Source organism: Nocardioides sp. NPDC057767, from assembly GCF_042798275.1.
Taxonomy (GTDB): domain Bacteria; phylum Actinomycetota; class Actinomycetes; order Propionibacteriales; family Nocardioidaceae; genus Nocardioides.
In genome coordinates this window covers 1-49,815 of the sequence record NZ_JBHVKJ010000041.1, presented here as the reverse complement: position 1 = coordinate 49,815, position 49,815 = coordinate 1, and the positions used below count along the sequence as shown (strand labels likewise).

At 68.9% G+C, this 49,815-nt stretch carries 48 protein-coding genes and 2 pseudogenes; 11 read left to right on the top strand and 39 right to left on the bottom strand.

Annotated features, from left to right (window positions below; translation table 11 throughout):
* Positions 1-72: 72 nt before the first annotated feature.
* From rarD to ACFVDI_RS20200, 23 genes are all read right to left on the bottom strand, one after another.
* Positions 73-990 carry an EamA family transporter RarD gene (gene rarD / locus ACFVDI_RS20310; RefSeq protein ID WP_378909084.1) on the bottom strand — a complete coding sequence of 306 codons (918 nt, stop codon included), beginning with the start codon at positions 988-990 and terminating at the stop codon, positions 73-75.
* Between the two features lie 55 nt (positions 991-1,045).
* Positions 1,046-2,059 carry a polyprenyl synthetase family protein gene (locus tag ACFVDI_RS20305; RefSeq protein ID WP_378909078.1) on the bottom strand — a complete coding sequence of 338 codons (1,014 nt, stop codon included), beginning with the start codon at positions 2,057-2,059 and terminating at the stop codon, positions 1,046-1,048.
* A complete protein-coding gene (gene nuoN, locus ACFVDI_RS20300; RefSeq protein ID WP_378909092.1) occupies positions 2,056-3,600 on the bottom strand; it encodes an NADH-quinone oxidoreductase subunit NuoN in 1,545 nt (514 codons plus the stop codon). Before nuoN ends, ACFVDI_RS20305 begins: the two co-directional genes overlap by 4 nt.
* 4 nt (positions 3,601-3,604) lie before the next feature.
* Positions 3,605-5,029: a NuoM family protein gene (locus ACFVDI_RS20295; RefSeq protein ID WP_378909074.1), complete on the bottom strand. Its 1,425-nt coding sequence runs from the start codon at positions 5,027-5,029 to the stop codon at positions 3,605-3,607.
* Positions 5,029-6,894: an NADH-quinone oxidoreductase subunit L gene (nuoL, locus tag ACFVDI_RS20290; RefSeq protein WP_328527679.1), complete on the bottom strand. Its 1,866-nt coding sequence runs from the start codon at positions 6,892-6,894 to the stop codon at positions 5,029-5,031. Before nuoL ends, ACFVDI_RS20295 begins: the two co-directional genes overlap by 1 nt.
* Positions 6,888-7,193: an NADH-quinone oxidoreductase subunit NuoK gene (gene nuoK / locus ACFVDI_RS20285; protein ID WP_008356449.1), complete on the bottom strand. Its 306-nt coding sequence runs from the start codon at positions 7,191-7,193 to the stop codon at positions 6,888-6,890. Before nuoK ends, nuoL begins: the two co-directional genes overlap by 7 nt.
* A 79-nt stretch (positions 7,194-7,272) precedes the next feature.
* Entirely contained in the window at positions 7,273-7,989 is a 717-nt protein-coding gene (locus ACFVDI_RS20280; RefSeq protein ID WP_378909067.1) for an NADH-quinone oxidoreductase subunit J, read from the bottom strand.
* Positions 7,986-8,525: an NADH-quinone oxidoreductase subunit NuoI gene (gene nuoI, locus ACFVDI_RS20275; RefSeq protein ID WP_328527681.1), complete on the bottom strand. Its 540-nt coding sequence runs from the start codon at positions 8,523-8,525 to the stop codon at positions 7,986-7,988. Before nuoI ends, ACFVDI_RS20280 begins: the two co-directional genes overlap by 4 nt.
* The gene (gene nuoH / locus ACFVDI_RS20270) at positions 8,522-9,808 is read right to left on the bottom strand and encodes an NADH-quinone oxidoreductase subunit NuoH (protein WP_378909063.1); all 1,287 of its coding nucleotides are present in this window, start codon (positions 9,806-9,808) and stop codon (positions 8,522-8,524) included. The genes nuoI and nuoH overlap by 4 nt, the downstream gene beginning before the upstream one ends.
* Positions 9,805-12,015 carry an NADH-quinone oxidoreductase subunit G gene (locus ACFVDI_RS20265; RefSeq protein ID WP_378909060.1) on the bottom strand — a complete coding sequence of 737 codons (2,211 nt, stop codon included), beginning with the start codon at positions 12,013-12,015 and terminating at the stop codon, positions 9,805-9,807. The genes nuoH and ACFVDI_RS20265 overlap by 4 nt, the downstream gene beginning before the upstream one ends.
* Positions 11,994-13,307 carry an NADH-quinone oxidoreductase subunit NuoF gene (nuoF, locus tag ACFVDI_RS20260; RefSeq protein ID WP_378909058.1) on the bottom strand — a complete coding sequence of 438 codons (1,314 nt, stop codon included), beginning with the start codon at positions 13,305-13,307 and terminating at the stop codon, positions 11,994-11,996. Before nuoF ends, ACFVDI_RS20265 begins: the two co-directional genes overlap by 22 nt.
* Positions 13,300-14,046 carry an NADH-quinone oxidoreductase subunit NuoE gene (gene nuoE, locus ACFVDI_RS20255; RefSeq protein ID WP_378909055.1) on the bottom strand — a complete coding sequence of 249 codons (747 nt, stop codon included), beginning with the start codon at positions 14,044-14,046 and terminating at the stop codon, positions 13,300-13,302. The genes nuoF and nuoE overlap by 8 nt, the downstream gene beginning before the upstream one ends.
* On the bottom strand, positions 14,043-15,356 hold the full coding sequence (locus ACFVDI_RS20250) for an NADH-quinone oxidoreductase subunit D (RefSeq protein ID WP_378909053.1): 1,314 nt from the start codon (positions 15,354-15,356) through the stop codon (positions 14,043-14,045). Before ACFVDI_RS20250 ends, nuoE begins: the two co-directional genes overlap by 4 nt.
* Positions 15,353-15,958, bottom strand: a complete 606-nt coding sequence (locus ACFVDI_RS20245) for an NADH-quinone oxidoreductase subunit C (RefSeq protein WP_378909088.1) — start codon at positions 15,956-15,958, stop codon at positions 15,353-15,355. The genes ACFVDI_RS20250 and ACFVDI_RS20245 overlap by 4 nt, the downstream gene beginning before the upstream one ends.
* Positions 15,959-15,981: 23 nt before the next feature.
* Positions 15,982-16,536, bottom strand: coding sequence for a NuoB/complex I 20 kDa subunit family protein (locus tag ACFVDI_RS20240; protein WP_378909049.1), 555 nt, complete (start codon positions 16,534-16,536; stop codon positions 15,982-15,984).
* 1 nt (position 16,537) lies between these two features.
* Positions 16,538-16,894 carry an NADH-quinone oxidoreductase subunit A gene (locus ACFVDI_RS20235; protein ID WP_008356428.1) on the bottom strand — a complete coding sequence of 119 codons (357 nt, stop codon included), beginning with the start codon at positions 16,892-16,894 and terminating at the stop codon, positions 16,538-16,540.
* Positions 16,895-17,103: 209 nt separating this feature from the next.
* Positions 17,104-17,931: a hypothetical protein gene (locus tag ACFVDI_RS20230; RefSeq protein WP_378909035.1), complete on the bottom strand. Its 828-nt coding sequence runs from the start codon at positions 17,929-17,931 to the stop codon at positions 17,104-17,106.
* Positions 17,901-18,170 carry a hypothetical protein gene (locus ACFVDI_RS20225; protein ID WP_378909033.1) on the bottom strand — a complete coding sequence of 90 codons (270 nt, stop codon included), beginning with the start codon at positions 18,168-18,170 and terminating at the stop codon, positions 17,901-17,903. Before ACFVDI_RS20225 ends, ACFVDI_RS20230 begins: the two co-directional genes overlap by 31 nt.
* Positions 18,171-18,359: 189 nt before the next feature.
* Positions 18,360-19,010, bottom strand: coding sequence for an HD family hydrolase (locus ACFVDI_RS20220; protein ID WP_378909032.1), 651 nt, complete (start codon positions 19,008-19,010; stop codon positions 18,360-18,362).
* 53 nt (positions 19,011-19,063) lie between these two features.
* A complete protein-coding gene (locus ACFVDI_RS20215; RefSeq protein ID WP_378909029.1) occupies positions 19,064-20,161 on the bottom strand; it encodes a hypothetical protein in 1,098 nt (365 codons plus the stop codon).
* Between the two features lie 91 nt (positions 20,162-20,252).
* The gene (locus tag ACFVDI_RS20210; RefSeq protein ID WP_328527690.1) at positions 20,253-20,930 is read right to left on the bottom strand and encodes an ankyrin repeat domain-containing protein; all 678 of its coding nucleotides are present in this window, start codon (positions 20,928-20,930) and stop codon (positions 20,253-20,255) included.
* A 19-nt stretch (positions 20,931-20,949) separates the two neighbouring features.
* Positions 20,950-21,639 carry a demethylmenaquinone methyltransferase gene (locus ACFVDI_RS20205; RefSeq protein ID WP_328527691.1) on the bottom strand — a complete coding sequence of 230 codons (690 nt, stop codon included), beginning with the start codon at positions 21,637-21,639 and terminating at the stop codon, positions 20,950-20,952.
* A gap of 37 nt (positions 21,640-21,676) precedes the next feature.
* Positions 21,677-22,258, bottom strand: coding sequence for a hypothetical protein (locus ACFVDI_RS20200; protein ID WP_328527692.1), 582 nt, complete (start codon positions 22,256-22,258; stop codon positions 21,677-21,679).
* A 107-nt stretch (positions 22,259-22,365) separates the two neighbouring features.
* On the opposite strand from ACFVDI_RS20200, the gene ACFVDI_RS20195 reads away from it, so the two are divergent.
* Genes ACFVDI_RS20195 through ACFVDI_RS20180 form a run of 4 tightly spaced genes read left to right on the top strand, consistent with a single transcriptional unit; the run spans position 22,366 to position 25,052 of the window.
* Positions 22,366-23,616 carry an isochorismate synthase gene (locus ACFVDI_RS20195; protein WP_328527693.1) on the top strand — a complete coding sequence of 417 codons (1,251 nt, stop codon included), beginning with the start codon at positions 22,366-22,368 and terminating at the stop codon, positions 23,614-23,616.
* A 9-nt stretch (positions 23,617-23,625) separates the two neighbouring features.
* Positions 23,626-24,117: a hypothetical protein gene (locus tag ACFVDI_RS20190; protein ID WP_328527694.1), complete on the top strand. Its 492-nt coding sequence runs from the start codon at positions 23,626-23,628 to the stop codon at positions 24,115-24,117.
* 24 nt (positions 24,118-24,141) lie between these two features.
* On the top strand, positions 24,142-24,774 hold the full coding sequence (locus tag ACFVDI_RS20185) for an MBL fold metallo-hydrolase (protein WP_378909018.1): 633 nt from the start codon (positions 24,142-24,144) through the stop codon (positions 24,772-24,774).
* Entirely contained in the window at positions 24,774-25,052 is a 279-nt protein-coding gene (locus ACFVDI_RS20180) for a YciI family protein (RefSeq protein ID WP_328527696.1), read from the top strand. Before ACFVDI_RS20185 ends, ACFVDI_RS20180 begins: the two co-directional genes overlap by 1 nt.
* Positions 25,053-25,074: 22 nt before the next feature.
* On the opposite strand, the gene ACFVDI_RS20175 is transcribed toward ACFVDI_RS20180, so the two are convergent.
* The gene (locus tag ACFVDI_RS20175) at positions 25,075-25,914 is read right to left on the bottom strand and encodes a GH25 family lysozyme (RefSeq protein WP_378909010.1); all 840 of its coding nucleotides are present in this window, start codon (positions 25,912-25,914) and stop codon (positions 25,075-25,077) included.
* A 219-nt stretch (positions 25,915-26,133) separates the two neighbouring features.
* Here ACFVDI_RS20175 and ACFVDI_RS20170 point away from each other — a divergent pair, with 219 nt between their 5' ends.
* The 3 genes from ACFVDI_RS20170 to ACFVDI_RS20160 are packed head-to-tail and all read left to right on the top strand — an operon-like array spanning position 26,134 to position 27,529.
* Positions 26,134-26,493 carry a metalloregulator ArsR/SmtB family transcription factor gene (locus ACFVDI_RS20170; RefSeq protein WP_328527698.1) on the top strand — a complete coding sequence of 120 codons (360 nt, stop codon included), beginning with the start codon at positions 26,134-26,136 and terminating at the stop codon, positions 26,491-26,493.
* Positions 26,490-26,978, top strand: a complete 489-nt coding sequence (locus ACFVDI_RS20165) for an SRPBCC family protein (protein ID WP_328527699.1) — start codon at positions 26,490-26,492, stop codon at positions 26,976-26,978. Before ACFVDI_RS20170 ends, ACFVDI_RS20165 begins: the two co-directional genes overlap by 4 nt.
* Positions 26,975-27,529: a TIGR03086 family metal-binding protein gene (locus tag ACFVDI_RS20160; protein ID WP_378908997.1), complete on the top strand. Its 555-nt coding sequence runs from the start codon at positions 26,975-26,977 to the stop codon at positions 27,527-27,529. The genes ACFVDI_RS20165 and ACFVDI_RS20160 overlap by 4 nt, the downstream gene beginning before the upstream one ends.
* Before the next feature lies 1 nt (position 27,530).
* Here the strand turns inward: ACFVDI_RS20160 and ACFVDI_RS20155 are convergent, their stop codons facing one another.
* The 10 genes from ACFVDI_RS20155 to ACFVDI_RS20110 all read right to left on the bottom strand — a co-directional run bounded on the left by ACFVDI_RS20155 (position 27,531) and on the right by ACFVDI_RS20110 (position 40,645).
* Entirely contained in the window at positions 27,531-27,875 is a 345-nt protein-coding gene (locus ACFVDI_RS20155; RefSeq protein WP_328527701.1) for a hypothetical protein, read from the bottom strand.
* A gap of 35 nt (positions 27,876-27,910) precedes the next feature.
* Positions 27,911-29,515: a 2-succinyl-5-enolpyruvyl-6-hydroxy-3-cyclohexene-1-carboxylic-acid synthase gene (gene menD / locus ACFVDI_RS20150; protein ID WP_378908987.1), complete on the bottom strand. Its 1,605-nt coding sequence runs from the start codon at positions 29,513-29,515 to the stop codon at positions 27,911-27,913.
* Between the two features lie 120 nt (positions 29,516-29,635).
* Entirely contained in the window at positions 29,636-30,601 is a 966-nt protein-coding gene (locus tag ACFVDI_RS20145) for an o-succinylbenzoate synthase (protein ID WP_378908983.1), read from the bottom strand.
* Complete coding sequence (locus ACFVDI_RS20140; RefSeq protein ID WP_378908979.1) at positions 30,598-31,635, bottom strand: AMP-binding protein; 1,038 nt, start codon at positions 31,633-31,635, stop codon at positions 30,598-30,600. The genes ACFVDI_RS20145 and ACFVDI_RS20140 overlap by 4 nt, the downstream gene beginning before the upstream one ends.
* Positions 31,636-31,779: 144 nt before the next feature.
* On the bottom strand, positions 31,780-33,723 hold the full coding sequence (locus ACFVDI_RS20135; protein ID WP_378908975.1) for a peptidoglycan DD-metalloendopeptidase family protein: 1,944 nt from the start codon (positions 33,721-33,723) through the stop codon (positions 31,780-31,782).
* Between the two features lies 1 nt (position 33,724).
* Positions 33,725-34,255, bottom strand: coding sequence for a hypothetical protein (locus ACFVDI_RS20130; protein WP_378908972.1), 531 nt, complete (start codon positions 34,253-34,255; stop codon positions 33,725-33,727).
* Positions 34,255-36,381, bottom strand: a complete 2,127-nt coding sequence (locus ACFVDI_RS20125) for a hypothetical protein (RefSeq protein WP_378908970.1) — start codon at positions 36,379-36,381, stop codon at positions 34,255-34,257. The genes ACFVDI_RS20130 and ACFVDI_RS20125 overlap by 1 nt, the downstream gene beginning before the upstream one ends.
* Complete coding sequence (locus ACFVDI_RS20120) at positions 36,381-39,104, bottom strand: ATP-binding protein (RefSeq protein ID WP_378908962.1); 2,724 nt, start codon at positions 39,102-39,104, stop codon at positions 36,381-36,383. Before ACFVDI_RS20120 ends, ACFVDI_RS20125 begins: the two co-directional genes overlap by 1 nt.
* A complete protein-coding gene (locus ACFVDI_RS20115) occupies positions 39,101-40,339 on the bottom strand; it encodes a hypothetical protein (RefSeq protein ID WP_378908958.1) in 1,239 nt (412 codons plus the stop codon). The genes ACFVDI_RS20120 and ACFVDI_RS20115 overlap by 4 nt, the downstream gene beginning before the upstream one ends.
* 39 nt (positions 40,340-40,378) lie before the next feature.
* Positions 40,379-40,645, bottom strand: a complete 267-nt coding sequence (locus ACFVDI_RS20110) for a hypothetical protein (protein WP_008356375.1) — start codon at positions 40,643-40,645, stop codon at positions 40,379-40,381.
* A 471-nt stretch (positions 40,646-41,116) separates the two neighbouring features.
* Between ACFVDI_RS20110 and ACFVDI_RS20105 the strand changes: the two genes are divergently transcribed.
* From ACFVDI_RS20105 to ACFVDI_RS20090, 4 genes and pseudogenes are all read left to right on the top strand, one after another.
* Positions 41,117-41,290 carry a hypothetical protein gene (locus ACFVDI_RS20105; RefSeq protein ID WP_160025706.1) on the top strand — a complete coding sequence of 58 codons (174 nt, stop codon included), beginning with the start codon at positions 41,117-41,119 and terminating at the stop codon, positions 41,288-41,290.
* Between the two features lie 161 nt (positions 41,291-41,451).
* Positions 41,452-42,717, top strand: coding sequence for an MFS transporter (locus ACFVDI_RS20100; RefSeq protein WP_378908955.1), 1,266 nt, complete (start codon positions 41,452-41,454; stop codon positions 42,715-42,717).
* 229 nt (positions 42,718-42,946) lie between these two features.
* Positions 42,947-43,081: pseudogene (locus ACFVDI_RS20095) on the top strand (type IV toxin-antitoxin system AbiEi family antitoxin domain-containing protein); the annotation flags it as partial.
* A gap of 102 nt (positions 43,082-43,183) precedes the next feature.
* Positions 43,184-43,957, top strand: a complete 774-nt coding sequence (locus ACFVDI_RS20090) for a hypothetical protein (protein ID WP_378909094.1) — start codon at positions 43,184-43,186, stop codon at positions 43,955-43,957.
* Between the two features lie 104 nt (positions 43,958-44,061).
* On the opposite strand, the gene ACFVDI_RS20085 is transcribed toward ACFVDI_RS20090, so the two are convergent.
* From ACFVDI_RS20085 to ACFVDI_RS20065, 5 genes and pseudogenes are all read right to left on the bottom strand, one after another.
* Positions 44,062-44,937 carry a 1,4-dihydroxy-2-naphthoate polyprenyltransferase gene (locus tag ACFVDI_RS20085; RefSeq protein ID WP_378908951.1) on the bottom strand — a complete coding sequence of 292 codons (876 nt, stop codon included), beginning with the start codon at positions 44,935-44,937 and terminating at the stop codon, positions 44,062-44,064.
* 193 nt (positions 44,938-45,130) lie between these two features.
* Positions 45,131-46,417, bottom strand: a complete 1,287-nt coding sequence (gene mmsB, locus ACFVDI_RS20080) for a multiple monosaccharide ABC transporter permease (protein ID WP_328527714.1) — start codon at positions 46,415-46,417, stop codon at positions 45,131-45,133.
* Positions 46,418-46,423: 6 nt separating this feature from the next.
* Complete coding sequence (gene mmsA / locus ACFVDI_RS20075) at positions 46,424-47,956, bottom strand: multiple monosaccharide ABC transporter ATP-binding protein (protein ID WP_378908946.1); 1,533 nt, start codon at positions 47,954-47,956, stop codon at positions 46,424-46,426.
* A gap of 76 nt (positions 47,957-48,032) precedes the next feature.
* A complete protein-coding gene (gene chvE / locus ACFVDI_RS20070; protein WP_378908940.1) occupies positions 48,033-49,100 on the bottom strand; it encodes a multiple monosaccharide ABC transporter substrate-binding protein in 1,068 nt (355 codons plus the stop codon).
* A 335-nt stretch (positions 49,101-49,435) separates the two neighbouring features.
* A pseudogene (locus ACFVDI_RS20065) lies at positions 49,436-49,815 on the bottom strand (hypothetical protein); the annotation flags it as partial.

Here is a 49,815-nt window from a genome sequence, read left to right as displayed (position 1 = left end):
AGACGGCACCTGGGTGCCGTCTCGACCGACCTGAGTGACGTCTCGGCCTACGGGGGCGACTTCTCGGCGGGTCTAGACGCCCGTCGAGCTCAGCGGCGCGACCTGCGCACGCAGGACCCTGCGGCGGTGATGAACCGCCTCGGCGCTGAAGATCACGAGCGCGACCCAGACGATTGCGAAGCCGGCCCAGCGGCCGGGCGGCATCGCCTCGTGGGCGATGAAGACGCCGACGGCGAACTGCAGGATGGGCGCGAGGTACTGCAGCAGGCCGATCGTGACCATCGGCACCCGGATGGCGGCGGCGCCAAAGCAGGCCAGCGGCACCACGGTGATGATGCCGAGGCTGATCAGCAGGAGTACGTGGAGGACACCATGACCGACGAGCGTGCCGTTGCCGGTGGCCTGGAGAGCGATGATGAGCGCGATCGCGACGGGCGCCGTCACGGCCGTCTCGACGGCCAGCGACTCGAACGGGCCGACCCCCGCGCTCTTCTTGAGCAGCCCGTAGGTGCCGAACGAGAACGCCAGGATCAGCGCTACCCACGGCAGCCGCCCGTAGTCGAGAGTGAGCACGATGACGGCCACGAACGCGATCCCCAGCGCCACCCACTGCAGTTTCCGCATCCGCTCGCGGAGGATGATCACGCCCATCAGCATCGTGACCAGCGGGTTGGTGAAGTAGCCCAGGCTCGTCTCCACGATCCGCCCGTTGTTGACCCCCCAGATGTACGTCACCCAGTTGATCGAGATGACCGCCGCGGCCGCCGTCAGCAACCCGAGCTTGCGCCGGTCGCGCAGGATCGCCGCCACCTGCTTGCGGCGCCCCACGATCAGCACCAGGCCCGCGGCCACGACGAGCGACCACACGATCCGGTGACCCAGGATCTCCCAGGCACCGGCCGGCTCCAGGAGCGGGAAGTAGAGCGGGAACGCACCCCACATGACGTACGCCGCAGCGCCGAACATCACTCCACGCCGCTGCTCACTCACGCCGCAACGGTACTGCCAGGGCCCGGATACCCTTTACCGAATATCGCGCCTCGGCTCAGACGGAACGGACGGCGACGATGTCGGCGAAGGCCTCCAGCGCCGTGCGGACCGGACCCTCGGGCAGCGGGGCGAGGGCGGCCTTGGCCTCCTCTGCGCGGGCCTGGACGTAGGCGCGGGCCTCGGCCAGCGCCGGGTGGGCGCGCAGCAGGGCGACGCACTCGGCCAGGGCCGCGTCGTCGGTGAGATCGCCGTCGAGAAGCTCGAGGAGACGGGCGTCGCCGGGCTCGTTCCCGCGGCGGACGAACAGCACCGGGAGCGTCGGGACGCCTTCGCGGAGGTCGGTGCCCGGGGTCTTACCGGACTCGTCCGAGGCGATGTCGAGGATGTCGTCGGAGAGCTGGAAGGCGACGCCGACGATGTCGCCGTAGGCGACCAGGGCTTCCTGGATCTCCTTGTCGGCACCGGAGAAGAGCGCGCCGTAGAGAGCCGAGGTGGCGATCAGGACGCCGGTCTTCCCCGCCAGCACCTCGAGGTGGTGATCGACCGGGTCGACGCCATCGGCCGGCGCGACACCCTCGAGGATCTGGCCCTCGACGAGCTTGGCGAAGGTGGCCGCCTGGATGCGTACGGCCTCGGGGCCCAGCTGGGCGGTCAGCTCCGAGGAACGGGCGAAGAGGAAGTCACCGGTCAGGATCGCGACGTGGTTGTCGAAGCGGGCGTTGGCGGTGTCCTCGCCGCGGCGCACGAGGGCCTCGTCCATGACGTCGTCGTGGTAGAGCGAGGCCTGGTGGGTGAGCTCGACGATGCAGGCCGCGGTGATGACCTCGTCGGCGAGCGTGTCCGGACCGCACTCGGCGGCCAGCAGCACCAGCAGCGGCCGGAACCGCTTGCCGCCGGCTTCGAGCAGGTGCGAGGCCGCTTCCGTGACGAAAGGAGAGCTGCTGCGGGCATAGCCCGCCAGCTTCTCGTCCACGATCGCCAACCGAGCGCGCAACCGCTGCTCGAGCTCGGGATCGGTGATCGGGAGGGCGAGTTCAGGGGCTCGGTCGGTAGGTGCGCTTGTGCTCACCCGATGAATCCTCCCGCATCCACCAACAGGCTGAGCACAGGGCCCGGAATTACACCCAACAAGACGGTTGCGACAGCGCTCAGTGCGATCACGACGGAGGTGGCGTAGGACGGCGTCGAAACGGTGGCCACATCCTCGCGGGCGTCGGTGAAGAACATCAGCATGATCACACGAACGTAGAAGAAGATCGCGATGATGCTGGAGCCGATCGCGACAACGACGACGGGCCACTGGCCCGCACCCAGCGCGGCGGCGAAGACGCCCCACTTGCCGATGAACCCTGCGGTCAGCGGCAGCCCGGCCATCGAGAGCAGGAAGACGGCGAAGGTCGCCCCTACCCACGGGTTGGTCCGGCCCAGGCCGGCCCAGCGGTCGAGCGAGCCGACCTCGCCGTTGGGTCCGCGGACAAGGGAGACGATCGCGAAGGCACCGAGCGTCGCGAACCCGTAGGCGGTCAGGTAGAAGAGCACCGCCTGGGTCGAGCCGAAGGCGTCGGTCTGCACGCCGAGCAGGCCGGTGAGCAGGAAGCCGGTGTGGGCGACGGCGGAGTAGCCGAGCATCCGCTTCACATCGGTCTGCACGATCGCGAAGGAGGCGCCCAGCAGCATCGTCAGCACGGCGACGACGCCGATGGCCGGGCGCCAGATCTCGCCCTCGGCTCCGAAGGCGACGTAGAAGAGCCGGAGCATCGCGGCGAACGCAGCGATCTTGGTGGCCGCGCTCATCCATGCGGTCACCGGCGTCGGAGCGCCCTGGTAGACGTCGGGGGTCCAGGAGTGGAACGGCACCGCACCGGTCTTGAAGAGCAGACCGACCGCCATCAGGCCGACGCCGAGGAGCAGCAGCGGGCTGGAGCCGTCCTCGGCCACCACCTCACCGATCTCGGCCAGCGACATCGAGCCGGCGAAGCCGTAGACCAGCGCGAGACCGTAGAGGAAGATGCCGGAGGAGAAGGCGCCGAGCAGGAAGTACTTCAGCGCCGCTTCCTGAGAGAGCAGCCGGCGACGCCGCGCCAGCCCGGTCAGCAGGTAGAGCGGGAGCGAGAGCACCTCGAGGGCGACGAAGAGCATCAGCAGATCGCCGGAGATGCAGAACAGCATCATCCCGCCGACCGCGAACATCATCAGCGGGTAGACCTCGGTGTGCTCCAGACCCCGCTGGGAGGCGGTGCGCTCGGCAGGCGTGCCCGGCAGAGCGGCGGCCTGACCGGCGAACGCGCTCACCCCGTTGTCGAGACGGCGCTCTGCGAAGAGCGCCACACCGCCGAGCGAGACCAGCAGCACCAGTCCCTGGGAGAAGACCCCGGGACCGTCGATGACGAGGGCGCCCTCGCCCGTCGAAGCACCCAGCGCAGATCCGGCGCCGACGGCGACCGTCCCGGCGAGGGCCGCGACCAGGCCGGCCAGCGCCAGCGACACCTGGGTGTTGAACCGTGCGGCGCGCGGCGCGAAGGCCTCCACGACGACACCGGCGCAGGCGACGCCGAGCACCAGCAGGACGGGCCAGAGGGTGGCGTACGAAATTCCGGGGGACTCGAACATCGCGTCACTCACCTGCCTGGATGACATCAACAAGAGGAGCCACGACCGGCTGGGCCGCCGAGATCAGCGGTCCAGGGACGAAGCCGAAGAAGAAGAGCGCGACCAGCAGCGGCACGAGTACGCCGACCTCCCGCCGGTCGAGGTCGCGGACCGGTCTCCGGGAGAGCTGGGCGGGCCCGGTGAAGATCCGCTGGTAGGCCCACAGCACGTAGATCGCGGCCAGCACGATCGCGGTGACCGCGATGACGCCGACCAGCCAGTGGTAGTCGAAGGCGCTGATCAGGACCATGATCTCGGAGACGAACTGGGACAGCCCGGGAAGGCCGGCGGTGGCCAGTCCGGCGATCAGGAACGTGCCGGCCAGCACCGGGGTGGCCTTCTCCAGCCCTCGCATCGAGGAGATCGAGGCGGTGCCCTTGCGAGCGATCAGGAACCCGGCGATCAGGAACAGCGCCGCGGTCGCGACACCGTGGTTGACCATGTAGAGGATCGCGCCGACCAGACCCTCGCGAGTCGCCGCGAAGATGCCCAGCGTGATCAGCCCGAAGTGGCTCAGCGAGGTCAGACCGATCAGGCGGAGCAGGTCGTCCTGGCCGATCGCGAGCACCGCACCGTAGACGATCGAGATCAGCGCCAGCACGATGACAACCGGCGTCGCCCAGGCGGAGGCCTCCGGCACCAGACCCAGACAGAGCCGGATCATGCCGAAGGTGCCGATCTTGTCGAGGACGCACACCAGGAGCACCGACGTCGGCGTGGTCGCCTGCTCGGTCGTGTCGGCCAGCCAGGTGTGCACCGGGAACAGCGGCGCCTTGACCGCGAACGCGATGAACATCGCCACGAAGATCCAGCGCTCGGCGGTGGTGCCGATGTCGAGCTGGGCCAGGTCGCTGATCAGGTAGGACGGCGCACCGGCCTCCGAGGAGACCACGAAGAACCCGATCAGCGCACCGAGCAGCACCAGTCCGCCGCCGAGCTGGAACATCAGGAACTTCAGCGCGGCCTTGGCCCGCCTGGGGCCGCCGTGCTGGCCGATCATGAAGTACGCCGGGATCAGCGTCGCCTCGAAGGCGATGTAGAAGACGAACAGGTCGGCGGCCAGGAAGGTGAGCAGCGCGAAGGCCTCCAGGGCCAGCGCCCAGGCGTACCACCGCTTGTCGTGGTCCTTGACCGCCGCCACCATCACCAGCGGGACCAGGACGACGGTCAGCAGCACCATCAGCTTGCCGAAGCCGTCCATCTCGAGCGCCCAGTGGACGCCGAGCGGCTCCATCCAGACGACGTCGGTGTCGGGGGCGGTGAACATCGTCACCAGGCCGGCGATCAGGGTCGCGATCGCGAAGCCGAAGGCCCACAGCTTGGGCCGGGCCGGCATCACCGCGGTGACCAGCGCACCCACGAACGGGATGAGGACGAGAGTTGTCAGCATCAGTTGACCACCAGGATCGCGAGGGTCACCAGCACAGTGCCGCCGAGGACGGAGAGGGCATAGGAGCGTACGTAACCGGTCTGTGCCTTGCGGAGCTCACCGGCGATCGCCGCCAGGGCGATCGGGCCACCGCTCATCAGGCCGTCGACGGCGTACTTGTCGGTCGCCAGGGCGCCGCGGGTGATCGCCATCCCGGGCGGGACCACGACGTCCTCGATGTGCGGGACGTGCAGGTAGGGGGTCGGCTCGGTCGTGGCCGGGCGACGTCCGAAGACGAACCCGGCGGCCGCCACCCCGATCGCGACCACGAGCACCGCGAGCACGGAGGTGGCCCAGACCGGGAGCGGACCGTGGTGCTCGGCGTGGCCGATGGCGACGACCGGCTCGAGCCAGTGCTCGATCCAGCCACCGAGCGCGAACACACCGCCGAGGACCGAGAGCGCGGCGAGCACGACGAGCGGTCCGGTCATGATCCGCGGCGACTCATGCGGATGTACGCCCTCGGGCCACCGCTTGCGGCCGAAGAAGGCGAGCATCATCAGGCGGGTCATGTAGAACGCGGTCACGCCGGCGGCCAGCAGGGCGATGATGCCGACCAGCCAGCTCTCGGCGAAGGCGACCTCGAGGATCTTGTCCTTCGACCAGAAGCCGGCGAAGCCGGGGAAGCCGATGATCGCCAGATAGCCCATCGCGAACGTCAGGAACGTGACCGGGAGCGCCCGGCTGAGGGCGCCGTAGTGCTTGAGGTTCACGTCGTCGTTCATGCCGTGCATCAGGGAACCGGCGCCGAGGAACATGTTGGCCTTGAAGAAGCCGTGGGTGAGCAGGTGGAAGATCGCGAACGCGTAGCCCGGCCCACCCAGGCCGGCCGCCAGCATCATGTAGCCGATCTGGCTCATCGTCGAACCGGCCAGGACCTTCTTGATGTCGTCCTTCACGCAGGAGATCGCGGCACCCCAGATGATCGTCACCAGGGCGACGACCACGACGGCGGTCGAGGCGGCCTCGGCAGCGTCGAAGATCGCGCTGCTGCGGACGATCAGGTAGACGCCCGCGGTCACCATCGTCGCCGCGTGGATCAGTGCCGAGACGGGCGTCGGGCCCTCCATCGCGTCCAGCAGCCAGCCCTGCAGCGGCACCTGGGCGGACTTTCCGCAGGCACCCACCAGCAGCAGGATGCCGAGCCAGTTGAGGGTCGTGGTGGTCGTGTCGCTGATGTCGATCGCGGAGAAGGACGTGGACCCGAAGGTGACGAAGGACAGCGCGATCGCCAGCGAGAGGCCCATGTCGCCGACGCGGTTCATCACGAACGCCTTCTTGGCGGCGGCGGCCGCGGACGGCTTGTGCTGCCAGAAGCCGATCAGCAGGTAGGACGCCAGACCGACGCCCTCCCAGCCGAGGAAGAGGCCGACGTAGTTCTCCGCCAGGACCAGCATCAGCATCGCGGCGAGGAACAGGTTGAGGTAACCGAAGAACCGGGTGCGCCGCTCGTCGTGGGCCATGTAGCCGACCGAGTAGACGTGGATCAGCGTGCCGACCCCGGTGATGAGCAGCAGGAACAGGCTGGAGAGCTGGTCGTAGAGCAGGTCGAAGCCCACCGACAGGTCACCGGTGTCGAACCAGGTGTAGAGGTGCTGGACGACCTGCCTGCTCTCCTCGTCGCGGCCGAACGCGGCGATGAAGAGGACCAGCGACAGCACGAACGACGCACCGGCGAGCACGACTGCGAGCCAGTGCCCGATCCGGTCGAAGAGCGCCGGAGCCAGCGGCCGGCCGATCAGGATCAGAGCAGCGCCGGCCAGGGGCAGCGCGATGACCAGCCAGATCAGCGAGAAGACGCCGCTGGCCTCAACAGGATTCACCACTTGAGCATCCTTGGCTCGTCGACCGAAGCCGTGTTTCTGGTGCGGAAGATGGTCATGATGATCGCCAGCCCGACGACCACCTCAGCGGCCGCGACGACCATCACGAAGAACGCCGTCACCTGCCCGTCGAGGTTGCCGTGCATCCGGCTGAACGCCACCAGGGCCAGGTTGGCCGCGTTGAGCATCAGCTCGACGCACATGAAGACGACGATCGCGTTTCGCCTGGTCAGCACCCCGATCGTGCCGATCGTGAAGAGGATGGCGGACAGGATGACGTACGCCGTGGTGTTGTCTGTCATGCCGCCGCCTCCGTAGCGCAAGCGCCAGAATACGAACGCGGCGGCATGTTGATCCTATGACTCGCTCGCTGACGCTCGCTCATTCGCCCTGCCCCTCGTCACCCGTTCCGTTCGAGCGGCCACCGGCGAGGATCGCCGGGACCGACTTCGTGCTCTGCGAGCCGTCCGGCAGCAGCGCCGGGGTGTCGTTGCTGTTGTGGCGCGCGAAGGTGCCCGGTGGGGGCAGCGGACCGAGGTGCTTGCCGCTCTTCGCGTAGTCGGCGACCCGCTTGCGGGCCAGGTCGGTCTGGCTCTGCTTCGGGTCGATCCGCTCGCGGTGGGCCAGCACCATCGCCCCGATCGCGGCGGTGATCAGCAGTGCGCTGGTCGCCTCGAAGGCGATCACGTAGCGGGAGAAGAGGAGGTCGGCGAGGCGTTGTACGTTGCCACCCTCGTTGGCGCTGGAGAGCCCACGCATGGTGGCGATGCTCGCCTGGCCGACGCCCGCGATGAGCGTGGCTCCGAGCCCGATGCCGAGCAGCACCGCGAGCACCTTCTGCCCGGCGATCGTCTCCTTGAGGGTGTCGGAGGTGTCGACGCCGACCAGCATGATCACGAACAGGAACAGCATCAGGATCGCGCCGGTGTAGACCACGATCTGCACCGCGAACAGGAACGGCGCCTCCAGCGTCGCGTAGATCATCGCGAGCCCGACCATGACGACCGCCAGCGAGAGCGCGGCGTGCACGGGCTTGCGCGCGAAGAGCAGGCCCAGCGCCGCGATCACCGTGATCGAGGCGAGGATGACGAAGCTCACTGGACTCGCTCCTTGGGCTCCGGTGCGTAGTAGGAGGTGTCGTCGTTGCCGAGGAACATCGGGTGGGGAGGCGCCTCCATCCCGTCCTCGAGCGGGGCGAGCAGGTCCTGCTTCTCGTAGATCAGGCTCTCGCGCGAGGTGTCGGCGAGCTCGTACTCGTTGGTCATCGTCAGCGCCCGCGTCGGGCAGGCCTCGATGCACAGCCCGCACAGGATGCAGCGCAGGTAGTTGATCTGGTAGACGCGGCCGTAGCGCTCACCCGGCGAGTAGCGCTCCTCCTCGGTGTTCTCCGCGCCCTCGACGTAGATGGCGTCGGCCGGACAGGCCCACGCGCACAGCTCGCAGCCGACGCACTTCTCCAGGCCGTCGGGGTGCCGGTTGAGCTGGTGGCGGCCGTGGAAACGCTCCTCGGTCGGCTCCTTCTGCTGCGGGTACTGCTCGGTGACCGGCTTCTTGAACTGCGTCCCGAACGTCACCGCGAACCCGCTCACCGGGTCCCAGAAGCGCTCCTTGAACGTGCGGTCGTCGTTGCTCACTTTGCCTCCTCAGGAGAGGGAAGAATGCGTACGCCGGTGGCACCCGACGGCGGTCCGAACACCAGCGGCTGGGCGGCACCTCGCACGGCGCCACCCTGGGGCAGGGCGGGCGTGGGGAAGCCCCCGGTCGGCTTGGTGACCTGGGCCTCCTTCTCCGGAAGCCGGTTGAGGAAGCCGAGCACGACGACCACCGTGACGGCCACACCGAAGCCGAAGAGGATCCAGTTGGGACTGAAACCGCCCTCGATCGCGGCCATCTTGATCACCGCGACGACGACGATCCACGCGAGGCTCGCCGGCAGCAGGACCTTCCAGCCGAGCGACATGAACTGGTCGTAGCGCAGCCGCGGCAGGGTGCCGCGCAGCCAGATGAAGATCCAGATGAAGAAGAACATCTTCAGGAAGAACCACAGCACCGGCCAGTAGCCCTCGTTGGCGCCGGCCCAGATGGTGCCGAGGCCGAGCGGGGCCCGCCAGCCGCCGAGGAACAATGTCGTGGCGAGTGCGCTGACGGTGGCCATGTTGATGTATTCGGCCAGGAAGAAGAGCGCGAACTTCAGGCTGGAGTATTCGGTGTGGAAACCACCGACCAGCTCACCCTCGGCCTCGGGGAGGTCGAACGGCGCTCGGTTGGTCTCACCGACCATCGAGATGCAGTAGATCAGGAAGGACGGCAGCAGCAGCGCGCCGAACCACCAGTCCTGCTGCGCGGCGACGATCTGGCTCGTGGACAGGCTGCCGGCCATCAGGAAGACGGTGACGAGCGCCAGACCCATGCTCACCTCGTAGGAGATCATCTGAGCGCTGCTGCGCAGGCCTCCCAACAGCGAGTAGGTCGAGCCCGAGGCCCAGCCACCGAGGACGATCCCGTAGATGCCGATGCTGGCGATCGCCATCACGAACAGCACCGCGACCGGCATGTCGGTCAGCTGCAGCGGCGTCTGGACACCGAAGAGATTGACCTCCGGCCCGAACGGGATCACCGAGAACGTCACGAACGCCGGCACCGTGGCCAGGATCGGCGCGGTGATGAAGACGATCTTGTCGGCCTTCTCCGGGGTCAGGTCCTCCTTGAGCGCCAGCTTCACACCGTCGGCGAGAGACTGCAGCAGACCGAACGGTCCGTGCCGGTTGGGCCCGATGCGATGCTGCATCCGGGCCACGACCTTGCGCTCCCACCAGATGTTGAACAGCGTCAGCACGACGCAGACCACGAAGACCAGCAAGACCTTGATCGCGATGATCCACCAGGGGTCCTGGCCGAACTGCTCCAGCCCGTTCACTGCGCACCCTCCACCGTCACCGTCGAGCCCGGCGAGGCCAGGTCAGCCCATACGCCACGCCCGAAGCTGTTCGTCGGCACCCACACGGTGCCGTCCGCCATCTCGGCCGGCAGTGCCGGGAGCGTCCAGCTCCCCCGATCTCCGGTGACCGTCACGACGTCGCCGAGCTCCGCGTGGAGCGCTGCCGGGAGGCGTACGAAGGCCGGTCGGGCGGTCGCCGCCAGCGCTTTGTCACCGCTCTGCAGCGTCCCGTTGTCGAGCATCAGGTGCCAGGTGGCCAGCCGGAGCCCCGCCGAGTCGGTAGTTGTGGCGGCCGAGTCGGTAGTTGTGGGCGACGAGACGACAGTTTCGTCCGCCACTTCTGCGGACTCGGCGCCCAATTGTGCGAACTCGGCGGTGATGTGGCCGAGGACCTCGGCGTCGGAGTAGGCCGCGGGCTTGTCGAAGACCTTCTCGAACGGGCGGCGGCGGCCTTCCCAGGTGACGAACGTGCCGGCCTTCTCCGAGGCGGTGGCAACAGGGAGTACGACGTCGGCACGCTCGGTCACGGCGGTGACCCGCTGCTCGAGGCTGACCACGAAGCCGGCCTGGTCCAGGGCCGCCAGGAAGGCGGCCGGGTCGGCGGTGTCGTCGGGGTCCACGCCGGCGACCACGAGGGCATCGAGGCCGGCTCGGACCATGGCGTCGGCGTCGAGACCGCCCTCGCCCGGGAGCAGGTCGGCCTCGACCGCGCCCCGATCGCCGGCGCGACGCGGCACCCAGGCGAGCCTGGCACCGGTGCGATCGGCGAGGTCGGCCGCGGCGGAGTAGCCGCCGGGGCTGGTCGCCAGTCGCTCGCCGACCAGGATCACCGAGGTCTCGGTGACCCCGCTGACCTGCGACAACACGTCCTTCTCTGCACCGGGAGCGGTCAGGACGACCTCGGCTCCGAGCTTGCGGGAGCCCTCGGATGCGTACGCGCTCAGGGCGGTGATCCGCAGGCCCTTCCGGTTGGCCTTGCGCAGCCGCAGGAAGAGCGTGCCGGCCTCGTCCTCGGGCTCGAGCCCGACCAGGACGACATGGTCGGCGGCGTCGAGATCCGCGTAGGTGACGCTCGTGCCCGCCACCCGGGAGCGGAGGAATCCTGTCTCCTCCGCCGACAGCGGACGGGCACGGAAGTCGACGTGCGGCGTACGGAGCGTGTCGCGGGCGAAGGTCGCGTAGGCCTTCGCGTCCTCCAGCGTCAGCCGGCCACCGGGCAGCACGCCCACCGAGCCGGCAGCCGCCAGACCCTGGGCGGCGACGGCGACGGCCTCGAGCCATGACGCCGGCCGGAGCTCGCCGTCCTCGCGGACCATCGGCGAGGTGAGCCGGTCACGGACGGCGTAGCGGAAGCCGAAGCGGTCCTTGTCGGAGATCCACTCCTCGTTGACCTCGGGGTCGTTGCCGGCGAGTCGGCGCATGACCTTGCCCCGACGGTGGTCGATGCGGATCGCGGCGCCACAGGCGTCGTGCTCGGCGACGCCCGGCGTCGAGACGAGGTCGAAGGGGCGGGCGCGGAACCGGTAGTCGTCGCTGGTCAGCGCGCCGACCGGGCAGATCTGGATGACGTTGCCGGAGAAGTAGGACGAGAACGGCTTGTCGTCAGCGATGCCGATCTGCTGCTGGGCGCCACGCTGGATCAGCGCGATCCCCGGGTCGCCCGGGATCTCGGCGGCGAACCGGGTGCAGCGCTGGCAGACGATGCACCGCTCACGGTCGAGCAGCACGTTGGGCGAGAGGTTGATGGGCTTCGGGAACGTACGCTTCGTCCCCTCGAACCGGGTCTCCCCCTGCCCGTGGGACATCGCCTGGTTCTGCAGCGGGCACTCGCCGCCCTTGTCGCACACCGGACAGTCCAGCGGGTGATTGACCAGGAGGAACTCCATGATCCCGTGCTGCGCCTTCACGGCCGTGGAGTTCTGCGTCTCCACCACCATGCCCTCGGCGACCGGGATCGTGCAGGAGGCCTGCGGCTTCGGGAAACCCCGGCCGTTGCCGGCGTCGGGGATGTCCACCAGGCACTGCCGGCAGGCGCCGACGGGGGCCAGCAGCGGGTGGTCGCAGAACCGCGGGATCTCGATCCCGGCCTCCTCGGCGGCCCGGATCACCAGAGTCCCCTCGGGCACGGTCACATCGGCGCCGTCGATCTTGAGCGTCACATCAGTCACTGCTTGGCCTCCGCCCATGCGGTCGACTTCTTGGCGTCGAAGGGACAGCCACCCTGCTCCAGGTGGGCGAGATATTCGTCCCGGAAGTACTGGATCGAGCTCGTGATCGGGCTCGTCGCACCATCACCCAGCGCGCAGAACGAGCGGCCGAGGATGTTGTCGCACTGGTCGAGCAGCAGGTCGAGGTCTTCCGGCTTGCCGTCGCCCTTCTCCAGCCGCTCCAGCACCTGCACCAGCCACCAGGTGCCCTCGCGGCACGGGGTGCACTTGCCGCACGACTCGTGCTTGTAGAACTCCGTCCACCGCAGCACCGCGCGCACCACGCAGACGGAGTCGTCGAAGATCTGCAGCGCGCGGGTGCCGAGCATCGAGCCCGCCGCGGCCACCCCCTCGAAGTCCAGCGTCACGTCCAGGTGCTCCTGGGTGAACAGCGGGGTCGAGGAGCCACCTGGGGTCCAGAACTTCAGCTCGTGGCCATCCCGGATCCCACCAGCCAGCTCGATCAGCTTGCGCAGCGTGATCCCGAGCGGGGCCTCGTACTGTCCCGGCTTCTTCACGTGGCCGGAGAGCGAGAAGATGCCCACGCCGGCCGACTTCTCGGTGCCCATGCCCGCGAACCAGTCGGCGCCGTTCTTCACGATCGCGGGCACCGAGGCGATCGACTCCGCGTTGTTGATCACGGTCGGGCTCGCGTAGAGACCGGCGACGGCCGGGAACGGCGGCCGCAGGCGAGGCTGTCCGCGGCGTCCCTCGAGCGAGTCGAGCAGCGCGGTCTCCTCACCACAGATGTAGGCCCCGGCACCGGCGTGCACGACCAGCTCGAGGTCGTAGCCGGAGCCGTGGATGTTCTTGCCGAGGTGGCCGGCCGCGTAGGCCTCACGGACCGCGGCCTGCAGCCGCCGGATCACGTGCAGCACCTCGCCGCGTACGTAGATGAAGGCACGCTCCGCGCGGATCGCGTAGGAGGAGATGATCACACCCTCGACCAGGGTGTGGGGCGAAGCCATCATGAGCGGGATGTCCTTGCAGGTGCCCGGCTCGGACTCGTCGGCGTTGACCACCAGGTAGCGCGGCTTGGGGTTCTCCGGGTCGGGCGGCGGCAGGAAGCCCCACTTCACCCCCGTCGGGAAGCCGGCGCCGCCGCGGCCGCGGAGACCGGAGTCCTTGACCGCGGTCTGTACGTCCTCGGGAGCCATCCCGAGCGCGACATCGAGCGCCTCGTAGCCACCGGCGGCGGTGTAGGCGGGCAGGGTCCAGGCCCGGTCGTCGGCCCAGTTGGCGGTCAGCACCGGGGTCAGGGTGTCAGTCATCGGACGCCTCCTCGGCGATCGTCTCCGACTCGGCGCGACGGGTGTCGGCGATCTCGACGGCTTCGGGCAGCTCCTCCGGCAGAGCGGTCGAACCACGGGCGTCGCCCGGTGCCGCCCAGCCGCGCTCGCGCGCGAGCTCCAGCCCGACCCGCGACGCAGACCCGGCGGCCGGGCCCTCGTCGACGAGCCCGTCCTCGAAGCCGGCCAGGACCCGCTCGGCCTCGCGCCAGCTCGTGATCCGGGCGCCGCGGGAGGCCACGACCTCACGGCCCTCACGCAGGTCGTCGACCAGCTGCGAGGCCGACTCCGGCGTCTGGTTGTCGAAGAACTCCCAGTTGACCATCACCACCGGCGCGTAGTCGCAGGCCGCGTTGCACTCGATGTGCTCGAGCGTGATCGCGCCGTCGGCGGTGGTCTCGTCGTTGCCCACCTCGAGCTTCTCGCGCAGGCAGGCGAAGATCTCGTCGCCACCCATGACCGCGCACAGCGTGTTGGTGCAGACGCCGACGTGGTGGGTGCCGACAGGGTGGCGCTTGTACATCGTGTAGAACGTCGCCACCCCGCTCACCTCGGCGGGCGTGAGGCCCAGGACCTCGGCGCACGCCTGGATCCCCTCGGGGGTGACCCGGCCCTCCACCGACTGCACCAGGTGGAGCATCGGCAGCAGCCCGGAGCGGGCCTGGGGGTAGCGAGCCGCGATCTCGCGCAGCTCGTCGTAGGTCTCAGCAGTCAGCGTCATCGGTCGACGCCTCCCATCACCGGGTCGATGGACGCGATCGCCACGATCACGTCGGCCACCATGCCGCCCTCGGACATCACGCTGGTGGCTTGAAGGTTGGTGAACGACGGGTCCCGGAAGTGGACCCGGAAAGGCTTGGTGCCCCCGTCGCTGACCACGTGGGCGCCGAGCTCTCCGCGCGGCGACTCGATCGCGGCGTACGCCTGGCCCGCCGGCACCCGGAAGCCCTCGGTCACCAGCTTGAAGTGGTGGATCAGCGCCTCCATCGACTCACCCATGATGTGGCGGATGTGGTCGAGGGAGTTGCCCTGGCCGTCGGGGCCGACGGAGAGCTGCGAGGGCCAGGCGATCTTCTTGTCGGCCACCATCACGGGGGCGCCGTCGAGATCCTTGAGCCTCTTGAGCGCCTGCTCCATGATCCGCAGCGACTCCCACATCTCGGCCAGCCGCACCCGGAACCGCCCGTAGGAGTCGCAGGTGTCCCAGGTGATGACCTCGAAGTCGTAGTCCTGGTAGCCGGAGTAGGGCTGGGTCTTGCGCAGGTCCCACGGGTAGCCGGTGCTCCGCAGGATCGGGCCGGTCAGACCGAGTGCGAGGCAGCCCTCGAGGTCGAGGTAGCCGACCTGCTCCAGGCGGCCCTTGAAGATCGGGTTGGCGTTGCAGAGCGCGGCGTACTCGGTCAGCCGGGTCTTCATCAGCTCGATGAACTCGGTGACTCGCGCCACGGTGCCTTCCGGCACGTCCTGCGCGACGCCGCCCGGGCGGATGTAGGCATGGTTCATCCGCAGGCCGGTGATGAACTCGAACAGGTCCAGGCACAGCTCGCGCTCGCGGAAGCCGATCGTCATCACGGTCAGGGCGCCGAGCTCCATGCCACCGGTCGCGATCGCCACCAGGTGGGACGAGATCCGGTTGAGCTCCATCAGCATGACCCGGATGACGTCGGCCTTCTCCGGCACCTCGGCGCCGATGCCGAGCAGCTTCTCTACCCCGAGGACGTACGCCGTCTCGTTGAAGATCGGCGAGAGGTAGTCCATCCGGGTGACGAAGGTCGTGCCCTGGGTCCAGGAGCGGAACTCCATGTTCTTCTCGATGCCCGTGTGGAGGTAGCCGATCCCGGCGCGTGCCTCGGTGACGGTCTCGCCCTCGAGCTCGAGGATCAGCCGGAGCACCCCGTGGGTCGAGGGGTGCTGCGGGCCCATGTTGACGACGATCCGCTCGTCCTTGACGTCCTTGAGGGCGTCGGTCAGCTCGTCCCAGTCCTGGCCGGTGACGGTGAACGTACGGGCCTCGTCTTCCGTGGTCGTCATGAGTAGCTCCTGCGAGTGTCCGGCGGCGGGATCGTCGCGCCCTTGTATTCCACGGGGATCCCACCGAGCGGGTAGTCCTTGCGCTGCGGGTGGCCCGGCCAGTCGTCGGGCATCAGGATCCGGGTCAGCCCCGGGTGGCCGTCGAAGACGATCCCGAACATGTCGTAGGTCTCGCGCTCGTGCCAGTCGAGCGTCGGGTAGATGCCCACCCCGCTCGGCACGTGCGGGTCCTCGTCGGGGGCGCTCGTCTCGACCCGCACCCGGCGGTTGTAGGTCATCGAGAGCAGGTGGTAGACCGCGTGCAGCTCTTTTCCCTGGTCAGCGGGGTAGTGCACCCCAGAGACCCCCGAGCAGAGCTCGAAGCGCAGCTCGTCGCGGAGCAGCTGCAGGGCCTCGAGCAGCCGCTCGCGGCGTACGTGGAAGGTCAGCTCACCGCGGTGGATGACCGCCTCCGCGCCGGTGATGGCGAGGGCATCGGCGATCTCCTTGAACCAGCCGCCGTAGGGCTGCACCCCGACGTCGCTGGTGCGGCTCGGCATCGCGTGCCGGCGAGTGAGGCCGGCGTAACCGCTGGTGTCGCCCGTGCCGCTCACGCCGAACATGCCGCTGGGGTCGTGCTGGTCGTTCACCGCAGGAGTCCCGTCTGGTCGATCAGCGGCAGCTGGCGCAGGGCCACGGCCTCGGCCGCGACCTCCTCGCGCTCGGCATTGACGCCCAGCGAGCCGTGCTGGATCTTGTCGTGGAGCTTGAGGATCGCGTCGATCAGCATCTCCGGGCGCGGCGGGCAGCCGGGGAGATACATGTCGACGGGCACGATGTGGTCGACGCCCTGGACGATCGCGTAGTTGTTGAACATGCCGCCGCTGCTGGCGCACACGCCCATCGCGAGCACCCACTTCGGCTCGGGCATCTGGTCGTAGATCTGCCGCAGCACCGGCGCCATCTTCTGGCTCACCCGGCCGGCCACGATCATCAGGTCGGCCTGCCGCGGACTCGCCCGGAAGACCTCCATGCCGTAGCGGGCGAGGTCGTACTTCGGGCCGCCGCTGGTCATCATCTCGATGGCGCAGCAGGCCAGCCCGAACGTCGCCGGCCACAGGCTCGCCTTGCGGAAGTAGCCCGCCAGGCCCTCGACGGTCGTGAGCAGAACTCCGCTCGGAAGCTTTTCTTCGAGACCCATGTCAGTCCCAGTCCAATCCACCGCGGCGCCACACATAGGCGTACGCGACAAAGACGGTCAGCAGGAACAGGCCCATCTCCGCGAGGCCGAACCACCCCATCGCGTCGAACCTGACGGCCCACGGGTAGAGGAAGATGATCTCGATGTCGAAGATGATGAAGAGCATCGCGGTGATGTAGTACTTCACCGGGAAGCGACCGCCCAGCGCCTGTGGCGTGGCCTCGATCCCGCACTCGTAGGGATCCGCCTTGGCCTGGTTGGCGCGGCTCGGTCCCACGACCGAGCTCATGATCACCGAACCGACCGCGAAGAGCGTCGCCAGTCCCGCCAACGCGAGCACCGGCACGTAGAGCTCCATCTCGCCTCCTACCCTGAGCGGCCCACCCCTTCTTGAGACTTTGTGAATAGAATCACAATGTGGGCCAACTCACATCCTGCCACTCCTGCGGCGGATTGCAAGTGGGTTGCTGAAATGGCGCGCGGGCACTTTCCCGCCATGGTGGGAAAGTGCCCGCGCATCCGGCGGCAAACGCTTGCAGAATCACGCCATGGCGGGGTTGTGGCGGGTCAGACTTCGGCGCTGACAGCCGGCGTCGGCGTGTCGAGGAAGGCCCGAGGGATCACCACGAAACGCTTCTCGACGTTGTCCGGGGACATCGGTGTCCCATCTGGGCCCGGCCGCAGCACTTCGTACGTCACGGTGTGCTCGGTCGTCCGGCGCATGTTCAACCACTCGTGATGCCAGGCGACGCTTCCCCAAGGTCCTTGGACCTCGATCCACTCACCCACCGATCCGACCACCCTGGCACCGGCCGGATACATCCCAGACATCCGCCCATGAGCAGCGAGGAGCCAGGCGGCCGGGTTGATCAGCGTCATCACCGCAAAGAGGGTCGCCATCACATATGAGCCGAAGGCAAACTGGGCTGCAGTGTTGATGCTGAAGAGCACCGGGAGCGCCCAGGCCACGATGCCGACCTCGGCGCGCAACCACGACCTGATGAGCCTGAGCCGGAGGGCCTGGGCGATCACCACCGGCTCTCCTGCCATCAGGGGTTCCGCTGACGGCCCACCCGCCCTCGCCAGCAGTTCGCGTCGGATCTCCGGGCCGATGAGCTGGACTGGGAAGTCGACCGAGCACGACAGCTCATCGGGCCCGGCCGGTAGGTACAACGGGGCGGCCACGGTCCTCGGGCCATCCTGTCGGCACCGCACGAGCACCGGGCCCACCGTGACCTGCGACAGTCGTGACCAGGGGTAGAAGGCGAGCCGACTGAGCGTACGCACGCCCATGCCGCCGTCCGTCGCCCACGCAGCGAGCGTGGCGCCGACAGGATACTCGCGCTCGACCCGGCCGCGGACGGTCAGCAGCAACACCAGCGCCAGAAGAGCCACCCCGAGAATCCGAGGGTCACCGCAGTCGCGATCACGAAAACGTCGCCGATGGCTTCGGGAGCCAACTCGTGCGCACTGGCCCAGACGAGGCCTGCCAGCAGCAGGGCCATGCCCAGAGTATTCAGCCAGAACGCCGGGCCCCGAAGCCGCAACCCCACCATGGCCCGCTTGAGCCGGCGCTGATCGTCGATCGTGACAGTCCAGTCCGTCACCGAGCCCGGTACCACATCCGCATCCACGGGCGGCCCTCCTCAGCTTCCCGGCCTACCAGCCTGTCGCAGCGTACTGGATACCCCGGGAGGGAATGACCCGATCTCCCAACGCTGAGTCGGCCCGTCTTGACCGAAAATCGTGCCGAGTCGGCTCGTCATGACGAGCCGAGTCGGCCCGATTCTGCGTCAAGATGGGCCGACTCGGCGGGATCGGGGTCAGTCGGGATCGGGGCGGATCCAGCCCTTGGCGAGCCCCGCGCGAACGATGGCGTCGGTGGCCGCACCGAGGGTGGTCGAGGCGGCGACGACGCCGGCCTCACGCGCTCGGACACGGGACTCGGTGGCACCGGGCATGCTCCAGGTGCCACCGCGGTTGAGCCAGTTGAGGAGCATCGGCTCGAGGCGGTCCATCGCCTTGCAGAAGCGCGCCTCGGGAGTCTGAGCGGCCTCGAACTCGTCCCACAGCGCCCGGATCTCGCCTGCCTGGTCCGGGGGCAGCGTCGCGAAGAGCCGGTCGGCGGCGGCCAGCTCACGCTCGACCTGGTCGACGACCGCCGCAGCGTCGAAGACCGGGCTGTCGCCGGCGTAGATCTCGACCATGTCGTGGATGATCACGAGCTTGATCGCGTGCCCGACGTCGATCGGCTCGTCGGCGTACTCCGCCAGCAGCAGCACCATCAGCGCCAGGTGCCAGGAATGTTCGGCGTCGTTCTCGCGTCGATCGGCCGCGGCCAGCGGGGAGGCGCGCAGGATCGTCTTGAGCCTGTCGGCCTCCGCGATGAACTCCAGCTGGGCTCGCAGCCTTCCGCCGATCTCGTCCGGGAGGGGGTTCAGGTCGATGATCAGATCTTCGTGCTCGTCAGCCATGCCCCGACCTTCTCATTGCCGGGGATTGAGCGCGCACCTCACCCCCAATGCTGTCATTGACCTGCGGAAATACCTCTGGACTCGCCGAGTTGAGTGCCGGGCGGGCGGCATCCGAGCCGACTCAAGACGTCATCGGGTACCAATGCCACCGGGATGGTCTCGCGACCCATCGACTGGACCGGGTTCGGGTAGGTGAAGGCGGTTCCCCGCACCCGAGACCCCTGAAGCACCCGCCAGGGGATCACCTGCTCATCCCATGCCGTCAGCACCCTCATGCCCACGTCCTCGAGCTGCAGCGTCGCTCCAAACCCAACGGGAAAGAGCGTTCGAACCTGGCGACGCGTCATCCACCAGGGCGTCCAGACACTCAGGGCAACGACGGCCGGGAACAGAAGGCTCGTCGCCCTCATGCCAGACCCGTCCAGGATCATCACGACACCGAGGACAGCGTGTCCCATCGCAGCGACAGCGAGGAGAACCTGCACGGCCAGCATCTTCGGTTCGAGGATCAGCGTCAACCAGGCGTCACGCGCCAGCTTGCGTTGAGAGTCAGCCGTCGCGACCCAGGTGCGTGCCTGCCTGACCCCGGTTCCGCGCGGGAACCCCTCCTGGGACGGCACCGGCCCCTGTCCGACGACCGAAAGCCCGATGCGTCGGAGCACGTCATCTGCCACGACTGCGCGAGGCACCCACACACTCAGCTCTGGCATCAGCCCAGGTAGGGATTGCTCGGGGCGTACGGCCAGTCGATCAGGAATGCCGAGTACACCGGCGTTGGTCCGTGCGCCCCTGAGCTGGTCCCAGCGCCACGATGTCTCCCCGAGAGCATGGGCGATCCGAAAGCCGCGCTCGTCCACCGCGGAGAAGACGACCTGGCCGAGTGGGTAGGCAGCGACGATCTGTTTGACGATGACCGATCTGTGGGCGATCAACCACATCAAAGAAGCAAGGAGGGCAATCGCCCCGAGCACGAGCAGCCCGATCCGGTCCAGCCTTCCGATGCTTCCTGGATCGTCGTCCACCACCCACAGGATGGCGAAGACGAGCCAGGCAACGACAGCGATCAGGACGTGACGTACGAACGTTGCTCGTGTCCAGAGCGAGAGTCTTCTCGCCGCCCGGATGAGCTGCCGCTGACCCTTCCAGGTCACGGTCCATGAGTGCACCACGGACGGAGTGTGACCGACTCGGGGCCTGCGTGCAGCCGAATCCGAAACCCTGAGGGGTTGTAGAGGAACTCGGTCAGCGGGTCGGCAGGGGGAGGGCGCGCTTGGAGCGGCTCACGTAGGCCGAGCCCTCCGGGCCGACGACGGCGTAGGAGTCACCCAGGCGGGAGTTGTACTCCAGGTGCGCGCGACCCCAGAACATGCCGATCCGGATGCCGCCGTACATCCCCGGAGCGGTGAACCAGGCCTCGTCGGGGCCGCCCTCCTCGGAGATGAGCCGGACGTCGAACGTACGCAGCTGGTGGTCGCCGCGGAACTCGGCGGTCAGCTCGGCCAGCGTCGTGTTCACGTGGTGGTTGACGGCCTCGAGGTTGTCACCGAGCGGGGTGCCGGGGCGGAAGTAGGGGTCGAGCATGTCGAGCAGGTGGTCGTGACCGCGCCGCTTGGCGAGCTGGTAGGGCGTCTCGCCGTGCGCAGTCGGCAGCGAGCGGACACCGCCCAGCGAGAGCAGCTCCTGGACCGTCTCCCGTGGTGCTCCGAGGTAGGCGGCGTGGTGGAGCGGCGTGAACATCGACTCGCCGCCGATCTTCCAGGTGTTGACGCCGACGGTGTAGTCGTTGCGCACCTGCGAGAGCGCGCGGCGCCAGTCTCCCTGCGCGGCCGCGTCGGTGAGCGAGTCCCTGGCCTTGACCGCTGCGGGCCCGTAGGCCTCGCGAGGCATCAAGATGCCGTCCCATGGCAACGTCGTGGTCATAGTTGAACTTTCGCAGAGATCAAGCGGTTGCGTGATGAAGTGCGACGATTCCACCCGAGAGATTCGTCCAGGTCGGCGACTGCCAACCCGCTGAGGAGAGCATCTCGGCGAGACCTGCCTGGTCTGGCCATGCCCGGATGGACTCAGCGAGATAGACGTACGCGTCGGGGGAGGACGATACCGCGCGCGCTACCGGAGGAAGGGCCTTCATCAGGTATTCGACGTAGAGCGTGCGGAACGGCTTCCAGGTCGGGTGCGAGAACTCGCAGACCACGATCCGGCCACCGGGACGGGTGACCCGGCGCAGCTCGCGCAGGCCGGCCGCCGGGTCGACGATGTTGCGCAGCCCGAACGAGATCGTGACCGCGTCGAAGGTCGCATCGCGGTAGGGCAGCCGGGTGCCGTCGCCGGCCGTGAACGGCAGGTGGGGCTTGGCCTGCTTGCCGACCTGGAGCATCCCGATCGAGAAGTCCGTCGGCACCACGGAGGCGCCGGCGTCCAGGAACGGCTGGGACGAGGTGCCGGTGCCGGCGGCCAGGTCGAGCACGAGCTCGCCCGGCTTGGGGTCGACGGCCTTGATCACCTCACGCCGCCAGCGCCGGTCCTGGCCGAGCGAGAGCACGTCGTTGGTGATGTCATAGCGCTTGGCCACGGCGTCGAACATCCGACGGACGTCGCCGGGCTGCTTGTCCAGATCTGCTCGGGTCACGGGCTGATTCTGTCTCGGGTCGCTGTCCGGCCCGAACTCAGGCGAGCTTCTCGAAGATCTCGTCGGCGTACTTCGCCGCGTCTTCCTTCGAGGCAGCGGTCGCCTGGACGGTCAGGTCGTTGGACGCGTGCGAGCAGGTCGCCTGGGTCTGACCGGTCGACTGGTCTGCGCTGGAGTAGCAGACGTTGTCGCGCACCTTGGAGACCTCGCCGCCGCCGTAGTAGGCGCTGCCGTCGCCGGCGAAGGCGCGGATCATCACGGACTTCTTCATGTCCTTGGTGATGTAGGTGCGCGAGGCCATCGAGAACCCGAGCGCGTCGGACACGTTGCGGTCCTCGGTCTTCGAGCTGGCCGCATTCTGCTTGATGAACAGGTCCAGCTGGTCCTCGGACGCGCCCTGCTGCTTGATCACGTCGAGGTCGTAGGAGGACTTCTTGTCGGCCGGCTTGTAACCGCCCGACAGCGTCTCGGGGAGCGTGATCTTCACGCCCGAATGGGACTCGGAGTCGCCAACCCACCGTGGCAGGCCAACGCCCAGCACGACGAAGAGGGCCAAGGCGATGATGCCGAGGGTGATGCCGTTCTCTGCGATGAACGACTGCTCTTTGTTGGTACTCACGCCAGCGCACGCTACAACCCCGATGGTGGTGGATGGCAAACGGGGCGCAATGCCGCATACATCACTTCGACTCGTCTCGGCCGACACCACGCCGATACGCTGGGCGTGTGAGTGAGTCTGAGCAGCGGTCATTGGTCGCCACCACCGTGGCGCTCGACGCCGGTTCGGAGACGCTCGACGACCTGCTCGCGCTGCTGCCCGCCCGCCGGCGCGTGCTGTCCTGGGTCCGCCACGGCGAGGGCCTGGTCGGCTGGGGCACCGCCGCCGAGATCCGTACGTCCGGACCGGAGCGCTTCGCGCACGCGGCGAAGTGGTTCGAGGAGCTGGCCGCCGTCTCGACGGTCTCCGATCCCGTGGGAGAGCCCGGCACCGGACTGGTCGGCTTCGGCTCCTTCGCCTTCGCAGACCTTCCGGGATTCTCCGTGCTCAAGGTGCCCGCGGTCGTCGTCGGCAAGCGCGGCGACACCGCCTGGGTGACGACCGTGGGACCGGCCGCCACGCCGCCTCCCGCGCTGGCTCCGGCGCCGGACCCTGAGGCGCCGCGCGACGTCGTCTTCGCCGATGCCTACGTCGACGGTGAGCACTGGATGCGGATCGTCGCCGACGCCGTCTCCCGGCTCCAGCACGGCGACCTCGACAAGGTCGTCCTCGCCCGCGACCTGCTGGCCGCGGCCAACGCACCGATCGACATCCGCGCCGTGCTGCGGCGGCTGGCCGATGCGTACCCGACGTGCTGGACGTTCCACGTCGACGACCTCTTCGGCGCGACCCCCGAGCTGCTCGTGCGCCGAGAGCGCGGCCTGGTCACCTCCCGCGTCCTGGCCGGCACGATCTGGCCCACCGGCGAGGAGGACTTCGACCATGCTCTCGCCGCCTCGCTGGCGGAGTCGTCGAAGAACCTCGAGGAGCACGAGTACGCCGCCAGGTCGGTCGCCGACGCCCTGGAACCGCACTGCTCCTCGATGAACGTGCCCGACGCGCCGTTCGTGCTCAAGCTCCCCAACGTGATGCACCTGGCCACCGACATCACCGGCGTGGCCAGCGACGGGGTGAGCTCGCTCGACCTGGCCGCCGCGCTGCACCCCTCGGCCGCGGTCGGCGGCACGCCGCGTGAGGACGCCGTCGCGCTCATCGCCGAGATCGAGTCGATGGAGCGCGCCCGCTACGCCGGGCCGGTCGGCTGGATGGACGCCTCCGGCGACGGCGAGTGGGGCATCGCGCTGCGCTCGGCAGAGATGATCGACGACCGCACCGCCCGCCTCTTCGCCGGGTGCGGCATCGTGGCCGGCTCCGACCCGGAGACCGAGCTGGCCGAGACCCAGGCCAAGTTCGTCCCGATCCGCGACGCACTGTCCTAACCTCCGTTCATGGAGAACTCGGACGGCCTCATCCGCACAGCCCTGCGCGAAGGAGAGGAGACCGCCGACCGGCTGGCACGCACGCAGCTGCTCGTGGTTCCGGTCCTGATCGTCGCGATGATCTCGGTGCCGGCCTACCGGATCGTCCACGACGACGGCGAGGACGGTGACAGCTTCGGGTTCTGGTCGGCGATCGCGTGGCTGGGCGACCGTCCCGACGACGCCCCGGGCGCCTACAAGCTGCTGGTCGTCGCCGCGGTGCTGACGATCCTCTACGCCGTGGCGGCCGGGGCGATGGGCCTCTATCTCGCCTACTCCCGGAGCAACCACCCCGCCGCCGAGACGAGCATCGCCATCGTGTCGGGCGCGCTGCCGAGCGCCCTCGCCATGATCGGCGTGGTCGCGCTGCCGGAGGACTCGGCCGTGCAGATGGGCTGGGGCGTACTCCTCCCCGCCTTCCTCGGCCTGTGGCTCGCCAACATGGTCCGCTCCGACGTCTGACCCACCCGCGATAGATTCGGCGGCATGAGGATCACGAAGTTCGGCCATTCCTGTGTCCGGATCGAGCACGACGGGGCGGTGGTGGTCGTCGACCCGGGCGTGTTCGCGCAGCCCGAGGCGTTGGACGGCGCGACGGCGGTGCTGATCACCCACGAGCACCCCGACCACTACAGCCCGGCGCTCCTCGAGGGCAGCGACGCACCCGTCTACACCATCGGCGCGGTCGCGGCACAGATCCAGAAGGGTGCTCCCGCGGTCCACGAGCGGACCATGGTGGTGAAGCCGGGCGAGTCCTTCGTCGCCGGGCTCCCGGTCACCGCGGTCAACGAGAAGCACGCGGTCATCCACGCCGACATGCCCCACTTCGACAACTCCGGCTACCTGATCCAGGCCGGGGACACCAAGATCTTCCACCCGGGCGACGCACTCGACGGTCCCGGCCAGGCCGTGGACGTACTCTTCCTGCCGGTCTCGGCGCCGTGGGCCCGATCGGCCGAGCTGATCGACTTCGCCCGCGAGGTCGGCGCCTCCCGGACCGTCGCGATCCACGACCGGGTCTACTCCGAGTTCGGCTCCGGGGTCTTCGACACCCAGGCGGCCAACCTGATCCCGGCCGAGCGCGGCTACGTACGTCTCGCGGACGGGGCCGACCTCTGATGGCCCTCGTCGCAGTCCTGTACGCCTACAACGACCTCCCCGACGTACGCGCCGAGCACCTCGACGCCCATCGTGGGTTCCTGGCGAGCCAGGACGACCTGGTCCTCTCCGGCCCCACCTCCGACGGCTCCGGCCTGCTCGTCTTCGAGGGCGACATCGCCACGGTCGAGGCGGTCGTCGACGACGACCCGTTCCTCGCGGTCGGGCTGATCAAGGAGCGCCGGATCTTCGAGTGGACCCCGGTCCTCGGCTCCTGGAAGTCCCAGCTGGGCCTGTGAGGACCGGGGTCACCCAGAGGGATCACCCCAGCGCGAGCGCCTGCAGGCGTTCGTACGCGCCGTTGAACGTGTTCTGGTCCAGCGGTGACGAGGTGTACTGCCAGAAGGTGTAGTAGCCCCATCCGGCCGGCAGGGTGCCGGGCGTGCTGGCGTAGCGCGCGATCCAGAGCGGGTGGGCGCTGGCGAACTGCGAGGTGTTGCCGGTGCAGGTCGTCCACCAGTCGGTGGTCGTGTAGATGACCGCGTCGCGGCCGGTGCGATAGCGGTAGCGGTCCAGGAAGGCCGCGATCCAGGAGCGCATCGACGCCTGCGAGAGGCCGTAGCAGGTGCCGCCGCTGTAGGGGTTGTACTCGATGTCGAGCACGCCCGGCAGCGTCTTCCCGTCGGCCGACCAGCCGCCGCCGTTGTTGACGAAGTAGTCGGCCTGCGCCGCACCGCCGGAGTCGGAGGGGTTGGCGAAGTGGTAGGCGCCGCGGATGAAGCCCTGGTTGTAGGAGCCGTTGTACTGCTGCGGGAAGTAGGTGCTGTTGCGGTAGTAGGTGCCCTCGGTCGCCTTGATGTAGGCGAACCGCTTGCCCTGGCCCCACCAGTAGGCCCAGTCGACGTTGCCCTGGTGACCGGAGACGTCGATGCCCGCCACGGACGCCTGGGCCGTGATCGGCTGCTCCTGCGGGGTGCCACCCTCGGCGTGCGAGCCGGGCGTCGACCAGCCGACGTACGCCCCGTGCTCCAACGTGACCCCGTGGGACCTCGCCTTCTGGGTGAGATGTCGGTCGTCCTTCTCGGCGGCGCCGGCGGCGGACTGGGTCGGGGAGAGGGAGATGGCGAGGAGGAGACCGGCGGTCAACGCGGTCACTCTCATGGATCTACGGCGCGAAGGACTCATGGGGCTACGCCTTTCCTGTCGAATCGGAGCCCGAGACAAACAGGCCCGAGGAGGACTGCACTGGGAAAACATGGTGCCGCAACCCATGTCCCCCGGGGAATGTTTTCCGGTAAGCAAGTTACTCAACCAAATGGTTGACAAAGCCGTACGCAGCGACCTAACGTCGTTATCAACCAAATGGTTGAGGAGTGACGGATGAGCGAGGACAGACTCTCCCGAGTCTTTGCGGCACTGGCGGACCCGACCCGGCGCGACCTGATCGCCCGGCTCTCGTCGGCCGACGCGACCGTCGGCGAGCTGGCGGCGCCCTACGACGTCAGCCTCCAGGCGGTCTCCAAGCACCTCAAGGTGCTCGAGGACGCCGGCCTGGTGAGCCGGGAGTCACGCCGCGCGCCCGTCCGCCTCGAAGCGGAGGTGTTCGACCTCATGACCAAATGGATCGAGCGATACCAACAGCAGGCCGAAGAGCGCTACCGACGCTTGGACGCGCTGCTCGCCGAGATGCAGGAAGACCAACCAGCCCGAGAACCAGCCCGAGAAGAGGACGCATCATGACCACCACGAAGCACGAGACCACGATCGAGGCCTCCAAGGAGGCCCCGACGATCACCATCGTCCGCGAGTTCGACGCTCCCCCGGAGCTCGTCTTCCGCGCTCACGCCGACAAGGAGCTGTACGCCAAGTGGCTCGGCCCGCGCGACGTCGGTATGAACATCACCACGTGGGACTTCCGCACCGGCGGCTCGTGGGCCTACTCGGCCGAGCGCGACGGTGACGAGTTCACCCAGTTCTTCGGCAGCTTCCACGAGGTGCGCGAGAACGAGCGCATCGTGCAGACCTTCACCTGGCGCGGCGCGCCCGACGGAGCGTCGCTGGAATACCTCACCTTCGAGCCGCTCCCCGGCGGCCGCACCCGGCTGACCGGCCTCAGCGTCGTGGAGTCCTTCGAGACCCAGGCCGCCATCATGGCCAGCGGCATGGACAAGGGCGTGGTCCAGGGCTACGAGCAGCTCGACGAGCTCCTGGCGGAGCTGGCATGACACCGGCTCAGCAGCACGCGTACGACGCGGGGCGGTTCGCCGAGCTCGTCGGCAGCGCCTCGCCGTCGGACTGGTCGCGACCCTCGCCCGTCGCGGACTGGACGGCGCTCGACGTGGTCGCCCACCTGGTCGAATGGTCGCGAGGGTTCCTGAACGGATCCGCCGGGACCGACCTGACGCCGCTCGACGTCGCCGCGGACCCGGTCGGCGCCTGGAAGGCCCACACCGCCGACGTACAGGCCCTCTTCGACGATCCCGCCGACCGGATGGTCTCCAACCCGCACATGGGCGACAAGCCGCTCGACGTCGCGCTCTCGGAGATCTACACCCCCGACATCTGGATGCACTCCTGGGACCTGTCCCGGGCCCTCGGGCGCGACTTCGACCTCGGCGCCGAGCGCTCCGCAGCGATGCTGGTCGGCGCGGCCGCCATGGAGGACGCCATGCGCGCCTCGGGCCAGTTCGGTCCCCGGGTCGAGGTGCCTGCCGACGCCTCGCCCCAGGAGCAGCTCCTCGGCTTCATCGGCCGGGATCCGTACTGGCGGGCCTGACTCAGGACAGCGTCAAGGAGCCGACGCCGGAGGTGTAGTGGGTCGCGTACGTCAGCTGCACCTGCTCGGCTCCGGGCGAGAGCAGGATCGTGGCGGCCTGCTGGACGTAGTTGCCCTCGACGTGGACGCTGACGTGGCAGGCCCGCTCGGCGGGGATCTCGAAGGAGACCGTCCCCCAGTAGACGACGTACTGCCTTCCGTCGATGCTCGCTATCGGCGGCAGCTTGCCCGGGTTGTTCGCGAGCATCTTGTTTCCGCTGGTCAGGTGGAGCACCAGGATGCGCTTGGCGCCGGTGTAGTAGTCGACGTAGGGCACCACGCCCGGCCACTGTGGCTGTTCGGTCACGCGCACACTGTGCCATGACCGACCGCGCCGCCGGCTCAGGAACGAGCCAGGGCCCGGATGGCGAGGTCGAGCTCCCTGCGGCCGCCGCGGGAGACCGCGGCCTCGACGACCTCGATACCGCCGTTCGGGGAGGCGAGGGCGGCCTCGAGCTCGGGGACGGAGGTGACCGCGAGGTGCGGGATGCGGTGGGCGGCGCAGAGGGCCTCCAGCGAGGTGCCGTGCGGCGTGCCGAAGAGGCGCTCGAACCTGTCGGAGTACTCGTCGGCGCCCTGCTCCAGCGAGGCGAAGATCGAGCCGCCGTCGTCGTTGGCGACGACGATGGTCAGGTCGGGGCGGGCCTCCTCCGGGCCGAGCAGGAGACCGCCGGAGTCGTGGAGGAAGGTGACGTCGCCCATCAGTGCGAGCGCGCGCGTCGACGACGACCGGCCGACGGCGGCGCCGACCGCGGTCGAGACGATGCCGTCGATGCCGGCCAGGCCACGGTTGGCGATCACCTTCCGTCGCCCGCCGACACGGTTGGGCCGCATCATCAGGTCGAGGTCGCGTACGGGGTTCGAGGGGCCCAGCACCAGCAGCCCGCCGTCGGGCAGAGCGCGGGCGACACAGGCGGAGACGTCGTACGCCGTCATCTCCTGCTGCTCGTGGAGCAGCCGGTCCACCTGGCGGCTGACCTCGCGATCCGCTGAGCGCCACTCCTCCAGCCACGCGGTGTCCGGAGTGCCGTCGACGTGAAGCCGGGTGCGGATCGTGCGGTCGACCCGGAACGGGCGCGCGGACCAGACACCCTCGACCGGGGCCGCGATGATCTCGACGTCGGCGCGGGCGAGCAGGTTGGTGACCGGCCGGGAGAGGGTCGGGTGACCGTAGACGACGACCCGCTCGATCCGCTCGGCGAGCGGTGACTCGAGCAGCAGTCGGTAGGAGCGCAGGGCGTTGTCACCCGTGCGGGCACCGGAGGAGGGCTCGGCGAGCAGCGGCCAGCCGCCGTCCTGGGCGAGGATCCGGGACGGCGGGCCGGCGTCGTCGCCGGCGACGACGACCGTCAGCGGCGTCCCGGCTCCCGTCGGGATCGACTCGTGGATCATCAGCTCGGGGCGTCGCGGCTCCGGGCGGGCCGCGATCTTTCCTGGCTCCCAACGATCCGGCGGGGTCAACGGGACGTCGAGCTGGATGTTCCAGTGGACCGGACCGCGCGCGGAGTCGAGCGCCTCGACGGTGTTCTCGTCCGGGGCCTCGTCCAGGTCGACGGTCTCCACCAAACTCCCGAAGATGCCGACCTGGTCGGTGACCTGGTTGGCGCCGGTCTCCCGCAGCCGCGCGGGACGGTCGGCGGTGACGACGGCCAGCGGTACACCGGCATGGGCCGCCTCGAGCACCGCCGGGTGCAGGTTGGCGACCGCGGTGCCGGAGGTGCACATCACCGCCGCTCGCGAGCCGACCTTGGTCAGGCCGAGCGCGAAGAAGCCGGCCGAGCGCTCGTCGATCCGGGTATGCAGGCGCAGCAGGCCCGCCCGTGCGGCGTCGTGGACCGCGAACGAGAGCGGCGCATTGCGCGATCCCGGTGCGACGACGACGTCGGTGGTCCGAGCCTCGATGAGCGCGGTGACGACCGCGCGGGCGAGCTCAGTAGCCGTAGGCACTCGGGCTCCTCTCATGAGACGGGATGGCGGCAGGGGCAGTTTCCCGCCTTGGCGGGATTGTGCCGCCTGTAGCGCCACGGAGACCGCGCATCTCCCCGCCATGGCGGGAAAGTGCCGCGTTCATCGGAGCGTCTCCCGGTAAGCGAGGACGTCGGCCAGGCGCCGGCGCCAGAATTCCGTACGCTCCGCGTCCGCGTGCAGCGCGGGCTCGGCGAGGAGGCGCGCGGGCGGCGGCGAGGCCGGGAGCACCGGCAGCACCCCGCCGGCGGGCAGCAGCGGCTCGGCGGCGATGTCCTCGGTGAACATCGAGACCGTGCCCAGTCCGCACGCGTAGGGCAGCTCCGGCAGCGCCGCCGCGAGTGCGATCCCGGCAGCCATACCGACCGAGGTCTCCAGGGCCGAGGAGACCACGCACGGCAGCCCGATGTCCTCGGCGATCCGCAGGCAGGCGCGTACGCCGCCCAGCGGCTGCACCTTCAGCACGGCCACGTCGGCAGCCTCGAGGTCGCGTACGCGGTAGGGGTCCGTGGCCCGCCGGATGGACTCGTCCGCGGCGATCGGGACGTCCACCTTGCGGCGTACGTCGGCGAGCTCCTCGACCGTGGAGCAGGGCTGCTCGACGTACTCGAGCCCGCCCGCGGCCCGGTCCAGGACCTTGATCGAGGCCAACGCCTCATCAACCGTCCAGAGGCCGTTGACGTCGATGCGCACCTTGCCCGCGGGGCCGAGGGCGTCCCGGACGGCCTCGACGCGGGCGATGTCGTCGGCCAGGCTCTGGCCCGGGTCGGCGACCTTCACCTTGGCGGTCGCGCATCCCGAGCGGGCCACGATCTCGTGGGCGCGCTCCGGCCCGACGGCGGGCACCGTCGCATTGACGGGCACCGACTCTCGGAGCGGCGACGGCCAGTCCCCCGCGGCCGCCTCCTCGGCGCAGCGCAGCCAGGGCTCGATCTCCGGGGTGTCGTAGTCGAGGAACGGCGACCACTCGCCCCATCCCCCGGCACCCTCGAAAACGATCCCCTCACGTTCGGTGATCCCACGGAAGCGGGTGGTCATCGGGAGGGAGTAGACGTGCAGGTCGGTCATCGCTCCACCTCGTCGCTCGTGGCCAGCGCGAGCAGGGCCTGCCGGTCGGGCTTCCCGTTGGCCAGGAGCGGGATCTCCTCGAGCGTGACGACCTGTCGCGGCGCCCAGGAGCGCGGGTGCTCCGCGGCTACCCACTCGCGAGCGATGCCGGCGTCGATGTCGCCGACGACGAAGGCGATCAGGCGCTGGCCCCACTCCTCGTCGGGGATGCCGAGCGCCTCTGCGGACACGACCGCCGGGTGCTCACGGAGCCTCCTGGCGACGAGCGCGGCCGGCACCTTCACGCCGCCGGTGATCACCATGTCGTCGAGACGGCCGAGGATCCGGAGCCGGCCGTCCTCGTCGAGGGTGCCGGCGTCGGAGGTGAGGAACCAGCCGTCCACCAGCGCCGCCGCCGTCTGCGCCGGGTCGTCCTGATAGCCGTCGAAGAGCGTCGGTCCGCTGATCCGGACCCGGCCGTCGGTGCCGATCGCGATTCCGACGCCGTCCAGCGGCATCGCGTCGTAGACGCACCCGCCGCAGGTCTCGGCCGAGCCGTAGGTGGCGACGACGTTGATCCCGGCCTCCTCCGCCCGGGAGCGCAGCGCCGGGTCGATCGGGCCACCGCCGAGCAGCAGCGTGTGGAACCCGGCCAGCGCGGCCAGATCGTCGCCACCGGACTCGACGATCCGGTGCAGCTGGGTCGGCACCATCGAGACGAACCGCGGCCCCGGCTTCATCGCCGCCGCGGCCTCGGCGAAGGTCTCATGGGCTGCGGCGATCACCGGCTCGAACCCCGCGAGCAGCGAGCGGGCGATCACGTTGGCTCCGGCGACGTACGAATCGGGCAGGGTCAGCAGCCACTGCCCGCTCGCCCCGACGCGGCGTGCCGACGCCGCTGCGGACGCCTTCATCGCGGCGCGCGACAGCATCACCCGCTTCGGCTTGCCGGTCGATCCCGAGGTCTCCACGACCCAGTGCTCCGGCCCGCCTCCGGCGAGCCAGTCGGCCATCGCGGCGACGGTGCGCTCAGCCCGTACCACCGCGTCGTTCATGCGCCCAACGCTATCTCCTGGGGGAGGTCGGTCTGCGGCGGGCTGGTGGGGTTCGTGGGCTGTAACACGCTGTTCGTAGGTCTATCCGGTCGTTCGGACAGGGCGAGTAGTCCTACGAACGACGTGTTACACGTGCCGCAGCCGCTACTGGCCGCGGATGTTGAAGTCGGCCACCAGGCCGTGGTGGTCGGACTCGAGCTTGAACGTGGCGTGCCGCGTGGAGGTCGTGGTCGCGTTCGAACCGAGGAGCCAGTCGATGGTGCCGCCGCCGTCGTGCGTGGCCCAGCCCTGCGGGGGCGCACCGAGGGCCTCGAAGGAGGAGGTCATGCCGGCCTTGGTCATCAGCGGTTTCGGCCCCCACGGATCCCCGTCTCCGCCGTTGCGCGGATAAGGGGAGTTGAGGTCGCCGGCGACGAGGACGGGACCGTACTTCTGCAGGCCCTGCGCCAGCCCGGCGAGCTTCGCGAAGCCGCGCTGGGCCTCGTCCTTACGCGCCTGGGGGCTGTTGGCCGGTGAGGTCATCGTGTGGGTCGAGATCACCGAGATCCGTCCGGAGCCGTCGCTGCTCGCAAGCACCACCCAGGTGGCGTACCTGTTGTCGTTCTTCACCCCCGTGACCGGCTTGGTGAGCTGGACGGTGCCCTTGTCGACCGCCACCCAGCGGTCGGTGCGCCACATGACGACCGGACTGAGCGCCTGACTGCGCGCGCCGTACTCGTCCGAGGAGGCGCGATAGGTGCCGTAGCCGCGCACCGAGATGTCGGAGACCGACCGTGACTGCGCCTCGTTCAGAGAGACGAAGTCGGGCCCGTGCTTCATGACCTCGGCCAGGTCGGAGCGGTATCTCGAGCGGGACAGGGAGACCTTGATGTTGGCCTGCGCCAGGCGGACCTGCGGGCCGGAGACGGCCGCCGGGGAGGCGCCGATCTGTCCCGCACCCGGCAGCCCGGCGACCTGCTTGGTGGCCTGGAGGGTCTTGCCGATGTTCTTGGTCAGCCAGGCCGCGGGGTCGACCTGGTCCTGGAGGTAGCCACCGCCGTGCGGGTGCACCTCGAAGTGGAGGTGGCAGCCGGTCGAGTTGCCCTCGCTGCCGACCTGCCCGATGACCTGTCCGGCCTTGACCAGCTGGCCCTCGCGGACCGCGAGCGACTGCATGTGGCCGTACCAGGTGGTCAGGTTGCCGGGCGCCGTCTGCACCTTCACCAGCCAGCGTCCCGACCAGCCCCAACCGCCGCCCGACTCGATCACGATGGTGCCGCCGTGGGCCGCCTGCACCGGGGTGCCGCACGGCGAGGAGTAGTCGTTGCCGGTGTGCATGTTGGCCCAGTTGGAGCCCGAGTTGCCGTAGTTGTTGTTGTCGATCGCGAGCCCGGCCTGGATGGGGCGTACGACGGAGGTGCTGATCCCGGCCATGCCGATCGTGCACGCCACGTCGGTCGCGGTGGCCGACAGGTCGGCGGCGGTGACCCCGTCGGCGAGCGCGGCTACAAGGGCCCGCGCCTCGTCCTCGTGCTGGGCGTACGCCAGCGGGAACGCCGACCGCTGCACCGCCTGCGCGGCCGCGGTGACCTGCATCTTGCGCCACCCCGGGATGTCCAGGAGACCGGTGTTGCCGGTGTGGGCGGCGACGCCGTAGAACGCCTGGGCGGACTTGACCGGGTTCATGATGTCGGCGACGCTGCCCCACCCGGAGACCGGGCGCTGCTGGAAGAGACCGACCGAGTCACGGTCGCCGTAGTCGAGGTTGCGCAGGGTGCTCTCCTGCATCGCGGTCGCGAGCGCGATCACCCATCCGTAGGCGGGCACGCCGGACTGCTTGCCGACCGCCACGATCGTCCGGGCGTTCTGGATCTGCTCGGTGTTGAACCCGGCGATGCTGCCCTCGGGGATCTCACCGTCCGGCCCGAGGTTGCCGACCGGGACCGCGTTGGTCCCCCCGACACAGCCGGACTCGGCCTGGTCCTGGTTGCTCTGCTCGGTGCTCGCCAGGCCGCCGATCAGGATCACCAAGGCACCGGCGACCACCAGGACGAGCGTGGCCACCGCGGTGACGATTCCCCAGATCAGACGCGCCTTGAAGATCCACATGTCAGCCGCCGGGAAGGATGTTGGCGACGTACCAGACGTTGTCGACCAGCGTCAGGTAGACGATGACCTTGGGGCCGTCGGTGGTGACCTCGACCCGGGCCTCCCCGTCGGTCTGCTCGAGCACCTTCGCGGCGCCGACCACCTTGGTCGCCGGCACGGTCGCCGGGTCGGTCGTGCCCAGGGCCTGGGCCAGCGACTCATCCGGGCGGGCGGCGTTGATCCCCTCCCACCACTGGTCGGTGGTGAGGTCGGGACGGGCCCAGGCGGCGACGAACTTGGTCGCCAAGGGCCGCGGGTCCGGGACGGGCGCCGGCGATCCGGTCGCGCTGGGACTCTGCTCGGCCGACACCGAGCCCCGTTCGGGCTGCGCGGCCGGCTCTGCGTCGGGGGCATCGCTCCACTGGGCGATGAGCCAGATGACGAAGACGATGCCCACGACCACCGAGAAGAACCGGAACGGCGACCGCATGGGCCACCTCAGCACCGGCGCGATGACCTCCCACAGCACACCACGCGTCGTTGTCGACCGCACTACCGGGCTCCTCCTTCGGCTGACCCCCAGCTGGAACCGTTGTCGACGGGTACCGAGCGGTTCCCGTTCGGTGAGTAGATGACGAAGACCGGGTTGCCGTCCGCGTCGTAGTCCACGTTGGCCTCCGCGACCGGTGAGTGCCGCGGCGGCTCCGGCTCACGGTCGGCATAGGCGGTGTGATCGACGGGGCTCGGCGCCTCGGAGCGGCCGTTGACGTAGACCTGCGCGGCGGGTCCAGGCGTCGACTCGCCACGGTAGGACGGCTCGTCGCGCTCGGCGGAGCGCGAGTCGAACCACTGTCCGGCCACGCGCTCACCGTCGTTGCCGCTCATCGAGGAGCCCAGGGCGTACGCCGCTGCGGTGCTCGCGCTCGAGCCGGCACCCAGCGCTCCGGCGGCCGTCACCGGTGCCTGGTTGGGCACCTGCTCGGCGATCATGGCCGGCCGGTTGCCGGTCAGCTCGTGGCCGGGCATGTAGACCCCGCCGGGGCTGGAGAGCGCTCCGGTCCCGGCAGGGGCACCGCCCGTGGCCCCCGGTCGGTCGGCGGTCGCGTCGCGGACCCCGGCCTCGGTGCCCGTCCGGGCGCCGACGTACGAGGTGAGCATCGAGGTGAGCCGGCCCATGCCGGGCAACGGGATGCCGTAGGCGGCGGGGCGGGTGAGTCGCCAGGCCAGCACGGTCAGCACCGCGATCAGCCCCAGCTTGAGCACGAACCACATCGTCGAGGTCAGGATCGCCGAGTCCAGCCGCAGCAGCAACAACGCGACCAGGAAGTAGATCGGACCCATCACCAACGGGCCCACCACCCGCTTGAGCATCGCCACCGCAGCGTCCCGGGTGTGGTCCAGCATGAACAGCACCCCGGCCGCCGGCGCGAACGGCACGATCAACCGGATCAACGCGAACGAGAGCAGGATCGCCAACCCCGCGACCAGCAGGAACCCGCACACCACCACCACGACCACGAGGTTCACCAGCGCCGTGGTCGCCCGCTGGGACCAGTGCTCACCCTTGAAGTACTCGTACGCCACCGGGTCGGACTTCTTGACCGCCTCGGCATGCTCCTTGAACGCGTCCTGCTTGGCCTCCAGGACCTTCTTGCCCTCACCGTTGGGGTCCTTGCGATACGCGTCGTACTCCTGCCACGAGAAGTGCGTCGACCGGAACACCCGCGGCCCGTACGTCTTCGCCGTGGCCGAGTCGGGGTCGCCGAACGCACCCGCCAGCCAGGTCCGGTACTGCGTCGAACGCACCACCTCGTCCATCTGGCCGTCCACGGCCTTGACCGCATCGGTCTCGCCGAACTTGTCGTCACCGACGCCCGGAACCGTCCTGCCGTCGTTGAACCCGGTCGCGATCAACCCCGTCGCCGACCGCACCCCGTCATCGACCAGCCTGGTCGACTCCACCGGATACTGGATCAGCCACGACGTCACCACCAGCACACCCAGCGCCCAGCCGGCCGCCGTCACCGCCCGCGCGAACCGGCCGTCCCGCGCCCGGATCATCACCGTCGCCGCGACCAGCAACAGCACCACGCTCACCCACGGCGCCCACACCCCGTCGGTGACCGCCTTGCTCGCCGCCACGATCGGGTCGTCCAGCGCCTTCAGGAAGGAGTTCTCGCCGATCACCGCGTTCAACAGCGCATGCGACCAGTTCGGCAGGATCCCCGAGATCTCCAGCATGATGTTGCCGATCGAGGTCCCAGCACCCGCCACGAACTGCCCCGTGCACCCGTTGTCATAGGTCCACCACTGCGGAGACGTGCCGTAGGCCGACTCCAGCGAGACCTCGTCCTTGTTGCGGAACGGGTCCAGCTCGTCGTTGATCTTCTCCGGATCGTTGAGCTCCGTGCCCACCTTCGACGCAGCCCCCAGCGCCGTCATCCGCACGATGAAGCTGCCGTCCCCGTACGGAGACGCCGGCATCGGCGCATCCAGGTTGTTGCACGCATCGCTCACACCCGAGAGCCCACCCGTCGGATCGAACGGGATCGGGATGTCGATCCCCTTCGGACCCGCCGCCGCCGGGCCGGCGACGGACAGGAGAGCAACCACGAGTACGACGAGGGCAGCAGCCCTCCGGCGCAGGGCTGTCCTCTGGTGAGCGGGGCGCGACGGCATCAGCCGATCCCGTCCCCGGAGAGCTCGGTCCTGGCGTGGTCGACCGGCTCGCCAGCGATGGCGCGGCTGACACGGCGGGTGGGGTCGGCGGTGGTGTTGAGCGCCTCCTGCAGACCCGGGTGGTGGTTGAGGGTGACCTTGATGATCTCCATGCCGCCGTGGCCGGTGTCGCCACCGAGGCCGTCGCGGTAGATGAACTCCCGGTAGCCCAGCTGCTCGTCACCGCGCCTGGTGCGTGGCGAGAGCCGCGCCAGGATCGACTCGTAGCCCAGACCCTCGGGCTTGCCGAGCAGCTTGAGCGCGTCGCGCTGCGCGGTCTCGTCCTGCGTACGTCCCACGAAGGCCGCCCCGACGAAGTTGTTGATGTCGGAGCCCAGGATCGCGGAGGCGTTCTGGGTGGAGACCAGCGCGGCACAGTTGTTCTTGCGGGAGTCGCTGGAGAGCTTGTGGACCAGGGCGCGACCGGTGCCGCCGGAGGCCTGGGTGACCTCGTGGGCCTCGTCGAGCGCGAACAGCTTCCGCTCGTTGGGGTCGCTGCGGTAGATCAGGTGGAGCGCGGACCAGGCCGCGAGGGTCATGATCGGGCGCGCCATCTGCTCCTCGGCGCTCCACTCCTCCCGCGGCACGTGCTCGGGCGGGGTGTTGAGGCCCTTGAGGTTGTAGAAGGTGAACGGCGTGCCCTTCAGCTCCTCGTCGGACTGGAGGAAGTCGTTGCCGAAGAAGAGCCGGCCGAGCTCGCGCTCGCGGGCGGCGGCGAGCTCGCGGGCGATCTCCTGGTCGCCGCCGTCGCCCTCGAAGAGCATCTTCACGATCGTCGAGGTGTCGGCACCACGATCCGCCTGCGCCTCCATCACGCGGGCGCGGATGCGCTTGAGCACCTCTTCGTTGTTGGCCAGCCCGACCGGGAGGCAGGAGCGGAGCACGGAGACGGTGAGGTCGCGGCGTTGCTGCACGGCGGCCGACCGCTCGCGGTGGAGCCGATCGGCGAACTCGTGATCCGACATCGCCTCGGCCCGGATCAGCTCGGGGTTGGGATCGGGGACGACGGCGTACGGCGACAGGCTTCCCGGGCGACCGCCGAGGACATCCACGCTGCGAGCGCGGGCCGGCACCTGCTGGCCGTTGAAGATGCCGCCGCCGATCTCGGGCAGCGTCATCAGCCGCTGCAGACGGCCGGCCGGGTCCATGGCGACGCCGTGGATGCCGGACAGGATCGACATGTAGATGACGACGCCCATCAGCGTCGACTTTCCGGAACCGGGCGTGCCGACGAGCGGGATCAGGCCGGCCTGCTCCATGACCTCGGTCAGGTACCACGGGTCCATCAGCACCGCCCGCGAGGCCATCGCCGAGGTCTCGCCGAGGTAGAAACCGCGCTTGTCACCGACCTCCGCGGTGACCGCCGGAAGCCCGGCGGCGACCTTGAGCACCGGGAACTTCCGGGCGTGCGCGGTCGAGGCGAGCGGCTCACCCGGGACGAACTCGCGGGCCAGGTGATACTGCCCCAGCTGGCGGGTGATCTTGATCTGCGGCCGGTAGAGGTCGACGACCTTCTGCGCCTTGTCGAGCGCCTCGGCCTCGGTGCGGCCGGTGACGGCGATCCGGTACCAGCCCCGGGTCCGGGTGGACAGGCCGGTGAACTCCGAGCGCATCTCGTCCTCGACGTCGGCAGCGCGGCCGGCCTGGCGGGAGAGCTGCTTGGGCGGCCGCTTGCCGTGGTCCTCGGACCAGTGGCTGACCTGACCGTCGATACGCCGGGTCAGGCTCGCCATCTCACGGGAGACGTCCTCCGGCGAGCGCGGCTCGACCCGGAAGGACCACTCCACCGGGAAGCCGAGCGCGTCGGTCTTCGCCATCCACGGCGCGTGGGTCTCGGGGACCTCGATGTCGCCGATCCGGGAGACGGTCAGCACGCACACGTGGCTGGTCTCCTGGCGACCACCGATGCTGCTGGTGACCTGCACCGTCGGCGCCAGCGGCTCGGCCGACCAGGCGACCGACTCGAACCACTCGGCCATGTCGTCGGTGTCGAGGAAGTTCTGCTGGGCCTCGCCCGGCTCCGGCACGGGGATCTTGGCCCCCAGCGAGAGCGAACGGGCGATCATCCACTCCATGTCGTGACCGACCGCGGGCCGTGCGGAGAAGCCCGGCCGCGACATCACCCGGTTGACCGTGTCGAGCCGTTCGCTGATCGCGGCCATCTCCCGCTCGGCGGCGCTGGCTGAGAACTTCGCCAGGGTACGCACGGTCGCATCGCGACGGCCGAGGTCGACGCCGTAGTAGACGAGCTTGTCGGCCTGGCTGTGGGCGGCCATGTGGGCCTGGTTGCGCGCCATCATCTCCTCGAACCCTGGCTGCGGGTCGGGAGCGTTGGCGAACGCGGCATGCGCCCAGTGACGTACGGGATAGGGACGGGTGGTGACCCGGCCGTGGATCGTGTTGCCGACCAGGTCGGCCAGCTGGCTGGCCTGGTCGGTGATCAGCGCCTCGAGGTCGGAGTGGGCACGGAACGACCATGTCTGCGGCTCGGCGAGGTACCAGGCGATGATGCGGTCGCCGGTGAAGGTCAGGTGACCGCGCACCTCCTCCAGCGCCCACTTGTCACCTCTGGGCTCATGGACGCCCTTCGAGTCGTCGCCGCCCCGGCCGAAGACGCTCTTGCGTCCCGGCTTGGGCTTCTCGAAGCCAGGCCCGTAGGCCCGCTCCGTTCGCGGCCGCCTCATGCGGTTCCTCCGTCGTTGGGTGCGTCGTCGCCGTTGAGGCGCTTGCGGTAGTCGTCCACGCTCTGCGGGCGCTCGTCAGGCAGCGCCTGCTGGTCCTGATTGTCCCTGGGACGCGTATGTCCCGAGGGCGCATCGTCGAAGTCGTCGAACCCGTCAGGGTCGTCGAAGTCGTCGAAGTCGTCGAAGTCGTCGAAGCCCGGCTCCGGCGCGATCACCACGGCCGGCCTGACCGCGTGCGACAGCGGCTGCCTGGCCGGCTTCGGTGCTGCCTGGCCGGCGGCCTCGGCTGCCGGCTTCGGGACGGGCTGGTGGGCGGCGGGGGCCTGCGTGGGCGGAGGCGGAGGCGGAGATGACGGCGGTGGCGCAGTGGGCGGCGCCGGCGGAGTGGCCGGCGGGGCTGACGGGGTCACCGGCGGGGTCGACGGGGTTGCCGACGGGCTGGTCGGCGGGGGCGGAGGTGCGGGAGAAGCCGCGGGCGGCGCGGGCTGCTCACGCTGCGCGCTGCGCGCGCTCACTCCCTCGCGGGCCTGCCACGGCGCACCGCCCTTCCACGGGACGTCCCGGGGCTCACGCGGCGAGGAGGACGGCCGGCTGGACCAGCCGCCCTTCGCCGGACGTACGCCGGATTGTTGCTGGCGCACGGGCCGGACCGCGGGCTGGGCCGCGGGCTGCACGGTGAGCTGGGCGGGAAGCGGCTCGTCGACGACCTTGGCCTCGATCACCGGTCGGACGGGCGCCGCCTTGCCGCGTACCGGCGGCGTCAGGGTGCGCGGCTTCGAGGCGACCACGGTCGCCTGCAGCATCTGCGGCTCCGAGGTGGCTCCGGGCTGCTGCGCGAACCGGCGGCCCGGTCGTCGCATCGCCTTGGCCCAGCCACCTCGGGGGCTGGTGGCGTGACGGAAGGCGACCGCAGCCCCGCCTGCGTACTGGACGCCGGTCTCCACGCGCGGCGTCGTCAGCTCGTGCCAGAAGGTCATCAGCCAGGCGCCGGCCGAGCTCTCCGAGCTGATGTAGTCGGAGGCCTTCATCGAGAGGTAGGAGGCGCCGATCAGCCACAGTCCCATGCTGAGCAGCGTCACCGGCATACCGAGCTTGCGCAGCAGCACAAGCGTCACTGGTGCGATCACCAGGAACAGGAAGATGGTGCGGTAGCGCATCTCCCCGATGTAGCGACGAGGGGGACCGAGATAGGTCTGGTCGACCTCGTACAGCTCGTCGTCGTCAGGCAGCCTCATCCCCGAGATCCCTCCCTGGGTTAGCTAACGGGACCGGGATCACCCCTTGAAGAGACCAGCCATCCACGTGCCGAGGTCCGTGGCGTTGTTGCCGACGGCCAGGCCGAGGACGCCGAGACCGATGATCAGGCCACCGACGATCGTGACAGCCTTGGAGATGTTGCCGCTGCGGGCAGCCCACAGGACCGTGACGCCCAAGATCAGGACGACGAGGGTGATGATGTTGTCGGTGATCCACTCGGCCAGGCCACCGGTGCCGTACTCGGCGGCCTGGGTCGTACTCTGAATCAACTGGTGCGGTGCCATTGCTCTGCTCCCTTTCCCGAGGTGAGGTGTGGTTGCCGGACGCGTCCGGAAGTATTCGATTGTCCCGTCCGGCGCAGCCCCATGCGGCACCGGTGGGTGGAGGCGCCTCGCCCCTCCCGCGCGCTGACGCTAACTCCCGGGCATCGGCATTTCTGGACAAACGCCACCGCCATGTGAGACGAGCGTAGTCGCCAGACCGCCTCAGCGCACCTCGTTCCACCTGACGACACGTCTTGTACCGCGCGCGTAGGCACCATCGGCCCACTCGGTTCACCGTGCGGTCATGCCACCCACCGGACCGTTGGGCGCGACACTGTCCCGCTCAGTGGTCTCCTTCGCCGAATTCTTGCGAGGGGAGGCTCACTTCGGGGAACCTATATCCCGGGGCAACCTCGCGAGTTTCGCGCGCTTGCGTCCGGATTCGCGAATTCACTCCACATTCAATCGGATTTCTCGGGAGGACGAGCTCACATGGACAAGAAGAAGATCTTCATCGTCATCGGCGCACTGTTCGTCGGGTTCTGGCTGTTCACCGATCCGCAGGGACTGACCAGCACGATCTCGGCCATCGCCGGCGGCATCTGGGGCGTCACCACCGACGTCTTCGGCGGCGTGATCGGCACGATCGAGGGCTCCACCCGCTGACCTCGGCCGCCACCTACGCCGACACCCGTGTGCCGGCGCGATGGGCTCCTTTTTTCTCGCTGCCCGGTTTGGGGACCGAGCGGCACGAATAACTGTTTGACGTCGGACGAAGCGATGACGAGACTGCGCTTGTCTCGATGCCAAGATAGTTCGGAGTCGACGTGTCCCCTCACTTCATCCGGTTGAGGGACAAGGTCCTCTCAGACGACCCGCTCATCCGGGCGATGTCGTACCAGTCGGTGCTGTCGGCCTTCGCCGAAGGCACCTTTCTCACCGGTTCGGCGGTCTTCTTCACCCAGATCGTCGGCCTCTCCGCCGCACAGGTCGGCCTCGGTCTCACGATCGCGGGCGCCGCAACCTTCTTGTTCGCCGTCCCCCTGGGCCGACTCGCGGATCGTCTCGGCACCCGGTTCAGCTGGATCGCCGGAGCCGTTCTCCAGGCGATCCTGTTCGGTGTCTGGGTGCTCGTCGGCAACTTCGCCGCGTACGTCGCCGTCGAGGTGCTCCTCGCGCTCGCCTCCTCCTGGCAGAGGTCGGGCCGCGACGCCTACCGGATCTCGGTCTTCCCCGCGGCGACCCGGGTGCGCGGGTTCGCCTACATGCGCGCCGCCCGCAACGTGGGCTACACGCTCGGTGCTCTGGCCAGCGGCCTCGCCCTCGCCGCCGATTCCAACACCCTGATCAAGGCGATCCCGTTGATGACCGCCGTGGTGCTGCTGGTGAACGCCTACTGGATCTCGCGCCTCCCCCGCCTCGCCGCCGCTGCCTCCCCCGGCGACATGAAGAGGGACGTACGCGACCGCCTCGGCGCCCTGCGCAACCACGCATTCGTCGCGACGATGTTCTTCGGCGGCGTCCTCGCCACTCACCAGGTCCTGCTCAACGTGGTCATTCCACTGTGGCTGATCCAGGAGACCGACGCGCCCAGAGTGCTGCTGGCGTGGCTCTTCGGCACGAACACGGTCATGGCCGTCGGACTGCAGGTCATCGCGGCTCGCGGGGTGACCGACGTGACCACGTCGCTTCGTGCGCAGCGGCGCGGAGCGCTCTGCTTCCTGGCCTCCTGCGCCATCATCGCGGTCACCCACGACACCGTCGGGCTTCTCACGATCGCGCTCGTCTGGATCGGCCACGTGACCGTCACCGGCGCCGAGCTCTTCCAGTCCGCCGGTGAGTGGGGCCTCATCGCCGATCTCTCCGATCCCGAGCACCGCGGTGACTACCAGGGCGCGGCCCAGGTCGGCGACACTCTCGGCACCGTCTGGGCGCCCGCCGCCTACACATTCCTGGCGATGGAGCTCGGCAACCTCGGCTGGGCCATCATCGCGGGGATCATCGTCATCGCGGCTGTTGCCATCCATCCCTCCGCCCGTGCCGCGGAGCGCTATCTGGCACGCCGGGCTCAGCCCGTCCCCGAGCCGGCGTAGGGGTTCGCGGGGCAGTTGCTCGCGGGGAGAACGGTCCGCTGTAACACGTCGTTCGTAGGACTACTCGCCCTATTGGAACGACCGGATAGTCCTACGAACAGCGTGTTACACGTGTCCGGGCCCACCGCTCGGGCCAGCGACCATCCACAGACGTACGTCGTGTCGGAGTTATCCACAGGGGGCCGCTGAACGCCGCCAGGAGTCGGCGCCTGGCAACAGGCTGAAGCCCATGAACCCACGCATTCAAGCGGTGATGGCTGCGCACCATGGACTCATCACGCGCAGTCAGGCTCTCGCATCAGGCCTCGACCTCGACACGATCCACCGCCACGTCCGGAACGGAGAGTGGTCGGTCGTGCGTCGGGGTGTGTACGCCGAACGTGCCTATGTCGAGAGCATCAGGCTGCCCACCGACCGACAACGGCTTTTCGACCGAGCCGCGTGCGCGGCCATCACCGTCCCGTTCGTGCGAAGCCATGACACCGCTGCGCTCGAGCTCGACATGGGCATCCTCCTCCCCCGGAAGTCTCAGACCCATGTCACTCGTCAACCGGTCGTCGGCACTCACAACAAGTGGGGCGTGAAGCACCACCTCGCGCCCTACCTCGATGGGCAGGTGGTCCGAGCGAACGGGTTCGAGGTCCTCGGCCTCGCGCGCACCGCGATCGACATCGCGCGCGAGCACGGCCGCCCGTATGGGGTCGTAGCCGTCGACTCTGCCCGAAGGATGGGAGCATCCCTCGACGAGCTCTGGGAGGTCCTCGACCACATGAGACATTGGCCCAACCGCCGGCTGGCGATCGAGGCCATCGACCTCTCCGACCCGGGCGCCGAGTCGGTCGGGGAGTCACTTACCCGCGACGTACTCGAAGAGCTCGGGCTGACGGGGATCGAGACACAGTTCGAGATCACGGACGGCGTACGCAGTGCTCGGTTCGATCTCCGGGTGGGCCGCCACCTCTTCGAGTTCGATGGCCGGAGCAAGTACGTGCCCGCGGCCGAGGGCGGCCTGGCACTCCGGTCGGTCGACGACGTCTTGGCCGAGGAGAAGACGCGACAGGACTGGGCCCATGGTTTCCATCTCGGCATGTCACGCGTCGAATGGCACGACCTGTTCGGCCGCCACCGTGCCCACCTCAAGGACCGCCTGACCCGCGAGTACCTGACTACCTGCCGAGCGTTCGGCACCGACATCTCGGACCTCGAACGATTCCGCGTACGTCGCCCGAAGGCGGCGTGAGCCCGGCCATCGGTGGTGTAACACGTCGTTCGTAGGACTACTCGCCCGTTCAGAACGACCGGATAGTGCCACGAACAGCGTGTTACACCTCACCCCGAAGGCGCTCAGGCGAACAGCAGAGGTACGCCGACGAGCAGCCCCCACACGAGCGTGGCCAGCCCCGTCTGCTGAAGGACGGGGATGAGCCGCGGGCCGAGGTTGGCGCGGTCGAGGACGGTGCGCACCCCCTGGGCTGCGACCACGACGAACCCGAGGCCGAGCAGCGCCCACCAGGACGTCGTCAGCGCCACGAGCACGACCGAGGCGGCTGCGACGACCACGAGCGCGACGTAGAGCCAGCGGGTCCGGGCGTCGCCGAGGCGTACGGCGAGAGTGATCTTCCCGGACTCGGTGTCGCCCGGGATGTCGCGGAGGTTGTTGGCGACGAGGAGGGCTGAGGTGATCGCTCCGATGCCGACGCCGGCCCAGAGCGCGCCCCACTCCCAGGTCTGCGTCTGGACGAAGGTGGTGCCGACGACCGCGACGAGACCGAAGAAGACGAAGACCATGACCTCGCCCAGGCCGGCATAGCCGTAGGGGTGCGAGCCGCCGGTGTAGTACCAGGCGGCGATCATGCAGACCAGCCCGACCACGACCAGCCACCACGCGGAGGTCACCGCGAGCACCAGCCCCGCCACCGCGGCGACCCCGAACGCGATGAACGCGGCCCGCTTGACCGCAGACGGTGCGGCGAGCCCTGAGCCGGTCAGCCGCAGCGGGCCCACGCGCTCGTCGTCGGTCCCCCGGATCCCGTCGGAGTAGTCGTTGGCGTAGTTGACCGCGACCTGCAGCGCGAGGGCCACGACGAGGGCGAGCAGCGCCTTCCACCAGACCAACCCACCGGCGTACGCAGCCACTCCGGTGCCGGCGATGACCGGCGCGAGCGCCGCGGGGAGTGTGCGAGGACGGGCTCCCTGGAGCCACTGAGCGGTGTTTGCCACCCCGCTATTCAACACCTGTCCTCGAAAGCGGGTGCCGCGGGGATGTAACACGTCGTTCGTAGGACTATCCGGTCGTTCCCATAGGGCGAATAGTCCTACGAACAGCGTGTTACACGAGCCACCCACCCCGAAAACCCAGCGACCCCTGCCCGGGAGGAGGCAGGGGTCGCGGGGTGGGGGAGGGAGGGATGGATCAGGTTTTCGGCGAGTCGTTGGAGTCGACGCTGAGCTCGGCCTCCATGGCCTCGATCTCCTCGGCCAGCTTGTCGGGCGGCGGTGCGCTGGGCTCGGCGGACTCGGCACCGGCGCCACCGGAGCCGGCGGTGCGGCGCTTGTTCCACACGTCGAAAGCGACGGCGAGCAGGAGCACGAGGCCCTTGATGGCCTGCTGCCAGTCGATGGAGACACCGAGCAGCGACATGCCGTTGTTGAGGACACCCATGACCAGACCACCGATGATCGCGCCGACGACGGTGCCGACACCACCGGTGACGGCCGCGCCACCGATGAAGGCGGCGGCGATCGCGTCGAGCTCGAAGTTCACACCGGCCTTGGGATTGGCCGCGGTCAGACGGGCGGTCGTGACCAGGCCCGCGAGGCCCGAGAGCAGGCCCATGTTCATCATGACCAGGAAGTCGACACGCTTGGTGTTGACGCCGGACATCGTCGCCGCGTCGACGTTGCCGCCGATCGCGTAGACGTGCCGACCGAAGACGGTCTTGTTCATGATGAACGTGTAGACCACGATCAGGCCGCCGAGGATCAGACCGACGATCGGCAGTCCGCGCGCGTCGGCGAGCAGGTAGGCGAAGTACATGATCACGATCGTCAGCAGCGCCAGCTTCACCACGAAGAGCGGGAACGGCAGCACGTCGAAGTTGTACGCGACCTGAGCCGACCGGCGCCGCACCTCGAGCACGATGAGCACCGCGACGGCGGCGACGGCGATGAGAAGCGTCAGGTTGTGGAACCCGGTGTCCGGCCCGATCTCCGGCAGGAAGCCGTTGCCGATCGCCTTGAACTGCTCCGGCAGGCCACCGACGGTCGCACCCTTGAGGACGACCAGGGTCAGACCGCGGAAGAGCAGCATCGAGGCCAGCGTGACGATGAACGCCGGGATCCCGACGTACGCCACCCAGAAGCCGTGCCAGGCGCCGATGGCGGTGCCGATCAGCAGGCCGAGGAAGACGGCCAGCCACCACGGGAAGTCGTACTGGGTCATCATGATCGCCGAGGCTGCGCCCACGAAGGCGGCCACGGAGCCGACCGAGAGGTCGATGTGGCGCGCCACGATCACGATCACCATGCCGATGGCCAGGATCAGGATCTGGGCGTTCTGGACGACCAGGTTCGAGACGTTGAGCGGCTTGAGCAGCACGCCCTCGGTGGAGATCTGGAAGAGGATGACGATCGCCGCCAGAGCGATGATCATCCCGTACTGGCGGACGTTCCCGCGCAGCGTGTTGAGCAGGGCATTCATCGGGTGTTACTTCCTCGCGTCCGCGGTCATGTAGCGCATCAGGGACTCCTGGGTGGCCTCTGAGCGGTCGAACTCATGGGTGATCACGCCCTCGGCGAGCGTGTAGATGCGATCACACAGACCGAGCAGCTCGGGCAGCTCGGAGGAGATCACCAGTACGCCGCGACCGCTGCGGGCGAGCTCCTGGATGATCCCGTAGATCTCGTACTTGGCACCGACGTCGATGCCTCGGGTCGGCTCGTCGAGGATCAGCAGCTTGGGGTCGGTGTACATCCACTTGGACAGCACCACCTTCTGCTGGTTGCCACCGGAGAGCTTGCCGACCCCGGCGGTGATCGACGGCGCCTTGATGTTGAGGTTCTTGCGGTAGCCCTCGGCGACCACGACCTCCTTGTGCTCGTCGACGACCAGCCCGCGCCGGAGCTTGTTCAGCGCCGCCGCGGTGACCGAGGTCTTGATGTCGTCGATGAGGTTGAGCCCGAGGCCCTTGCGGTCCTCCGAGACGTACGCGATGCCGGCCTCGATCGCCTGGGGGACCGTGTTGAGGTGCAGCTCCTTGCCCTCCAGCACCAGCGAGCCGGAGGTCCGGGAGCCGTAGGAGCGGCCGAAGATCGACCGCGCCAGCTCCGTACGTCCCGCGCCCATCATCCCGGCGATACCGACGATCTCCCCGGCTCGCACCGACAGGTTGGCCTGACGGATGACCTCGCGGTGGCTGTCCTGCGGGTGCATGACGGTCCAGTCGCGCACCTCGAAGAGCACGTCCCCGATGGTGGGGGTGTGGTCGGGGAAGCGGTTCTCCAGGTCACGGCCGACCATCCCGCGGATGATCCGGTCCTCGTCCACGCCGCCGGCGGCGACCGAGAGGGTCTCGATGCTCTGGCCGTCGCGGATGATGGTGATCTCGTCGGCGATCTGCTCGATCTCGTTCAGCTTGTGGCTGATCATGATCGAGGTGATCCCCTTCTCCTTCAGCCCCTCCAGGAGCGCGAGAAGGTGCTGGGAGTCGTCGTCGTTGAGGGCGGCGGTCGGCTCGTCGAGGATGAGCAGCTTGACCTCCTTCGAGAGCGCCTTGGCGATCTCGACGAGCTGCTGCTTGCCGATGCCGAGGTTCTTCACCGGGGTCAGCGGGTTCTCCCGCAGGCCGACCCGGGCGAGCAGGTCGATCGCATCGCGGTTGGCGCGGCCCCAGTCGATGATGCCGCGCTTGGCGGTCTCGTTGCCGAGGAAGATGTTCTCCGCGATCGAGAGCTCGGGGATGAGGGCGAGCTCCTGGTGGATGATCACGATGCCGGCGGCTTCGCTCTGCCGGATGTTGGCGAACTTCGCGGTCTCGCCCTCGAAGACGATGTCGCCGCTGTAGGTGCCGTGGGGGTAGACCCCGCTGAGCACCTTCATCAGGGTGCTCTTGCCGGCGCCGTTCTCACCGCAGATCGCGTGGATGTCGCCGCGGTTGACGACGAGGTTGACGTCGGAGAGCGCCTTGACGCCGGGGAACTCCTTGGTGATGCCGCGCATCTCCAGGATCGGTGAGCTCATGTGGTTCCTGCTATCTGGCCAGGGGCCGGCGTGGGCCCGGTCCGGAGGGACCCGGGCCCACGCCGCGTACGGGGTGCTACTTGATCTCGTCGGCGGTGTAGTAGTCGGAGTCGACGAGCACCTTGGTGACGTCGTCCTTGGTGACCACGACCGGGTCGAGGAGGTAGGACGGAACGACCTTCTTGCCGTTGTCGTAGGTCTCGGTGTCGTTGACCTCGGGCTCCTCTCCCGCACCGACGGCGACGATCATGTCGACGGTCACCTTCGCGAGCTCGCGGGTGTCCTTGAAGATCGTGGAGTACTGCTCACCGGCGTTGATCGACTTCACCGACTGCACCTCGGCGTCCTGGCCGGTGACGACCGGAAGGTCGGCGGTGGTGTAGCCGTTGCCCTTGAGCGCGGCGATGATGCCGAGCGAGAGGCCGTCGTAGGGCGAGAGCACGCCCTGGACCTTCTTGGAGGCGTACGTCTTGGTGAGGATGTCCTCCATGCGCTTCTGCGCGGTGGCGGGGTCCCAGCGCAGGATCGCGGCCTGGTCGAACTCCGTCTGGCCGGAGGGGATGACGATCTCGCCGGACTTGATCAGCGGCTCGAGCACCGACATGGCGCCGTCCCAGAAGAAGGTGGCGTTGTTGTCGTCGGGCGAACCACCGAAGAGCTCGACGTTGTAGGGACCCTCGCCCTTGGCCTTCAGGCCCTCGACGAGGGAGGTGGCCTGCTGCACGCCGACCTGGAAGTTGTCGAAGGTCGAGTAGTAGTCGACGGCCTCGGTGTCGCGGATGAGGCGGTCGTAGCTGATGATCGGGATGTCCTGCGACTCCGCGGTCTCGAGCACCTCGCCGAGCGCGGTGCCGTCGATGGCCGCGACCACGAGGACGTCGACGCCCTTGGTGACCATGTTCTCGACCTGGGAGACCTGGGTCGGGATGTCGTCCTCGGCGTACTGGAGGTCGACCTTGTAGCCCTCGGCCTCGAGCTGCTTCTTGATGTTGTTGCCGTCTGCGATCCAGCGCTCCGAGGACTTGGTCGGCATGGCCACACCGACGGTGCCCTTGTCGCCGCCCTCGCCGCCGTCGCCGCCACCGCATGCCGCCAGGCCGAGCGCAAGCGCCGCCGCGGTGATCGTGGTGAGTACCTTGCGCACTAACCTGCTCCATTTCATCTACGGCCACGCCGGTGGGCCGACGCGCCGCTGTCGGGGGTGCCGGAGACCAGCACACAGGCCGGCTCCCGGGTGAGTCACATCACAGATGTGAACGCTCACATCGAGACAATGTGCCTCGTCACCTGCGAATGCGTCAAGTGCAGGACGAGGATGTTTCCGACTCGTGACTTACGGGAGGCCCCGTTGAACATCTGACTCTCACAGGGAGCTCACAGACAGGACGGGAGACCGTTGCAGCAACGCTGAGTCGGCGCGTCATGACGCGCCGACTCGGCGGGGGCTCTGGTCAGGAGGAGCCGACTCGGCCGCTGCGATCAGCGGTGACGTACGCCGACCAGAGTCCCGGCACCCTCCGGCCAGGTGACCTGGATCGACTCGGTGCCGTCGGCCTCGGAGCCGTCGACGACCCGCTTCACGACGACCACGTGGCTGCCGGCCTCGACGCGCGACTCGGCGCCGTGGGAGCGGATGGTGAGGCCGTCGAAGTGCGGCACGGCGTTGCGCGTCCACGAGCCGGTGCCGGTCGCGGTGACGACCGTCTCGCGACGCTCGACCAAGCGGCCCTGGTCGTAGACGTCCATCGGCTCCTGGGTCGCGCCGGTGAGCGCGGCCGCCAGCAGCGCCCGGACCGCCACCGGGTCGGCGCAGGCGTCGTAGACGTAGCGGGTCCCCAGCGCCGAGTGCTCGGTGGTCG

Bases quoted from the DNA above. Each gene is read 5' to 3' on its own strand.
- nuoN (WP_378909092.1), bottom strand. From the start codon at position 3,600: ATGTTCGAGTCCCCCGGAATTTCGTACGCCACCCTCTGGCCCGTCCTG.
- ACFVDI_RS20295 (WP_378909074.1), bottom strand. From the start codon at position 5,029: ATGCTGACAACTCTCGTCCTCATCCCGTTCGTGGGTGCGCTGGTCACC.
- nuoK (WP_008356449.1), bottom strand. From the start codon at position 7,193: ATGACAGACAACACCACGGCGTACGTCATCCTGTCCGCCATCCTCTTC.
- ACFVDI_RS20265 (WP_378909060.1), bottom strand. From the start codon at position 12,015: ATGGGCGGAGGCCAAGCAGTGACTGATGTGACGCTCAAGATCGACGGC.
- nuoF (WP_378909058.1), bottom strand. From the start codon at position 13,307: ATGACTGACACCCTGACCCCGGTGCTGACCGCCAACTGGGCCGACGAC.
- nuoE (WP_378909055.1), bottom strand. From the start codon at position 14,046: ATGACGCTGACTGCTGAGACCTACGACGAGCTGCGCGAGATCGCGGCT.
- ACFVDI_RS20250 (WP_378909053.1), bottom strand. From the start codon at position 15,356: ATGACGACCACGGAAGACGAGGCCCGTACGTTCACCGTCACCGGCCAG.
- ACFVDI_RS20245 (WP_378909088.1), bottom strand. From the start codon at position 15,958: ATGTTCGGCGTGAGCGGCACGGGCGACACCAGCGGTTACGCCGGCCTC.
- ACFVDI_RS20240 (WP_378909049.1), bottom strand. From the start codon at position 16,536: ATGGGTCTCGAAGAAAAGCTTCCGAGCGGAGTTCTGCTCACGACCGTC.
- ACFVDI_RS20235 (WP_008356428.1), bottom strand. From the start codon at position 16,894: ATGGAGCTCTACGTGCCGGTGCTCGCGTTGGCGGGACTGGCGACGCTC.
- ACFVDI_RS20220 (WP_378909032.1), bottom strand. From the start codon at position 19,010: ATGGCTGACGAGCACGAAGATCTGATCATCGACCTGAACCCCCTCCCG.
- ACFVDI_RS20210 (WP_328527690.1), bottom strand. From the start codon at position 20,930: ATGACCACGACGTTGCCATGGGACGGCATCTTGATGCCTCGCGAGGCC.
- ACFVDI_RS20190 (WP_328527694.1), top strand. From the start codon at position 23,626: ATGGAGAACTCGGACGGCCTCATCCGCACAGCCCTGCGCGAAGGAGAG.
- ACFVDI_RS20185 (WP_378909018.1), top strand. From the start codon at position 24,142: ATGAGGATCACGAAGTTCGGCCATTCCTGTGTCCGGATCGAGCACGAC.
- ACFVDI_RS20180 (WP_328527696.1), top strand. From the start codon at position 24,774: ATGGCCCTCGTCGCAGTCCTGTACGCCTACAACGACCTCCCCGACGTA.
- ACFVDI_RS20175 (WP_378909010.1), bottom strand. From the start codon at position 25,914: ATGAGAGTGACCGCGTTGACCGCCGGTCTCCTCCTCGCCATCTCCCTC.
- ACFVDI_RS20170 (WP_328527698.1), top strand. From the start codon at position 26,134: ATGAGCGAGGACAGACTCTCCCGAGTCTTTGCGGCACTGGCGGACCCG.
- ACFVDI_RS20165 (WP_328527699.1), top strand. From the start codon at position 26,490: ATGACCACCACGAAGCACGAGACCACGATCGAGGCCTCCAAGGAGGCC.
- ACFVDI_RS20160 (WP_378908997.1), top strand. From the start codon at position 26,975: ATGACACCGGCTCAGCAGCACGCGTACGACGCGGGGCGGTTCGCCGAG.
- ACFVDI_RS20145 (WP_378908983.1), bottom strand. From the start codon at position 30,601: ATGACCGACCTGCACGTCTACTCCCTCCCGATGACCACCCGCTTCCGT.
- ACFVDI_RS20140 (WP_378908979.1), bottom strand. From the start codon at position 31,635: ATGAACGACGCGGTGGTACGGGCTGAGCGCACCGTCGCCGCGATGGCC.
- ACFVDI_RS20135 (WP_378908975.1), bottom strand. From the start codon at position 33,723: ATGTGGATCTTCAAGGCGCGTCTGATCTGGGGAATCGTCACCGCGGTG.
- ACFVDI_RS20125 (WP_378908970.1), bottom strand. From the start codon at position 36,381: ATGCCGTCGCGCCCCGCTCACCAGAGGACAGCCCTGCGCCGGAGGGCT.
- ACFVDI_RS20120 (WP_378908962.1), bottom strand. From the start codon at position 39,104: ATGAGGCGGCCGCGAACGGAGCGGGCCTACGGGCCTGGCTTCGAGAAG.
- ACFVDI_RS20115 (WP_378908958.1), bottom strand. From the start codon at position 40,339: ATGAGGCTGCCTGACGACGACGAGCTGTACGAGGTCGACCAGACCTAT.
- ACFVDI_RS20110 (WP_008356375.1), bottom strand. From the start codon at position 40,645: ATGGCACCGCACCAGTTGATTCAGAGTACGACCCAGGCCGCCGAGTAC.
- ACFVDI_RS20105 (WP_160025706.1), top strand. From the start codon at position 41,117: ATGGACAAGAAGAAGATCTTCATCGTCATCGGCGCACTGTTCGTCGGG.
- mmsB (WP_328527714.1), bottom strand. From the start codon at position 46,417: ATGAATGCCCTGCTCAACACGCTGCGCGGGAACGTCCGCCAGTACGGG.
- mmsA (WP_378908946.1), bottom strand. From the start codon at position 47,956: ATGAGCTCACCGATCCTGGAGATGCGCGGCATCACCAAGGAGTTCCCC.